The sequence below is a fragment of the Sutcliffiella tianshenii genome (assembly GCF_016908565.1).
Taxonomy (GTDB): Bacteria; Bacillota; Bacilli; order Bacillales; family Bacillaceae_I; genus Sutcliffiella_A; species Sutcliffiella_A tianshenii.
In genome coordinates this window covers 1-57,426 of the sequence record NZ_JAFBED010000016.1, presented here as the reverse complement: position 1 = coordinate 57,426, position 57,426 = coordinate 1, and the positions used below count along the sequence as shown (strand labels likewise).

56 protein-coding genes and 4 riboswitches are annotated in these 57,426 nt (G+C 41.9%); of the genes, 16 read left to right on the top strand and 40 right to left on the bottom strand.

The annotated features are described in order from the left end of the window. Window positions 1-257: 257 nt before the first annotated feature. The 8 genes from JOC95_RS20265 to JOC95_RS20230 form a co-directional block, all read right to left on the bottom strand. On the bottom strand, window positions 258-1,280 hold the full coding sequence (locus JOC95_RS20265) for a YkvI family membrane protein (RefSeq protein ID WP_204419824.1): 1,023 nt from the start codon (window positions 1,278-1,280) through the stop codon (window positions 258-260). A gap of 119 nt (window positions 1,281-1,399) precedes the next feature. Next, entirely contained in the window at window positions 1,400-2,605 is a 1,206-nt protein-coding gene (locus JOC95_RS20260; protein WP_204419821.1) for a homoserine dehydrogenase, read from the bottom strand. Further along, on the bottom strand, window positions 2,598-3,695 hold the full coding sequence (gene metX / locus JOC95_RS20255; protein WP_239583045.1) for a homoserine O-acetyltransferase MetX: 1,098 nt from the start codon (window positions 3,693-3,695) through the stop codon (window positions 2,598-2,600). The genes JOC95_RS20260 and metX overlap by 8 nt, the downstream gene beginning before the upstream one ends. Before the next feature lie 21 nt (window positions 3,696-3,716). Beyond that, entirely contained in the window at window positions 3,717-5,036 is a 1,320-nt protein-coding gene (locus tag JOC95_RS20250) for an O-acetylhomoserine aminocarboxypropyltransferase/cysteine synthase family protein (protein WP_204419819.1), read from the bottom strand. A gap of 61 nt (window positions 5,037-5,097) precedes the next feature. Beyond that, window positions 5,098-5,214, bottom strand: a riboswitch (SAM riboswitch). A gap of 159 nt (window positions 5,215-5,373) precedes the next feature. Continuing rightward, window positions 5,374-5,476, bottom strand: a riboswitch (SAM riboswitch). 113 nt (window positions 5,477-5,589) lie between these two features. Further along, window positions 5,590-6,480, bottom strand: coding sequence for a polysaccharide deacetylase family protein (locus JOC95_RS20245; RefSeq protein ID WP_239583044.1), 891 nt, complete (start codon window positions 6,478-6,480; stop codon window positions 5,590-5,592). Window positions 6,481-6,601: 121 nt separating this feature from the next. Continuing rightward, entirely contained in the window at window positions 6,602-8,092 is a 1,491-nt protein-coding gene (locus JOC95_RS20240) for a UDP-N-acetylmuramoyl-L-alanyl-D-glutamate--2,6-diaminopimelate ligase (protein ID WP_204419815.1), read from the bottom strand. A 256-nt stretch (window positions 8,093-8,348) separates the two neighbouring features. Further along, window positions 8,349-10,043: a M3 family oligoendopeptidase gene (locus JOC95_RS20235; RefSeq protein ID WP_204419813.1), complete on the bottom strand. Its 1,695-nt coding sequence runs from the start codon at window positions 10,041-10,043 to the stop codon at window positions 8,349-8,351. A 159-nt stretch (window positions 10,044-10,202) separates the two neighbouring features. Further along, window positions 10,203-10,655: a MarR family winged helix-turn-helix transcriptional regulator gene (locus tag JOC95_RS20230; protein WP_204419811.1), complete on the bottom strand. Its 453-nt coding sequence runs from the start codon at window positions 10,653-10,655 to the stop codon at window positions 10,203-10,205. 209 nt (window positions 10,656-10,864) lie between these two features. On the opposite strand from JOC95_RS20230, the gene JOC95_RS20225 reads away from it, so the two are divergent. Then, entirely contained in the window at window positions 10,865-11,596 is a 732-nt protein-coding gene (locus tag JOC95_RS20225) for a ZIP family metal transporter (RefSeq protein WP_204419809.1), read from the top strand. 22 nt (window positions 11,597-11,618) lie between these two features. Here the strand turns inward: JOC95_RS20225 and JOC95_RS20220 are convergent, their stop codons facing one another. After that, window positions 11,619-11,798, bottom strand: a complete 180-nt coding sequence (locus JOC95_RS20220; protein WP_224838743.1) for an aspartyl-phosphate phosphatase Spo0E family protein — start codon at window positions 11,796-11,798, stop codon at window positions 11,619-11,621. 274 nt (window positions 11,799-12,072) lie between these two features. On the opposite strand from JOC95_RS20220, the gene JOC95_RS20215 reads away from it, so the two are divergent. Next, window positions 12,073-12,852, top strand: a complete 780-nt coding sequence (locus JOC95_RS20215; protein ID WP_204419807.1) for a divergent polysaccharide deacetylase family protein — start codon at window positions 12,073-12,075, stop codon at window positions 12,850-12,852. A gap of 50 nt (window positions 12,853-12,902) precedes the next feature. Here JOC95_RS20215 and cbpA read toward each other — a convergent pair whose 3' ends face one another. From cbpA to JOC95_RS20180, 7 genes are all read right to left on the bottom strand, one after another. Then, complete coding sequence (gene cbpA / locus JOC95_RS20210) at window positions 12,903-13,541, bottom strand: cyclic di-AMP binding protein CbpA (RefSeq protein WP_204419805.1); 639 nt, start codon at window positions 13,539-13,541, stop codon at window positions 12,903-12,905. Between the two features lie 123 nt (window positions 13,542-13,664). Continuing rightward, the gene (locus JOC95_RS20205; protein ID WP_204419802.1) at window positions 13,665-15,005 is read right to left on the bottom strand and encodes a CoA-disulfide reductase; all 1,341 of its coding nucleotides are present in this window, start codon (window positions 15,003-15,005) and stop codon (window positions 13,665-13,667) included. A gap of 121 nt (window positions 15,006-15,126) precedes the next feature. Beyond that, window positions 15,127-15,666, bottom strand: a complete 540-nt coding sequence (locus tag JOC95_RS20200; protein ID WP_204419793.1) for a 1,2-dihydroxy-3-keto-5-methylthiopentene dioxygenase — start codon at window positions 15,664-15,666, stop codon at window positions 15,127-15,129. Between the two features lie 26 nt (window positions 15,667-15,692). Continuing rightward, the gene (locus JOC95_RS20195; protein ID WP_204419783.1) at window positions 15,693-16,334 is read right to left on the bottom strand and encodes a methylthioribulose 1-phosphate dehydratase; all 642 of its coding nucleotides are present in this window, start codon (window positions 16,332-16,334) and stop codon (window positions 15,693-15,695) included. Beyond that, entirely contained in the window at window positions 16,331-16,996 is a 666-nt protein-coding gene (locus tag JOC95_RS20190) for a 2-hydroxy-3-keto-5-methylthiopentenyl-1-phosphate phosphatase (RefSeq protein WP_204419780.1), read from the bottom strand. Before JOC95_RS20190 ends, JOC95_RS20195 begins: the two co-directional genes overlap by 4 nt. Further along, entirely contained in the window at window positions 16,993-18,237 is a 1,245-nt protein-coding gene (gene mtnW, locus JOC95_RS20185) for a 2,3-diketo-5-methylthiopentyl-1-phosphate enolase (RefSeq protein ID WP_204419770.1), read from the bottom strand. The genes JOC95_RS20190 and mtnW overlap by 4 nt, the downstream gene beginning before the upstream one ends. Window positions 18,238-18,321: 84 nt before the next feature. Continuing rightward, window positions 18,322-18,427, bottom strand: a riboswitch (SAM riboswitch). Between the two features lie 89 nt (window positions 18,428-18,516). Beyond that, window positions 18,517-19,689 (bottom strand): pyridoxal phosphate-dependent aminotransferase, encoded by a 1,173-nt coding sequence (locus JOC95_RS20180; RefSeq protein WP_204419768.1) that lies wholly within the window; start codon window positions 19,687-19,689, stop codon window positions 18,517-18,519. A 123-nt stretch (window positions 19,690-19,812) separates the two neighbouring features. Between JOC95_RS20180 and JOC95_RS20175 the strand changes: the two genes are divergently transcribed. Next, window positions 19,813-20,595: a carbon-nitrogen family hydrolase gene (locus JOC95_RS20175; RefSeq protein ID WP_204419766.1), complete on the top strand. Its 783-nt coding sequence runs from the start codon at window positions 19,813-19,815 to the stop codon at window positions 20,593-20,595. Window positions 20,596-20,705: 110 nt separating this feature from the next. Here JOC95_RS20175 and cspD read toward each other — a convergent pair whose 3' ends face one another. Continuing rightward, a complete protein-coding gene (cspD, locus tag JOC95_RS20170; protein WP_010192350.1) occupies window positions 20,706-20,903 on the bottom strand; it encodes a cold-shock protein CspD in 198 nt (65 codons plus the stop codon). A 343-nt stretch (window positions 20,904-21,246) separates the two neighbouring features. Beyond that, window positions 21,247-21,403, top strand: a riboswitch (SAM riboswitch). 97 nt (window positions 21,404-21,500) lie between these two features. Here cspD and mtnK point away from each other — a divergent pair. Together mtnK and mtnA are read left to right on the top strand one after the other, a co-directional pair. Next, on the top strand, window positions 21,501-22,694 hold the full coding sequence (gene mtnK / locus JOC95_RS20165) for an S-methyl-5-thioribose kinase (RefSeq protein ID WP_204419764.1): 1,194 nt from the start codon (window positions 21,501-21,503) through the stop codon (window positions 22,692-22,694). Between the two features lie 6 nt (window positions 22,695-22,700). Next, a complete protein-coding gene (gene mtnA, locus JOC95_RS20160) occupies window positions 22,701-23,747 on the top strand; it encodes an S-methyl-5-thioribose-1-phosphate isomerase (protein WP_204419762.1) in 1,047 nt (348 codons plus the stop codon). Between the two features lie 40 nt (window positions 23,748-23,787). On the opposite strand, the gene JOC95_RS20155 is transcribed toward mtnA, so the two are convergent. Then, window positions 23,788-24,366 carry a DUF2087 domain-containing protein gene (locus JOC95_RS20155; RefSeq protein ID WP_204419833.1) on the bottom strand — a complete coding sequence of 193 codons (579 nt, stop codon included), beginning with the start codon at window positions 24,364-24,366 and terminating at the stop codon, window positions 23,788-23,790. A gap of 354 nt (window positions 24,367-24,720) precedes the next feature. Next, window positions 24,721-26,931: a PAS domain-containing sensor histidine kinase gene (locus tag JOC95_RS20150; RefSeq protein WP_204419760.1), complete on the bottom strand. Its 2,211-nt coding sequence runs from the start codon at window positions 26,929-26,931 to the stop codon at window positions 24,721-24,723. 297 nt (window positions 26,932-27,228) lie between these two features. Here JOC95_RS20150 and JOC95_RS20145 point away from each other — a divergent pair, with 297 nt between their 5' ends. Next, complete coding sequence (locus JOC95_RS20145; protein ID WP_204419758.1) at window positions 27,229-28,992, top strand: B12-binding domain-containing radical SAM protein; 1,764 nt, start codon at window positions 27,229-27,231, stop codon at window positions 28,990-28,992. A 2-nt stretch (window positions 28,993-28,994) separates the two neighbouring features. Here JOC95_RS20145 and JOC95_RS20140 read toward each other — a convergent pair whose 3' ends face one another. Genes JOC95_RS20140 through JOC95_RS20130 form a run of 3 tightly spaced genes read right to left on the bottom strand, consistent with a single transcriptional unit; the run spans window position 28,995 to window position 29,506 of the window. Beyond that, a complete protein-coding gene (locus JOC95_RS20140) occupies window positions 28,995-29,168 on the bottom strand; it encodes a hypothetical protein (RefSeq protein ID WP_204419756.1) in 174 nt (57 codons plus the stop codon). A gap of 15 nt (window positions 29,169-29,183) precedes the next feature. Continuing rightward, window positions 29,184-29,339 carry a hypothetical protein gene (locus JOC95_RS20135; protein WP_204419752.1) on the bottom strand — a complete coding sequence of 52 codons (156 nt, stop codon included), beginning with the start codon at window positions 29,337-29,339 and terminating at the stop codon, window positions 29,184-29,186. A 5-nt stretch (window positions 29,340-29,344) separates the two neighbouring features. Continuing rightward, a complete protein-coding gene (locus JOC95_RS20130; RefSeq protein WP_204419748.1) occupies window positions 29,345-29,506 on the bottom strand; it encodes a hypothetical protein in 162 nt (53 codons plus the stop codon). Between the two features lie 80 nt (window positions 29,507-29,586). On the opposite strand from JOC95_RS20130, the gene JOC95_RS20125 reads away from it, so the two are divergent. After that, a complete protein-coding gene (locus JOC95_RS20125; protein WP_204419746.1) occupies window positions 29,587-29,934 on the top strand; it encodes a DUF3905 domain-containing protein in 348 nt (115 codons plus the stop codon). A 50-nt stretch (window positions 29,935-29,984) separates the two neighbouring features. On the opposite strand, the gene JOC95_RS20120 is transcribed toward JOC95_RS20125, so the two are convergent. Together JOC95_RS20120 and JOC95_RS20115 are read right to left on the bottom strand one after the other, a co-directional pair. After that, window positions 29,985-31,202 carry a bacillibactin exporter BcbE gene (locus JOC95_RS20120; RefSeq protein ID WP_204419743.1) on the bottom strand — a complete coding sequence of 406 codons (1,218 nt, stop codon included), beginning with the start codon at window positions 31,200-31,202 and terminating at the stop codon, window positions 29,985-29,987. A 164-nt stretch (window positions 31,203-31,366) separates the two neighbouring features. After that, a complete protein-coding gene (locus tag JOC95_RS20115; RefSeq protein ID WP_404802023.1) occupies window positions 31,367-32,716 on the bottom strand; it encodes a TrkH family potassium uptake protein in 1,350 nt (449 codons plus the stop codon). Between the two features lie 200 nt (window positions 32,717-32,916). Here JOC95_RS20115 and JOC95_RS20110 point away from each other — a divergent pair, with 200 nt between their 5' ends. Next, window positions 32,917-33,108 (top strand): alpha/beta-type small acid-soluble spore protein, encoded by a 192-nt coding sequence (locus tag JOC95_RS20110; protein ID WP_204419739.1) that lies wholly within the window; start codon window positions 32,917-32,919, stop codon window positions 33,106-33,108. Window positions 33,109-33,251: 143 nt separating this feature from the next. On the opposite strand, the gene JOC95_RS20105 is transcribed toward JOC95_RS20110, so the two are convergent. From JOC95_RS20105 to JOC95_RS20095, 3 genes are all read right to left on the bottom strand, one after another. Next, window positions 33,252-34,331, bottom strand: coding sequence for an anti-sigma-I factor RsgI family protein (locus JOC95_RS20105; RefSeq protein WP_204419737.1), 1,080 nt, complete (start codon window positions 34,329-34,331; stop codon window positions 33,252-33,254). Beyond that, complete coding sequence (sigI, locus tag JOC95_RS20100; protein ID WP_204419735.1) at window positions 34,300-35,082, bottom strand: RNA polymerase sigma factor SigI; 783 nt, start codon at window positions 35,080-35,082, stop codon at window positions 34,300-34,302. Before sigI ends, JOC95_RS20105 begins: the two co-directional genes overlap by 32 nt. Window positions 35,083-35,558: 476 nt before the next feature. Continuing rightward, window positions 35,559-36,647: an SDR family oxidoreductase gene (locus JOC95_RS20095; RefSeq protein WP_204419733.1), complete on the bottom strand. Its 1,089-nt coding sequence runs from the start codon at window positions 36,645-36,647 to the stop codon at window positions 35,559-35,561. A 131-nt stretch (window positions 36,648-36,778) separates the two neighbouring features. Between JOC95_RS20095 and ku the strand changes: the two genes are divergently transcribed. Further along, a complete protein-coding gene (ku, locus tag JOC95_RS20090; RefSeq protein ID WP_204419731.1) occupies window positions 36,779-37,672 on the top strand; it encodes a non-homologous end joining protein Ku in 894 nt (297 codons plus the stop codon). Here the strand turns inward: ku and JOC95_RS20085 are convergent. Then, the gene (locus JOC95_RS20085; protein WP_204419729.1) at window positions 37,669-38,208 is read right to left on the bottom strand and encodes a D-glycero-alpha-D-manno-heptose-1,7-bisphosphate 7-phosphatase; all 540 of its coding nucleotides are present in this window, start codon (window positions 38,206-38,208) and stop codon (window positions 37,669-37,671) included. The two genes, ku and JOC95_RS20085, sit on opposite strands and share 4 nt — an antisense overlap. A 75-nt stretch (window positions 38,209-38,283) precedes the next feature. On the opposite strand from JOC95_RS20085, the gene JOC95_RS20080 reads away from it, so the two are divergent. After that, entirely contained in the window at window positions 38,284-40,125 is a 1,842-nt protein-coding gene (locus JOC95_RS20080) for a DNA ligase D (protein WP_338083128.1), read from the top strand. A 107-nt stretch (window positions 40,126-40,232) separates the two neighbouring features. Further along, on the top strand, window positions 40,233-40,517 hold the full coding sequence (locus JOC95_RS20075) for a hypothetical protein (protein ID WP_204419727.1): 285 nt from the start codon (window positions 40,233-40,235) through the stop codon (window positions 40,515-40,517). Between the two features lie 47 nt (window positions 40,518-40,564). Here the strand turns inward: JOC95_RS20075 and JOC95_RS20070 are convergent, their stop codons facing one another. The 3 genes from JOC95_RS20070 to JOC95_RS20060 all read right to left on the bottom strand — a co-directional run bounded on the left by JOC95_RS20070 (window position 40,565) and on the right by JOC95_RS20060 (window position 43,485). After that, window positions 40,565-41,578: a YeiH family protein gene (locus JOC95_RS20070; RefSeq protein ID WP_204419724.1), complete on the bottom strand. Its 1,014-nt coding sequence runs from the start codon at window positions 41,576-41,578 to the stop codon at window positions 40,565-40,567. A gap of 87 nt (window positions 41,579-41,665) precedes the next feature. Beyond that, window positions 41,666-42,556, bottom strand: a complete 891-nt coding sequence (locus tag JOC95_RS20065) for an ABC transporter permease (protein ID WP_204419722.1) — start codon at window positions 42,554-42,556, stop codon at window positions 41,666-41,668. 11 nt (window positions 42,557-42,567) lie between these two features. Further along, a complete protein-coding gene (locus JOC95_RS20060; RefSeq protein WP_204419720.1) occupies window positions 42,568-43,485 on the bottom strand; it encodes an ABC transporter permease subunit in 918 nt (305 codons plus the stop codon). A gap of 261 nt (window positions 43,486-43,746) precedes the next feature. On the opposite strand from JOC95_RS20060, the gene JOC95_RS20055 reads away from it, so the two are divergent. Next, window positions 43,747-44,841, top strand: coding sequence for a mechanosensitive ion channel family protein (locus JOC95_RS20055; protein ID WP_204419828.1), 1,095 nt, complete (start codon window positions 43,747-43,749; stop codon window positions 44,839-44,841). A 40-nt stretch (window positions 44,842-44,881) separates the two neighbouring features. On the opposite strand, the gene JOC95_RS20050 is transcribed toward JOC95_RS20055, so the two are convergent. Together JOC95_RS20050 and JOC95_RS20045 are read right to left on the bottom strand one after the other, a co-directional pair. Continuing rightward, window positions 44,882-45,151, bottom strand: coding sequence for a hypothetical protein (locus tag JOC95_RS20050; protein WP_239583043.1), 270 nt, complete (start codon window positions 45,149-45,151; stop codon window positions 44,882-44,884). Window positions 45,152-45,162: 11 nt separating this feature from the next. Further along, window positions 45,163-47,463, bottom strand: a complete 2,301-nt coding sequence (locus JOC95_RS20045; protein WP_204419718.1) for an ATP-dependent DNA helicase — start codon at window positions 47,461-47,463, stop codon at window positions 45,163-45,165. 131 nt (window positions 47,464-47,594) lie between these two features. Between JOC95_RS20045 and JOC95_RS20040 the strand changes: the two genes are divergently transcribed. The 3 genes from JOC95_RS20040 to JOC95_RS20030 are packed head-to-tail and all read left to right on the top strand — an operon-like array spanning window position 47,595 to window position 51,284. Further along, window positions 47,595-49,040, top strand: a complete 1,446-nt coding sequence (locus tag JOC95_RS20040) for a spore germination protein (protein WP_204419716.1) — start codon at window positions 47,595-47,597, stop codon at window positions 49,038-49,040. A gap of 11 nt (window positions 49,041-49,051) precedes the next feature. After that, window positions 49,052-50,161 carry a GerAB/ArcD/ProY family transporter gene (locus JOC95_RS20035; protein WP_204419714.1) on the top strand — a complete coding sequence of 370 codons (1,110 nt, stop codon included), beginning with the start codon at window positions 49,052-49,054 and terminating at the stop codon, window positions 50,159-50,161. Further along, a complete protein-coding gene (locus JOC95_RS20030) occupies window positions 50,145-51,284 on the top strand; it encodes a Ger(x)C family spore germination protein (RefSeq protein WP_204419712.1) in 1,140 nt (379 codons plus the stop codon). Before JOC95_RS20035 ends, JOC95_RS20030 begins: the two co-directional genes overlap by 17 nt. A 52-nt stretch (window positions 51,285-51,336) precedes the next feature. Here the strand turns inward: JOC95_RS20030 and kynB are convergent, their stop codons facing one another. The 4 genes from kynB to JOC95_RS20010 all read right to left on the bottom strand — a co-directional run bounded on the left by kynB (window position 51,337) and on the right by JOC95_RS20010 (window position 54,339). Beyond that, entirely contained in the window at window positions 51,337-51,960 is a 624-nt protein-coding gene (gene kynB / locus JOC95_RS20025) for an arylformamidase (RefSeq protein WP_204419709.1), read from the bottom strand. A 10-nt stretch (window positions 51,961-51,970) separates the two neighbouring features. After that, complete coding sequence (gene kynU, locus JOC95_RS20020) at window positions 51,971-53,242, bottom strand: kynureninase (RefSeq protein ID WP_204419707.1); 1,272 nt, start codon at window positions 53,240-53,242, stop codon at window positions 51,971-51,973. A 118-nt stretch (window positions 53,243-53,360) separates the two neighbouring features. Continuing rightward, on the bottom strand, window positions 53,361-53,588 hold the full coding sequence (locus JOC95_RS20015; RefSeq protein WP_204419705.1) for a hypothetical protein: 228 nt from the start codon (window positions 53,586-53,588) through the stop codon (window positions 53,361-53,363). Between the two features lie 139 nt (window positions 53,589-53,727). Next, a complete protein-coding gene (locus JOC95_RS20010) occupies window positions 53,728-54,339 on the bottom strand; it encodes a hypothetical protein (RefSeq protein WP_204419703.1) in 612 nt (203 codons plus the stop codon). 46 nt (window positions 54,340-54,385) lie between these two features. Here JOC95_RS20010 and JOC95_RS20005 point away from each other — a divergent pair, with 46 nt between their 5' ends. Next, window positions 54,386-54,991, top strand: a complete 606-nt coding sequence (locus tag JOC95_RS20005; RefSeq protein WP_204419701.1) for a hypothetical protein — start codon at window positions 54,386-54,388, stop codon at window positions 54,989-54,991. Between the two features lie 41 nt (window positions 54,992-55,032). Here the strand turns inward: JOC95_RS20005 and JOC95_RS20000 are convergent, their stop codons facing one another. The 3 genes from JOC95_RS20000 to JOC95_RS19990 all read right to left on the bottom strand — a co-directional run. Further along, window positions 55,033-55,764, bottom strand: a complete 732-nt coding sequence (locus JOC95_RS20000; RefSeq protein ID WP_204419699.1) for a phosphatase PAP2 family protein — start codon at window positions 55,762-55,764, stop codon at window positions 55,033-55,035. Window positions 55,765-55,857: 93 nt separating this feature from the next. Further along, window positions 55,858-56,673 (bottom strand): GNAT family N-acetyltransferase, encoded by an 816-nt coding sequence (locus JOC95_RS19995; protein ID WP_204419697.1) that lies wholly within the window; start codon window positions 56,671-56,673, stop codon window positions 55,858-55,860. Between the two features lie 306 nt (window positions 56,674-56,979). Beyond that, on the bottom strand, window positions 56,980-57,426 hold a 447-nt coding region (locus JOC95_RS19990; RefSeq protein WP_204419695.1), incomplete at its 5' end, for a 3D domain-containing protein.

The following is a 57,426-nucleotide window of genomic DNA, read 5'->3' as shown; positions in this document are numbered from 1 at the left end:
TGTACGGCTTGATGTTTTACTTCTCGTGTAAATTTAGTCAACTGAAGTACACCTCCTATTGTTAGATGTGTGTCCAACAAAAGGGGTGCACTTCTAAGCCGAGGAGGCTCCCATCCGTCCCCGCGGAAAGCAAGTGTCCGAAGCGGAAATCAACGGGCATCATTTAATGCTTACATTTTATCTAAATAGCAACAATGAATAGGAAATAGAGAAAATTTAAGAAAGGCAGGAAACCATGAACGGTTTTCTGCCTTTTTTCATTTCCTTACAATCAATAGTACTAAAAAAGCGATGCTTATATAGCCGAATAGCGGATAGAGGTGTTCTATTAGACTGCCATAGCCAATCTGGCTGATTGTATAGATGATTGATACCAATACAACCGTAATGATGAACCGGGGAATATTCAACATGCTTTCCAACTGTCTCTGCAATCCGAAAATATCACTGACAACGGAAGTGAATATTTCACCGTAGATGACAAATACATACATTCCGAAAAAAGAAAGCATACCTAGCTTCACAACCTCTGCCATAGGTATTTCGAAATCTTGGAAATTCGGCAGTGAGGCAATGGAGATATGACAGGTTAGCAAGATGAAGCAAAGAACAAGGCCCCCTATAAAGCCGCCACGCCTAATGACCCATTCGTCATCGACCTCTGTTGCAAGAGGCACAAGGACAGGCTGAGCCATCGCCAGATTGAAGGCGACATAGGTAACAGGGGATATCCACCCCTTCCATGAAGGCTGCTGGGATGCCAAGGTCAGGAAATCAAGGCCATTCTCCATTATCGCGTTTCCTGCAATGAAAAAACTGAATCCGATCATTATTGGAACCACCACAATATTGACGCCAACCAAGCCTTTGACACCCACTAAAACAACACACACAGCCAAACCGACTGTCAGCAATAGTCCGACTTGATAATTCCACCCAAGTTGTTCCTCAAATACAGCTCCTGCACCGGATAGCATCACAGCTCCAACGCAAGTCAAAATGATGAGCATGAAGAGATTGACCACTGTACCTGCGGACACCCCGAACAGATGCTCATTAAACTCTTTATATGAATTCGCTTTTATCCTTTTGGAAACGAGCATCATTTTCGTTCCAAGCCATATGAATAAAAATCCACTGATTAAGATGGAAAAGAAACCTATCCAACCATATTGGGTGAAAAATTGGACAATCTCTTTGCCAGTTGCAAAACCGGCACCAACAATCGTCCCGACATACACCGCACCGATCTGAAAGGCACCAAGCCAACTTCTACTCAACCGCGCCCCCACCCCTAAACTGTTTTTTTGCGTCCTCCAAAATGAAAATGAAAAAACTGCTTGTCACATTATATGAGACAGGCAGTCAGGAAAGAAGCGCTTTTTTTGAGAAGCTATTATTAAACTTGGATGGGCAGTTTCTTTCTTTCATATTTCCCTCTTAATGGGTATATGGTTACATCTGAACTATGTGATAATCCTAAAGGTATATACTCAGCTTCTATTACCCATGCTGTATCATCCAGCTTTTCGATAATCTTAATATCACTTCCAAGCTTTTCTGATTCAAGATACCCGCCAAAAATCACCCATTGCGATAAAGCATCCTGATCAGTAACTGAATCTTTTGCAGCAGGAGGTGCTTTATGTTCATTCTCCAATTGAATGATATCCTCCAGGATTGCACTCGCTGTAGGAAACATGCCAGCCCCTGGCCCCTGCAGCTGCAGAGTCCCCAATAGATCGGTTGCAAGGGAAACACTGTTTTGGACCCCTTCGACCTGATAGAAAGGATGGGAGTCTGGTACAAGGACGGGCTCCACCTTACATTGGATTTCATTATTTGATTTGGAGAGGGTCACCACATGTTTGAATCTCAGATCCGCTTCCTCTGCAATCTTCATATGATTGGGCTGAATGTGTGTGATGCCCTTCCTTTTGACACTTTTAATATTAGGCTTGCCTCCATAAATAAGCTGACTCAATACCATCCCTTTATATAGTGCATCATATCCTTCAATATCATTGGTAGGATCGGATTCTGCATAGCCATTTTCCTTTGCAACCTGAAGCGCCTCGGCAAAGGTGCTGCCCAATTTCCTCATATTCGTCAAAATGAAGTTTGTGGTTCCGTTTAGGATAGCCTCTATGCCAAGAAAATGGTTGACAGATAAAAGTTGGCGGATCGTCTGGATGATGGGGATGCCCCCAGCCACTGTCGCTTCATAGCCCAGCCCTACTCCTTTTTCCAAAGCCAATGCCTGCAGTTCTGTTCCATGAAAAGCAAACATTTCCTTATTTGCCGTTACAACATGACAACCTTTATCGATTGCTTTTTTCAGATAAGAAAATCCAGGTTCCCTTCCTACGATTGCATCAATGACAATATGAAGTTCGGGAAGAGACAGGATATCCTCATAGTTTGTGGTAAGCAGGACATGTTCATCCGGTGCGATGTGTTTATCAATATTTCGGACAAGAATGGCGACAACCTTCACCTCTTTTCCCAATAACCTCTGCAAACGGTCCTGATGTGATTCTATCGTGCGGTATACACCCTTGCCAACTGTTCCATATCCCAAAAGAGCCACATTTATTTTAGACATGAGTCACTTCCCTTCTCTCTTTTTTTTCAAGCAATCGCTTCACTTCGAATCCCCATTTATCAAACTCAACCAAGAACCCATCATGTCCGAACTCTGTTTCGACCTCTACATAACTTGCAGATTTTCCATGGGCTTTCAGTTCCTCCACTGTTTCCCTGATCATACTGGTGGGATAGAGCAAATCCTTTGAAAAACCGATCATGCAGACACTACTTTTTATTTGGCTAAGCGCTTGCCTCCACCCGCCTCGATCCCAGCCAATATCAAACTGGTCCATTGCCTCAAGGAGAGAAAGATAGCAGTTGGCATCAAAACGTCGAGTGAATTTCTCGCCCTGGTATTTCATATAGGAATCCACCTGATATTCCGTGACAGAATCCTCGGTATGTTTCCTCTCCCTGTTAAAACGGTGATTGAATAAACCCGCTGATCGATAGGTTACAAGACCGACCATCCTTGCAATTTCAAGACCATTAAGCATTTCATTTTCTCGATAATTTCCATTGTTCCAAAGTGGATCTGTCATAATGGCTCTTCTTCCAATACAGTTAAAAGCAAGAGCATAGTCAGTAAAATAAGGGGTTACAGCCATTGGGATAAGTATATCCGCATAATCCGGATATAAGATTCCCCATTCTAGCACCTGCATCCCTCCAAGAGAGCCTCCGATGACTGCCTTCGCTTTTTCATACCCAAGCATCCTTAGTGCCAAATACTGAGCATGCACCATATCTCTTACGGTCACTGACGGAAAATCCCTTCCATATCTTTCACCAGTGTCAGGATTCAAGGAAGTTGGGCCAGTAGAGCCATTGCACCCGCCGAGGACATTCATGGTGATGACTTGATAGTCATTTGTATCAATGTAAGATTCGGGGCCAATGAAGGAATGCCACCACCCTTTTTCCGTCTCCGTTCCTTTAGCAAATTGGTTTCCTGTCAGGGCATGACAGACGATGATCAATTCTCCATTCTTATTTCCAACCTGTTCATAGGCTATTTCCACCTTATCCAACACTTCTCCGTTCACAAGCTCCAATCGATCGATCCGTACACTACCTGTAATTGCTTTGAACTCACAATCTGTCAATGTCCTTTCACCCTTTTCATCTCAGACTCGTTCCACTTTCAATGCGGATTTCCCGGTTGCTGTGAAAAGTGCCTGGTCTAAATCCTTTTTCAAATCTTCGATGGATTCAATTCCTACAGATAGACGGATCAGGTCCTCTGTTACACCGGTCTTTTTCAGGTCTTCTCCTGTTAGCTGCTGATGAGTGGTCGACGCTGGATGGATGATCAAGGATTTTGCGTCACCTACATTTGCTACGTGAGACCAGAGCTTGATTGAATCAATGGCTTTTCTGCCAGCTACTCTTCCCCCCTTTATCCCAAAATTGAGAATGGATCCATACCCGTTTCTCAAATACTTTTTCGCGCATGTGTGTGCCGGATGTCCTGGAAGGCTCGGATGGGACACCCACTCTACAGCTGGATGATCTTGCAGGAATCTGGCAAGCTCTGTCGCGTTTTCATTATGCTTTTCCACCCTTAGGTGAAGCGTCTCCAAACCTTGTAGAAGGAGAAAAGCATTTTGGGGACTTAAGCATGCGCCAAAATCACGCAAAAGCTGTACCCGCAGTTTAACGGCATATGCAAGATTACCGAAGGCTTCTGCGTAGCGTATGCCATTATAGCTTTCATCCGGTTCAGTAAAGTCTTGGAATTTAGGGTTATCCCAGTCGAATGTACCGCCATCCACCACAATTCCTCCGATTGTCGTACCATGGCCGCCAATCCATTTGGTTGCCGAATGTACCACAATATCAGCTCCCCATTTTATCGGGTTGCAAAGATATGGAGAGGCAAAAGTATTATCGATAATGAGTGGCAATTCATGGTCATGTGCAACCTTGGCAACACCTTCAACATCTAAAACATGCAAGCTTGGATTACCAATGATTTCGCCGAAAACAGCTTTGGTTTTTGGTGTTATCGCCTTTCTGAAGTTCTCGGGATCCGTTCCATCCACAAAGTTCACTTTTATTCCGTACTTAGGCAATGTTACGGCAAAAAGATTATAGGTTCCGCCATACAAATTGCCTGCTGCGACTATTTCATCACCTGCGTGCGCTATGTTCAAAATGGCAAAGGCTATGGCAGCCATGCCTGAGCTGGTTGCAACTGCAGCCACTCCCCCTTCCAACAGGGCAATTCTTTTTTCCAGCACATCGACTGTCGGATTCCCGATTCTCGTATAGATGTTACCGAATTCATTCAGCGCAAAAAGATTCTGGGCATGCTCTGTATCATTGAACACATAGGATGTTGTTTGATAGATGGGAACCGCCCTGGAACCGGTTGTCGGATCAGGAGTTTGCCCCCCGTGTAACAAAAGCGTTTCTAATTGATAAGCATCATTTGTATTTGTCATTGTCTTACCTCCGTTTTTATAAAAAAATAAAACCCCTTCATAAGAAGAGGTTTTTTTCCTCCTCTTATCTGTCAGGCATGGTCCGCCTGCAGGAATTAGCACCTTTTCAGAAAAAGAAACTTTTCTGATGGTTGCCGGACTTCATAGGGCCTGATCCCTCGGTCACTCTAGATAAGAGATATTCAGTTTTTTTTCAACACGTTAATTCATTAAATGCATGATTGATTTACTATCTACCATATTGAGTAAATAAAAATAATATGACTTAAATTTTTTTCCCCCTTTTGGGAAGATAAAAGCCTCTCCGATAAGAAGAGGCTTCCAAATTAAGGTCCTCTTCTTATCTCCCAGAAAAATTCTGCAGAAATTAGCACCTTTTCAACATCATTGAAGGTTGCCGGGCTTCACAGGGTCTGTCCCTCCACCACTCTTAATAAGAAGTTTAACTATATTATTTTTGTAAGTTTGATACTTTTTGCAATTATAACAACAGCACCAAGTTGAAGTCAACAAACTTTTCTAAATATACCGAATATATTTTTTATAGAGATCATTATTCCAGTTCATAATCATTTAAATGGACAAAGCTGAACCCCTGCTCCAAGAGGGATAGAACTGCCATCTTCACACCATCTGCAGTATCGCTTTCCGGGTGATTCATGTGAAGGATCACAATCGATCCCGAATCTGCCTGTAGCATGGAATCCTTTACCTGGTCAGCGGTAAAAGTGGCCCCTGCATCACCGAGAATATCAAAGTTCACGACTTCCAAACCGAGGTCCTGTGCTATCTTGACTGATACTTCATCGTAATACGCAGTCCCGGAGCGAAAATGCTTAGGAAGCTTTCCTGTTTGCTCCAATATCAATTTCTGATTCCCGATAATTTCGTCCACGATTTCCTCTACTGAACCGGTACTTTCTATGCCCCAGGCGGAACGTGGGACGGTGGATAAAGGACGGTGTTCTGTTCCGTGATTATCGATTGTAAATAACGGATTGTTTGCAAGCTCCAAAAAAGTGGTGGGCTGCGCCTTTATCCATCTGGCATTGACAAAAAGATTCGCTTTGATTTGATTTTCAACAAGAAACCCTATCAGCTCATCATCATATCCGCTGCCGGTTTCTCCCCCGCAAGCATCCAAAGTCAATGCAATGACTTTTTCCTCGGTTTTCATCCTTGTTTTTACGCCTGCAACAAATTCGTGGAATTGAGTGGACTCCCCATAATCACTGCTGTTCAGTACATTGATTCTCCTTTTTTCCAGTTCCTCCAATGCCCCTTCTTTTTGTTGATCTTCCTCGGTCGGTTCTGGCAAGTCCTCCACTATTGTTTCTATTTTTTGAATAGGTTTCTCCTCATTCAGTTTCTCATCCTCTCTTACAGGTTCCTTTGTTGTGCTCACTTCCACACCACAGGCAACCAACAATAAGAAACAGATCAAGAAAACTCCCCCAATGGTTCCCTTCATTTCAACATCCCTTTTCATAAAAAATAACAAAAAAATGACTGAAGCGTTAATCATGGAAAATCCATGCACTTCAGTCAGTGGGTATGTGTATATTCTATGTTGTCGGAATACTTTCTGTAAGTGGATATGTTCTGATTGCTCTTAATGCTACTTCCCCGTCGTTAAAAGGAACGGATTCCGTACCGATCAATTGGTAATTTTCATGCCCTTTTCCGGCTATCAATATAACATCTTCTTCTTTAGCAAGTTCGATGGCCCTGAAAATCGCCTGTTCACGGTCACCGATACATTCAAATCTGTCATGCACTGCACCGGCTGCCATTCCGTTGATGATTTCATCATATGGCTCGTCCAATGGATTATCGGTGGTGAAGATGACGTAATCTGATTTCTCCGTTGCAATCCTTCCCATCTTAGGGCGTTTATCTTTATCCCTGTTGCCACCTGTCCCTATAATGGAAATGATGTTCCCTCTCGAGAACATCTTGATGCTGTCGAGTACTTTCCCGATTGCGTCCTCTGTATGTGCATAATCGATAATGACGTTTCTTTGATCTCCAGTATGCAGGGTTTCCATGCGCCCGCTAGGTGGGGTCACTTCACTCAAATGCTGTAGTATCTTTTCAAATGGCATTCCTTTGTCCCATAGTACACAGATTACGGAAAGTATATTGTATACGTTGAATTCTCCTACAAACGGAACTTCCATTCTGAACTCGCCAAAATCCGTATGGAGGGTAAAAGCAGTTTTGTTTTCAAAAAATTCAAGGTCCGATGCTCTGAAATCGGCATCATTTTTAATACCGTAAGTAATGATCCTTGCGCTTGTCATGCTGATGTAGTCTTTTGTTGCTTCATCATCAATATTGAGAATGGCCGCCTTGTCTTTTCTGAGATCTTGTCCCAGCTGAGAAAAAAGCAGGCCTTTTGCATATTTATAATTTTCCATTGTCCCATGGAAATCCAAATGATCCTGTGTCAGGTTCGTAAAGACACCATTTTGAAATTCCACCCCTGCAAGTCGTCCAAGCAAAAGCCCGTGGGAGGATACTTCCATAACAACATCCGTCACTCCGGCATCTACCATATCCTTCAGCATACGCTGCATGGTGAGGACATCACTGGTTGTGTTTTTACTTTCAAATTTCTCGCCATCAATGTCAATTTCTATCGTACCGCTCAGACCGGTTTTATAGCCTTCATTTCTCATCACTTTATTGATGACGCTTGTCACAGTCGTTTTACCGTTCGTCCCTGTAACTCCGACAATTCTAAGTTTGGTGGAAGGATAGTCAAAGAAAGCATTCGCTAGCTGGGCCAATGCCCTTTCCGTATCTCTCACTTTCACATAGCAGACGTCCTCATGCAGCATTTCAGGCAAGTCCTCCACTACGATCACCTTAGCCCCTTTTTCAATGGCTGAAGGAATATATCGATGGCCATCAACGGTGTATCCTTTTATGCATACAAAGACGGAATCCACTGTAACCTGCCTGGAATCCGAAAAAATATTAGAAATGGAAATCGGGAATTCCCCATAGATTTTTTGTGTTTGCACTTTTGAAAACAAAGAATTTGTATTCATAGGGTCACTTCCTTTTCTGATACTAAATGTTTTATCTAAACGAACTTAACTGCGTTTTATTGTATAGTATCTTCAAATAGTTGGATATGTATTTAACCGAATATTGACAAACATAAAATTTCATCAATATTAAAGTCATTTATACACTATATAACTATCATTCTACAAAAGTAAAGGGAAAAGGGAAAGCAGAATATTGTCAAAAGCGGCCTCATTCTGTAGAAAAAAGCTGCCGAGAAATCGACAGCTTACATCATCACAATACTTTATCGTCTACCTTTTTCAAGTAATTCTTAATTTCGCCTACCACTGATTCGACGCAATCATCTTCAAATGGGGAACGAAGTTGAGCAAACTTGACCAGTTCCGTGAAGGATTTGCTTCCTCCCAGTTTACAGAGCTCCAAGTAGGATTTCCATGCTTGTTCAGGATTCTCCTGGGAAAGCTTCCAATATTGAAGCGCACAGATTTGTGCCAACGTATAGTCAATATAATAGAAAGGAGTACGATAAATATGGCCTTGGCGTTGCCAGAAACCGCCTGACTCCAAGTATTCATTACCGTCATAGTCACGGCCAGGCATATATTTATGTTCTATTTCTCTCCATGCTTTGTTTCTTTCTGCTGGTGTTGCGTCTGGATTTTCATAAACGAAATGCTGGAACTCATCCACCGCGACTCCGTATGGCAGGAAGGAAATGGCACCACTCAAATGGGAGAACTTATACTTTTCCGTATCTTCCTTGAAGAAAAGGTCCATCCACGGCCATGTAAAGAACTCCATGCTCATAGAATGGATTTCACATGCCTCATAGGTAGGCCAGTTATATTCAGGAACATCGAAGTCCCGGCTCATGTATACTTGAAAAGCATGACCCGCTTCATGTGTCAGTACATCAATATCGCCGCTAGTACCGTTAAAATTCGAGAAGATATAAGGTGTTTTATAGGTCGGGATGTAAGTGCAATATCCTCCTGCTTCCTTGCCTTTTTTTGCCACAAGGTCCATCAGGTTCTTGTCGATCATGAATTGGAAGAACTCTTTTGTTTCTTCTGAAAGCTCCTCGTACATCTTGCTTCCATTCTCAATGATCCATTCAGGAGTACCTTTTGGAGTCGCATTGCCGGTTTTGAATTTGAATCCTTCATCATAATATTTCAAATCCTCGACACCGATTCGCGTTTGCTGTCTTTGCATTAGCTTTTCAGTTAACGGGACAATATATTCCTTCACCTGATCACGGAACTTGGCAACCATTTCTGCATCATAATCCGTTCGTGTCATCCTCGCATATCCAAGCTCCACAAAGTTTTTGTAACCAAGCTTTTGAGCAATCTTCGTACGGAGCTTGACCAGAGAATCAAAAATTTCATCAAATTCCGCTTTATTCTCATTAAAGAAGCCGAATTTTGCCTCACTGGCCTTTTTGCGCACTTCTCTGTCAGTGGACTCCGTAAACGGGTCCAACTGTGCAAGCGTCAACTCTTCGCCATTGAAATGGATCTTCGCAGATGCGATCAGCTTGGAGTACTTGGTTGTAAGCTTATTCTCCTGCTGAAGATCCTCTATGATGGAATCATTAAAGGTCTTTAATTCACATTCTGCCAATGAAAAAAGCTGGGTGCCCCATTTTTTTTCAAGCTCGCTGCGGAATGGCGATTTTACAAGTGCTTTATAATATTTTGTATCCAAAGCCTTTGTCAGTGGTTCCACTTCATCCAGGAAATCCTGTTCTTCTTTATAGAATTCATCTGTCGTATCAATGGAATGCCGTATGTACACAAGATTAAAATCCGTGCTTAACTCATTTCTGATATCATTGATCTCCTTGATGGCTTCCTCCTGCTCCTGAACGGAAGTCGCACCCTCAAACCTTTCCAGTGCAGCATTATACCTGCCCTCGACCTCATCCATATTTGGCCTTGTATACGTAAACTCTTCAAATCTCATAATGGACTACCCCTTTTCAAACAATATTCACCTTTAAATATTCTACATAAATCGGCATAATCCTGCCGGGGTCTGGCCCTTTAATATAGTCCTTTAATATTGTCCTTTAATATAGCCCTTTAACATGACCCTTTAATAAAACAAAAAAACTGACCCGCGTCAGTTTTTTTCTGTTTGGGCGGCAAAGTGCCCGAGTTTTTTTATGAGGTCGATTGCTTGTTCTTTTTCCTCTGTTTGAAGTCCTGCAAGCAGGTTGTGTATTTGTTGTTCATGTTGCGGGAATATGTCTTGAAGGAGATTTTTCCCAGCGTCGGTAATCTGAGCGTATGTCACGCGGCGATCTTTCGCACAAGCTTTGCGGGCAAGCAAGCCTTTTCCCTCTAGTTTATCCACTACATAAGTGATGCTTCCGCTTGCCAAAAGGATTTTCCCACCTATCTGCTGCAAAGGCTGATCACCCTTATGATACAGAAGCTCCAACACTGCAAATTCAGTTGGATTCAAGTCAAATCGTTGTATGGACTGATTGGCTTTATCCGTAATTGCCCGATATGCCCTGGAAAGGACAATGAACAATTTTAATGATACATCTAAATCGTTTCTATTTGTCATGATCTTCATTCCTTTTTCAAATATCTTGAATTAAGACCAATGTTATAGTAAACTTCCCCATTCGTCAATCCAACCTGTAAAATATACTTTCGTCTTAAAAATCCCAGTTTATCATCCAGTGATTGGATGTCATTACATTTTAATGAAGAAACTATGCTAAAATGGATTTATCGAAAACAAAATGAATTTGTCTTGAAAGGAACATTGTGATGAATGAAGCATTAACCGGCAGCGTCCTTGCTGCCATGTCTACAGGTATCGGAGCATTGCCGATTCTCTTTCTCAAAAATTCCATTTCACACAGATGGAAGGACATACTTTTAGCTTTCACTGCCGGCATCATGATGGCAGCAGCCACCTTAAGCCTTATACCTGAGGCACTGAATTACGGAGGAATTCTCCCCTTATCGATCGGGCTATTATTGGGTGTCTTTACCTTGACCCTACTTGAAAAATCAATTCCACATATAGATCTCGAGCATAATAGAAAGGGTATCGAGTTTGACCAGAAAGCGATGCTTATCGTAGCAGCCATCACGCTCCACAATATACCGGAGGGGTTATCTGTTGGGGTAAGTTATGCATCGGATGCAAATGACACGGGAAATCTAATAGCTTTTGCAATTGGCTTACAAAATGCTCCTGAGGGTTTTCTTGTTGCACTTTTCCTGATGAATCAAAAAATCAATCGATTTAAAGCATTCCTTGTAGCTACATTAACCGGAGCAGTGGAAATTCCGATGGCCTTGTTGGGCTTTTACCTTACTAGCATCGTCTCCACCTTGGTGCCTTATGGCCTTGCGTTTGCGGCAGGTGCGATGCTCTATATCATCTATAAAGAACTCATTCCTGAGAGCCATGGTGATGGATACGAAACCACCTCCACCTACTCTTTCATCTTTGGCCTATTATTCATGATCTGGCTGATTCAAATCTTTTGACCATTCTTTTTGGAATGGTTTTTTATATGGACTCCTTTTGATAGATCATTTTTTGATACTCATAAATTAGCTTGTCTAAATCCTGGCTGCATTTAATTGTCTGATCACTGATATAGCCCGTTTTATTGGCCAACACAATCATAGAGTCCCTTTTCTCCTTGATGAGAATCAGTAGGTTCTCTACATACCCTTCATACGACAATGTAATTCGCTCCTTTTATCTCTCTGCTCTCCTTTTCGAATTATTACAAAAATTTCTATTAATGTAAATAGAATCGCAATATTAGACAATCTTTTTACAAAGTTTTTTCATCACCCCGCATGAATACACAGGTTTTGTACAAAATGTAGGTAATGATGCATGATATTCGCAAGGATATTAAGAAAAAAGCAAGAATTTTGTCGAATCGCAGAGCGCAGCCAGACTCTGATTCCTTTACAAACCTTATACAGCACCTAAGAAAAGAGTGGTAACATTGAAAAATCTCATCGCTATTTTATCCATTTTCCTAATTTTTTTTGGCAGTATCGTCATCCATGCAGAGGGGGCAGACGAACATGACAATAGGGTAGCCATTGTCATTGATGACTTTGGAAATGATATGAAGGGGACTGAAGAAATCCTGCACCTTCCGGTTAAGTTGACGATTGCAGTGATGCCGTTTCTTTCTACAACAAAAAAGGATGCGGAGCTTGCTCACGAATTGGGACATGAAGTCATTTTACACCTTCCAATGGAACCTCTCAAAGGGAAGAGAAGCTGGCTTGGTCCCGGGGCCATCACAACGGACCTTTCCAATGAAGAAATATCCAAACGTGTCAATGCAGCCATCGACGAGGTTCCCCATGCAGTTGGCATCAATAACCACATGGGGTCGAAAGCCACTGCAGATGAGCGTGTGATGCGCATTATCCTTGGAATATGCAAAGAAAGGCACCTCTACTATCTTGACAGTAAAACATCAAGGAAAAGTGTCGTCTCAAAAATTGCCACAGAACTTTCTGTTCCCTATCTGGAAAATGAATTATTTTTTGATGAGGTCTACACAACCAACCACATCGTAAAGCAGACGAACCAGTTGATCAGAAAAACCGAAGTCGATGATAGCATCATTGCCATCGGACATGTAGGGATTGCCGGAGAAAAGACAGCGAGTGTTCTGAAACAATATATTCCCGCACTCAAGAAAAAAGCGGAACCTGTCACTTTATCGACTATCCTCATTGAAAAAGAATTGATTACAACCCCATATTAAAAAACGAGCAACCTTTCCACATGGGAAAGATGCTCGTTTTTTTGTCTGGGTTATTTCATTACATCAATCTGATCGACATGGGTAACCCGGAACTCTTTTTCTTCAAGCTTTTTCACAATTCTTTTAAGCTTATCTTCCGGCAGTTCCGCAGGCAGATTCACGATGATCCGCCTTAAGTATTTCTCTCCGTTATCGAGTGTCAACATGCCATCGATATTGATGTCCTTCAGCATGGATACAAGATCTTTGATTGCACCTTTATGTTCTATCGTTGCGATGGTCAGGGTATATCCGCCTGTTTTCATCCCAAATGAATCGGCAAGTACATCCATGACGTTGGCATGCGTCAGAATTCCGAGAAATTCATGATCCTCATTAAGGACTGCTATAAATGGCAATCGCTTGATTGTGAAGAACGCCTGGAAAAAAGAGTCCTCCTCAAAAATGAATGCATCTTTATTTTGAATGAGGGACTCAACGGAATCATTTTCAGATCCTTTTCCCTCAAATAGATATTCCAGCAAATGCACTTTATAGACAAGCCCTACAAAGCTTCTCCCATTATCCTTCAGGATGGGGATGCAACGGTAACCTGTCTCTTTAATTTTTTCATATGCACTTTTCACCGAATAATTCGGTTCACAATACTGTACTTCTTGCTTTGGTACAAAATTATAACGTACTTTCATGCACTCACTCCTCCAAAACACTTCTGATTATGTAGATAAAACTACTTTTACATTAGCATATTCCGTTCTGAAGGTAAAGAAAATTCATAATATTAACACATTTATTTCCCGGTATTAACCCTCTTACTTCGCCGCATTTGCAGCGACCTGGACCGCATCCCATACAGTTGCATATGGAGGAGCGTAACTTAGGTCCAGCATTCCGATTTGTTCTGTCGTCAAACCGCATGTAATGGCCGTAGCATAAATATCTATCCGCTTTGCCGCACTCTCATCCTGTCCGAGAATTTGTGCGCCAAGTAATTTCTTTGTCTTTTCTTCATAGACAAGTTTGATGTGAAAAGGCAACGCATTAGGATAATAGGATGCATGGCTATTTGTTTCAACTTTTACCGTTTTGAAATTCAGCCCCTTCTGTTTGGCGGATTTTTCCGTCAGACCAGTCATGGCAGCTGTCCATTCCATCACTTTCACTACGTTTGTGCCAAGTATTCCTTGAAAGGAACTAGAAATGCCAGCCAAATTATCCGCTGCCACTCTACCATGTTTATTGGCTGTCGTCCCCAAGGCGATATTTACAGGTTTTTGCAATAGAAGATGGTTGCTTGTGGCACAGTCCCCTGCAGCGTAGATGGAGGGAATGCTTGTTTGCTGTTGTTTGTCGACAATGATGGCACCATTGTCCAACATCTCGAGCCCAATATCTTGAACAAACTCCGTGTTAGGTTTGTTCCCGATGTTCACGATGACTGCATCCGCCTCATACTCTCCTTTATCCGTGATTACGCTGGTTACCCGGCCATTTTCAATATGAAGCTTTTGGACCTCTTCTCCAGTCAGTATATTCACTCTTTCCTTTAGGGAATTCTCCAAGATCTCAGCCATATCCTGATCATAGTTTGGAAGAATGTGTGGCTGCAGTTCGATGACCGTCACTTCTTTCTGTAACTCCTTCATCGTCTCGACCAGTTCCATTCCGATATACCCACCGCCGATTATCGCTATCCTCTTCACATTTTCCCTTTCCTGAAAATATTCTTTCATTTTCATTCCATCGCTTAGGGTTTTTAATGTAAAGACATTCTCTGCCTCCTTTGGTACAAAAGGAGGCACGATTGGTTTTGAACCGGTAGCTATCAGCAGTTTATCATAGTTGATTTCCTCCGTCCCCCCGGTTCTGAGATTTTGGACAAGCACCATTTTCTGCTCATGATTCACTTTCTTTACTTCATGCTGGGTATTCACCTTGATATCCCGCTTCTCGAAATCCTCGACAGTACGTGCCAACAGATCCTTGTGCGACTTTGTTACCCCAGATATGTAATATGGCAGTCCGCAAGCTCCATATGAAATATGTTCATCTTTTTCAAAAACGGTAATTTTCACATCTTCCCTTAATCGTCTAAGCTTGGAAGCTGCACTCATGCCTCCCGCTATCCCACCGATTATCACTATATGCTCCATAAAATACCCTCCTAAATGCAACAGTTCACCACTTCCCATTATATTCCCTCTTATTGGGGTGATTACTCATAAAAAAGAGGCAAAAGAGTGAATATCTTGCCACTCTTTTGCCTCTGATTATTTAGTTATTCACCTGTTCTGTCTGAGACTCGTAAATCGGGATCCATCCTTCGGTTGTGACGAAAATCCGTACTGCTACGACTTTTCTGTCCTCCATGAGGGTAAAATAATGACGGACATTCGGCGGCACGGATATCAGGTCACCAGGCTCCAGTTCCACATCGAAAAAGTTACCGTCCCTGCCTTGAATGACAAAGATTCCATGCCCGCTTACAATATAGCGGACCTCATCATCTGTATGATGGTGCTCTTTATTGAAATTCTGCAGCAGCTGTTCCAGATTTGGAGTCGTATCGGATAAGGAGATGACATCCTGTGCCCTGTAACCGCGTCGTGCAGAAATGTCGGCTATCTCACTTTGATATACAGCTAGTATCTCCTCTTTATTTTCATCTGTCAGTGCAAAATTCTCCTGAAGATGATCAGGCAGCTTGGAAGTATCCCATTTTTCATAGATTACTTCATTTTCTGTCAAAAAGGACTCCACTTCTTCCTGCACACTGATTCTTTCGTTTGTTTGATGAACTCTGATTTCAGCCATTCTCTTTTCCTCCTCAAGGTTTATTTTTATTGGACCTGCAAGCTTACTATATTACTGTTTTTCACGCTTAGTAGTTTTAGATGATAGGAAAACAGGAATTCCCAAGCTTCCAATTGTTTTTTCGCTTCAAACGCATTTTTTCCCCAGACAGTGATTCCGTGATTTTGGATCAGCACAGCACCGCTGTCTCCATATACATGCTTTGCAAACTCCCTTGCAAGCTTTGGAATGTCAGCATGATTTCTCATGATCGGAATACTGACAGAGGCATCCTCTTCCCAAACTCCCAAGGCTTTAATGATTTCCTGCCCTGTAAAAACTATTTCCTTCTGATCGGCATAAAGTTCCGAAATGACATTATTATCGACCGTATGAACATGAAGGGAGCAACCTGCATTTGTCTTTCCATACACTTCCACATGCAAGAGTGTCTCCGCGGAAGGCTTCAGGTGTGTCCTTTCCACCGCTTCCCCAGCATCATTGACAAGCAGGAAATCTTCTTGAGTCCGTTTCCGCTTGTCTTTACCACTCGCTGAAACAAAAAAAGTCAATGGGTCATCCGTTACTTTGATCGAAAGATTTCCACTTGTGCCAAAAAACCAATCTCGGCCAGCCAATTCATCCTTCACATCTGCAAGCTCATTCCATCTCAAGATTTGGATACTCATGATGGCACCTCCTGGTTTTTCAAAATCCTTATCACATCGAAGAAGTCTTCGAATGCTTCATAGGTTATGGATTCCTGTTCACATTTTTCAACCAGGAAATCCCTTGCGATTACCTTATCTGCCATTTTCGCTGCCTGCAGATCTGTAATGGAATCACCTATCACAATCTTATACGTCTCTTTGTCTGCAAGTTTACGAATAACAGATGGTTTGCAGCACCCGCATTCGTTTTGGCACTCTTCATCACAGGAGTGAGGCCAGTTGATCTTGATGCTTTCTTCGGAAAAATCAGATTCATTACAGTAAATCCGGGCATCGGGCACTATTCCTCTGAGCATGGGTTTCACAAAAAAGTCTATTCCCCCGGACACAATATAGAGAGGGATTTGCTGATTATCGGTGTATTCCACGAATTCTCGAAACCCTTTTCTGATCACGGCATTTTCTAAAATGTAAGTACTGATTTCTTCCTTTTGGCTAGAAGGAAGCAAGGAAAACATTTTCCCCACTCCTTCCCTGATGGAAATCTCCTGTGAAAGAACTCTATCCTTCAGTTCATTCCACTCAGACGGGGCATATTTCTTCATGATGGCGATAATGTTGTCACTGTCAGTTACTGTCCCGTCAAAATCACAAAATATCATGGGCCGTCCTGAACTCATTTTGCATCCTCCAAACTGCCCCATTGTTCAATTGCAAGTTTCAGTTCGGGGTTCCATTCAGCTTGTTCGCTCAATGATTTCCCAAGCCTCACTCCATCCACTGCCTGTCTAAAAGCCTTACCGCCGCCTATGGCACCTGATGCGTGTCCATGAATCCCACCACCTGCATTAATCACAGAATCCAAACCGAAATCCTGGTAGAGCTGAGGAACAAGGCCTGGATGGATTCCAGCTGATGGAACCGGCAGGGAGGCTTTCATTCCTTCTTCCACCCTGGTCAAGCTATCTCTGATTCCCAGTGCTTCCTTCTTTGGCAAGGCAACACTGCCATAGGGGGAAGGAAAGAGGGAAAAATCTGCTCCTGCATAACGGACTAGTTTTCCAAGAAGCAAATCGTTTGAGATACCATAAAACTCAGAAGGAGTAGTGGCTCCACTTACAGCAGGGTGTGCCATGATCGGTATCTTGATGCTTTCATCCTCAGCAAGACTTTGCAGAATATCCAACCCGTAAGCGAAAACATTGAACAGTAGGATGTCCGCCCCAAGATCCACCGCCCGCTTCGCCTTTTCCCTCAGTTCAAACGTCCGGCCTGTCAGATTGACAGCATATCGGGCACGGTGACCAGTATTCTCGTAAACTTCCTCCAAAACCCTCTTTCCTACTGCAATCCTCTTTTCAAATGGAGTTAGCGGATTTTCAAATAGTATTTCATCATCCTTGATAAAATCGACTCCCCCGAGCGCCTGCTCCCTTAGCTGATTTTCAAGGAATGCGAGGTCCCTTCCGATGACTCCTTTAAAAATGCTCATGACATATGGGCGATTTGTTACCCCCGTCAGTTCCCTTATACCTTCCACACCGAATTTTGGTCCAGGGAACAAGCTTTTCAATTCACTGCTAAACTCCAAATCTATCAGCTTGATTTCACCGTCAAGGGAGAGTTTCCCGAACACAGTTGTCAAAATTGCAGGCAGGTCATTGCTGAAGTTCAAGCTTGGGTAAGCTATCTGGATGATTCCTCTCGTAATGGAGCTACCGAAATAGCTGTTCACCTTCTCGGATTGTTCAAGTTCCTGGACATGAACCACCCTGCCCTTATGTTTTTTCAACTGCTCCTGATCCAACAGTGGTAAATCGGTCCATGATCCCACTGTCAAACCAAGGGCGATACCCTCCGCTTTTTTTTCCAAGTTGCCTTTTTTATCATGCACCAGGTATGTTGCGATAATTTCACTCATTCCTTGTCATCCTCTCAAACATGTGAAATGGTATATCAATACAAAAAACCCCTTCTACAAGAAGAGGTTAGGCATGCTAACATCCTCTTATCTCCCAGCATATAGCTGCAAGAATTAGCACCGTGCTTATAGACATAAGTCGGTTGCCGGGTATCATCGGGCTAGTCCCTCCACCTGCTCTTGATAAGAAAACGCAATATATAAATTTTATTTAACGTTAAAATAAAGGAAATCTAACAGGAATTATGACATCCTTCCGGCCAGTTGTCAACAAACTATTCAGAAAATATCCAGTTTTTGAATTCTTCGCACCGCTTCCTTCAGACGTTCTGTACTTGTCAGCAGCCCTACACGGACATATCCTTCACCATGGGATCCGAATCCCACCCCCGGCGCAACTACCACATGAGCTTCACTTAGCAGTTTATCGGCAAATTCAGTGGATGTATATTTTTGTGGAACCTTTAACCAGGCAAAAAAAGAGCCTTTAGGCGCAGATACTTCCCAGCCGATTTCCCGAAGTCCTGAAATGAGGACTTCCCTTCTTTCAGAATATAGCTCCACCAGATCATCCACGCATTTTTGCGATTCCAACAGTGCATCAGCCGCAGCTTCCTGAACGGCTCCAAAGATACTCACATACATATGGTCCTGCAAAAGATTGACCGCCTCGATGACACTGGGGTTGCCGACAGCAAATCCTACACGCCAACCGGCCATATTATACGTCTTCGATAGCGTATAAATCTCGATTCCAACCTCTTTCGCTCCAGGGGTCTGTAGAAAGCTTATCGGCTTTTTCCCTTCAAAACCTATGGCACCGTATGCGAAATCATGCACAACGCAAATATCGTGCTTTTCCGCCAGTTCTACTGTCTCTTTAAAAAATTCCGGGGTTGCAACTGCTCCAGTGGGATTATTGGGATAGTTCAAGAACATCAGCTTTGCCTTGTCCAAAACACTTTCATCTATGGCTTCATAATTTGGTAAAAAATGATATACTTCTTCTAATGGCATATATTCCATCTCTGCTTTTGCAAGGGCTACCCCTGACCAGTAATCGGGATACCCCGGGTCTGGTACAAGAACCGTATCCCCTTCATTCAACAAGCATTGGGGAATCTCAACCAGTCCAGCTTTACCGCCGAACAGGACCGCCACTTCTGTTTTCGGATCGATCGTTACGTTGTATTCCCTTTTATAAAATGCCGCAATTGCCTCTTTAAAAAAGTCGTTGCCTCTGAATGGTGAATATTTATGATGAACGGGATTCTCCACAGCTTTTTGCAAAGAACGGACAATATGTTCAGGAGTCGGCTGATCAGGATTACCCTGACCAAGATTAATGACGTCATGACCTTCGGCTACTACCTTTCCGACCTTCTGCACCAGCGAGGCAAAGAATTGGGTCGGCAGCCGATCCAATAGTTCAGATTTTTGGAAATGTTTCATTTTGCTCACCTACTTAAAAAATTCTTGAAATCCTAGTCACAAATCATATATTGTTAAAATCAACTTGTAAAGTAATATTTTCAAATATTAAAAATAATTTATCGTCTAAAAGGGGGCCACAACATGAAATGGAAGATTGCATGCATCCAGTTTGATATCGCCTTCGGTAACCCCGAAGCCAACATAGAAAAGGTGTGCGAGCTAGTAAAAGAAGCCGGGAAAGATAACCCGGACATTATCGTCCTGCCTGAACTCTGGTCCACAGGCTATGATTTGGGGAGACTTGATAAGATTGCCGACTCTGGCGGTTTTGTTACGACCAAGTTCCTGAAATCACTCGCAAAGGAGCAAAATGCCCATATTGTCGGGGGGTCCATTGCTAAAAAGACCAATCGCGGAATTTACAACACCATGCTTACAGTCAACAAAGACGGAGAAGTTGCAGGGGAATACAGCAAGCTGCATCTTTTCCGCCTGATGGATGAGCATCATTTCCTGCAGCCAGGAAAAACGGACGGAATGTTCAAGCTGGACGGTGAGAATTGCGCTGGCTTCATCTGTTATGATATCAGATTCCCGGAATGGATCCGCGCGCATACCACAAAGAATGCCAAAGCAATATTTGTGGTTGCAGAGTGGCCTTTGGCGAGAGTCGAGCATTGGAGAACATTATTGATAGCCCGGGCAATTGAAAATCAATGCTATGTGATTGCGTGCAACCGATCTGGCTCGGATCCCAAAAATGAATTTGCCGGCCATTCGATGATTATCGATCCTTGGGGGGAAATCCTTGCTGAAGCAGGAAATGGCGCTGAAACAATCACTGCCACCATCGACTTGGCTAAGGTGGATGAGGTAAGGAAGCAGATTCCTATATTCGAGGATAGAAGACCGCAATACTATTAAAATATCGGTTTTTGGCTCCACCTTTTTGTTGAGGGTGGAGTTTTTTTACCCATAAATCCCAAAACAAAAAGGACCCCAACAAGTTGGGATCCTTTTCTATTTGGCTAGCATTATTTTGTAACGTTAGCAGCTTGAGGTCCACGAGCACCTTCAACGATTTCGAAAGAAACTTCTTGACCTTCTTCTAAAGTTTTGAAGCCTTCGCCTTGGATAGCGGAGAAGTGTACGAATACATCGTCTTGACCTTCAACTTCGATAAAACCGAAACCTTTTTCTGCATTGAACCATTTTACTTTACCTTGTAACATGTTTGTTCCTCCTTGTGGTTTACCCACGTAAATAATATTACTATTCTTGCTCTACATTCCACTTCAAGACGAAAACTTGTTTCTGACTATCCATCATGACGAACAAAAATAATAGTTTAATAATAACAGGTGATAAAATTTTTTTCAAGGTTTTATCCAAAGAATTCATACTATTCTAGTTGTTAGACCTCCGTTTTCTCGTGGCAAAAGTCTCCTTCAAAGATACAACAAAATCATAAGCTTCCAAAAAAATCATTGACAATCTTCTTTTCTACTTGGTATTATTTTCAACAAGTGATAATTTTCCAACAATTCAATACATTCGTGAGATATTTCTCACGATCTCTTATCAAGAGCAGGTGGAGGGATTTGGCCCGATGAAACCCAGCAACCGACTGTAATACTGTCGCGAGACGGGGCGTTAACTTTTAACGCCGGAACCTTGAGTTCCACAAGGCACGGTGCTAATTCCAGCAGAAATCATTTCTGGCAGATAAGAGGGGAGAAGAACAAATCTTCAAGCCTCTTTCTTATGGAAAGGGGCTTTTATTTATTCACCGCCCCTCCAATGACACTTTATACACTGGGGGAATAAACATGACAATTGCACTAAAAGAAGGCTATGAGCCGTTAACGGAAGCTACCGCTGTTCAATTAATCAAGGATTTGGGATACTTCGATGCCCACTCCTCTCTCCGATGCAAGGAAATCGGGGACGGTAACCTGAACCTTGTGTTTCACATATTGGATGAGAACGATAAAGGGATCATCATCAAACAGGCATTGCCTTATGCCAAGGTTGTAGGCGAAAGCTGGCCTTTAACCTTGCACCGGGCAACCATAGAGGGAAATTATCTTAAGAACGCGATTCCATTGGTTCAGGAGCTTGTTCCGCAAGTCCAGCATACCGATGAAGCCAAGGCATTGACCATCATGGAGGACCTTTCGCATCTGGATATTGTGAGAACAGGATTCATTTCCGGAAAAGATTACCCTATTTTATCCCAGCATATCGGAGAGTATTTGGCTAAAACATTGTTTTTCACTTCCGATTTCGGGTGTAATCAACAAGTCAAAAAAGGACTGCAGCAAGCGTTCAGCAACCCTGAGCTCTGTAAGATAACAGAAGATCTTGTTTTCACAGATCCATTTCATGTGAGCGAAACCAATGATTTTGAACCTGAACTGATCGGGACGGTCGAAACTCTTTGGGAGGATGATTCACTGAAACTAGAAGTTGCAAAGTTAAAATATAAATTCCTGACATGTGGAGAAGCCTTGCTTCATGGAGATCTTCACACAGGCAGTATTTTTGCAAATGAAACAACAACCAAAGTGATTGATCCCGAATTCGCCTTCTTCGGGCCAGTCGGATTTGATATCGGGCAATTTTTTGCAAACCTGTTATTCCAGGCCATTACCCGTTCTGACGAAAAGAAAGATATCATCCTTTTCCATCTTCATCAGGTGTGGGATACATTCATACAGACATTCACTGAGCTTTGGCAAACTGCAAGCGTGGAGCCTTTTACGAAAACAGAGGGTTATCTTGAGCATGTACTAGAAGGTTTTTTCCATGATTCAATCGGCTTTGCCGGTTGCGAACTGATCAGGCGCACAATCGGTCTGGCTCATGTTGCGGACTTGGATGGCATTGAGGATTCTTCAAGAAGGTTGGCATGTAAAGAGGTTGCGATCAAACTCGGGCGTGAACTGATATTGCAACGTTCATCCATCAGCCGTACAAATGAGATTGTACATCTATTAGAGAAAGTAAAAAGAGGAGCATAAATCACCATGACTACCCTGACAAACATACCGCTTTCCGTCGAATGGAAAGATACCCATATACGATTACTCGATCAGCAAAAACTGCCGCAGGAAACAATTTTTCTGGAATTGCGGACCATCCAGGATGTATTCGATGCGATTGTTACATTAAAAGTAAGAGGTGCCCCGGCTATCGGCATCGCGGCAGCATATGGCCTTGCCCTTTCCGCCCAAGGGTACGAGACTTCCAATATTTCTGAATTCCGGGTGCTGCTGAAAAACGACAGTGATTACCTTGCAAGCTCTAGACCGACTGCCGTCAATCTATTCTGGGCACTTGAGCGGCTTCTCTCTGCTTCAGAAAGAGCCTGTTCCGTGAATGAAGCAAAAACGATCCTAGTTCACGAAGCAATCAATATCCAGATGGAAGATGAAGCAACATGCAGGGATATAGGCGAGCATGCACTAGGCCTCTTCCAAAAAGGGAATAAAGTTCTTACCATCTGTAATGCCGGATCCATTGCAACGGCTAGATACGGAACAGCCCTTTCACCTTTCTACCTTGCAAAAGAAAGGAACTTCCCATTAAGTGTCTATGCATGCGAAACACGACCGGTTCTGCAGGGAGCAAGACTGACGGCATGGGAGCTGCAACAGGCCGGTGTGGATGTTACGCTGATTACGGATAGTATGGCTGCTCACACCATCCAATCGAAAGGAATCGACGCAATCATTGTTGGTGCAGACAGAATTACCGCAAACGGTGACACTGCCAACAAAATCGGGACATTCGGACTTGCTATACTGGCAAGGGCTTTTCAGATCCCTTTCTATGTTGCAGCCCCTCTTTCTACTTTTGACCTGTCGAAGGATACCGGAAGCGAAATCACAATCGAGGAAAGAGACCCCGAAGAAGTCACAAGTATCGGTGGAAGAAAGGTTGCCCCAGAAGGTATATCCGTCTTCAATCCTGCATTTGATGTAACACCCAATGATTTCATTACTGCCATCATTACAGAAAAAGGCGTCATAAAGGGTGATTATCTATCAAAAATCAAAGAGTTGTTTATCTGAAATGAATTAGGACATGGCGCAATTCCCTGCGCCATGTCCTTTATTTTGCCCACATCTCTTTAGGATTCAATTCATAGATTCCATTTTCTCGATACATGAAATGGTTGATGATGAACTCCCGTCTGATTGTTGCGTAATCTTCATGGAACTTCTTGATATGTTCGTTTATCTCTTTTTCTGTATATTTTTTCCCTATTACCAGATCCTTGATGATATGTTCAAAAATGATCAACTTCTTTTTTCTCTGTGCCGGAATTGTTTTCAACAAACCATTAGGCAATAAGAAATTTTGTAGTATTTGAGTTTTTTCATTATCCTTTTCCATGGTCTCCACCTCACTTCTCCCCCTGTTCAGTACATGAAACAGTGCCTCCGAATGCTGTTTCAGTGATTTTTCATTCAGAAAATAATAAATTGTATTCTTGTCCCTTCTTTCATATACGGCACTAACTTCCTTCAGTTTTGCAATGTGATGGGAAATGGTTGGTGCTTTGACACCCAACCTTTCTGCCAGCACTTGTCCACTTAAAGGTTGTTCGGCAGCCAGCAATACGAGAAGTTTAATTCTAGTTTGATCCCCCATCACCTTATGAAAACTGACCAATTTATCTAATTGCAGAGGAAACACCCTTTCAGTTTGATATGCATCTAATTAGATAATAATCAAACTAACTGATGATTTCAACCTTTTTTTGTCATTTTCTTTAAAATTGTTTCTTTTTCCTCTTCACTGATTATTTGAAGTTTCGTTAAAACATTGGTGTAAAATAAAATTTTATTACTTTTCCCCATTTTGTTTCACTCCTTCTTTTTTGCGCCGGTGCAACTTTTTTAGTGTTAGTAAATTATATGATTTAAAACGGAATTTGATACAGGTCATATAAAAGATTGTACAAAAAAATACGATAGGGGATTACCTACCGTACATTTCTTTCTATAACAATTAAATTTTATCTCTTCAGGCTTGCCTGCATCAGCTTTTAAAGGCTTGGGTGATTGGAAGGTTGATATGGAACGTGGTCCCCTTACCCAATTCACTTTCCACTTCTATGGTACCATTATGCTCTTCCACGATTTTATAGCTTACCATAAGGCCCAGGCCCGTTCCCCTTTCCTTTGTCGTGTAGAAAGGTTCCCCTAGTTTCTTTATCTTGTCCCCTGGTATGCCCAGTCCCTCATCCTTAATGGAGATCAGCATATTCCTGTTTTCCAATTGCTTCATATTGACTGTGACCGTCCCGCCCTTCGGCATCACTTCTATCGCATTTTTTAGAATATTGATAAATACCTGCTTCAACTGATTCGGCTCACAATAGACGTCTGGAAGCTGATCTTCATAGTGGCTTGCAAACTGGACATTTTCAAGTGCAGCCTGCGCACTTAATAGATCCAGCGTCTCCTGCATGATTTTGACTACGCTCTTTTGCTGATAGGAAATGGCCTGCGGTTTGGCAAGGACCAAAAATTCAGTAATGATCGACTCTATCCGTTTTAATTCGGATGTTATGACATCAAAGTACATGGCATATTGGCCATCTTCCATACTATTTTGCAATAGCTGGATAAACCCCTTCAATGCTGTCATCGGATTCCTTATTTCATGTGCGATTCCTGCAGCGAGCTCCCCAACCACTGTCAGTGTATCCGATTTGCGCAGCTGGTCCTCCATTTCACGCTTCTCCGTAATATTCCGGAATATCGTCATATGAAGACCTTCCACTACATTCTTTTTCGCCGAAAACTCGAATATTTGAGGTCCTTTCCCATAATCATGACAAAGTTCTCCACTCAATTGTTCATTCTCTTCACACTGATTCCATAGATGCTTCATTTCTTCTATACGTTCCATTGGAATATACTGCTTCAGGCATTGTGCCATCAGCTCTTCCCGTGAGAGTTCAAAGATCTTGCTTGCGTTTGGATTTGCATCAATGATCGTGCATGTATCATCCCAAAGTATGATCCCATCCATTGCGTTATTGAAAATCTTGCGGAATTTCTGTTCACTTTCCCGAAGATCTTTTTCCATCTTCCTTCGCTCACTGACATTCCTGAAAATGATCATATTATATCCATCTATGATTCCCTTGTTGGCGGTAAATTCCAAAAGCTTCTTTTGTCCATTCGGCATATGGAATTCCAGCTCTTCACGGATCTCGCCCTTTTTGTTGAACTCTTTAATGATGGTAGGCACTTTGCTTGTCCCTTTTTGGACAAACTGCTGCAGCTTCGATTTCTCCAGTTCTTCAAGAGGCAGTTCGAAAGCCCTGCTGGCAGCGGGGTTTGCACGCATAATATTCCCGAAGTTGTCCACTAGTACGATGGCATCCAATGCATGCTGGAACATTTCACGGAAGCGTTCTTCGCTTTTTTGAAGCTGCAGCTCCATATTCCGCTTTTCGGTTACATCGCGCATAATCGCCAAATAATAGTCATCATATATGTTTGCGGTGATGGTGACCTCAAATCTCTTTCTTTCCCCATTATGAAGCAGGACAGGGAGTTCACCTCTTACCCGCCCATATTTATCCAGCAAAAGCCAGATTTTCTCCACTTTATACCTCACTTCGTCTTCTACAAAATCATCCAGCTTTGCCTGTAGCAGATCCAATTTAGACATGGCAAAATTGGAACAAAAAGCAGGGTTCACATCAATGAAGAAACCCTCTTTATCAAATACGACGATGCCATCGACCGCTCTGTTGAAAACATCATGATACATCTGTTTACTTTTGTTCGTTTCATTTTCCATATTTTTTTTGGAGGTGACGTCTCTGATGATACAGATATCCAGTCCACTTTCATCAGGATTTCGCACAGCTGAATATTCCACAAATTTTACATTTCCATTATCCAGACGAAGTATCAATTCATTTTCTGTTTCGCCTAATCTATCTAATTGCGCCTCTTGATAATTCACTTCCTCTTTTGACATCAGGTCAAGGAATTCATAAAGGTTCCTTTGAAGCAAATGGTCTTTGGAAAGCTCAAACAGCTCACATGCTTTATTATTGACTTGAAAAAATTCAAGGTTTTTATTAAATAATATGATTGCGTCATTGGCGTGCTCAAAAGTAAGTTGTAAAAACATATTCTGCTTCTCCATGGTACGGAGTTTCTGCTGTAGCTCTTCCACTTTTGCTTCCAACTTTTTGGTTTCTTCCTTCACCATGTGTTGGATCATCACTCTTCCCCCATAAAAAAAGTTTTTTATTCTCTCTCCTTACAACTTCTACGCTTATCGTGAAATTCCTTTTCTTCGACACCCAAAGCAATAAAAAAGTCATTTCAGAAATATATTTGTAATATTACGAGTATTTTTGTAGATAATGGTAGGTAGTTAATGGAAGTGGTGGCATTATTAATCTGATGGAGATCCATACTGAATTCGTTACCCTGCAAGACTAATTATGATAAGATATATTAGTTATAGTTAATTTTTGAAACATGATTATTTTACTAGGAGTTTGATGGATTTAAGATGAAAATTATTGCGACAACCTTAAATGCGAAGTATATCCATACGAATCTTGCCATTCGCTATTTGAAAGCATATGCCGAACCTGAATATAAAGTGGACCTTGTTGAGTATACGATCAAGGATCCCGTCATGAACATCGTTTCAGACCTCATTCAGAAGAAGCCTGATGTTATAGGCTTCAGCTGTTATATCTGGAATATAGAAGAGACCATAAAAGTCATGAGTATGTTAAAAAAGGTAAATCCAGAACTCATCATCGTTCTTGGAGGGCCAGAGGTCACCTATGATGTTTCTTACTGGCTGGACCGCCTGTGTGATGTGGATTTCATCGTGATAGGCGAAGGGGAAATTACGTTCAAACAACTTTTGGAGCAATTAGATGGGGACAAAGACTTTTCTTCCATCAGCGGCCTTGCATATCGCAAAGACAAGGAAAAGAAAATATCTCCACAGCGCAACAAAGTAGATCTAAAGGAACTTCCTTCCCCATATCGCTTTGCGGAAGATTTATCACAGCTTGCAAAACGCGTCACTTATTTTGAAACAAGCCGCGGCTGTCCTTTCAGCTGTCAATTCTGCTTATCGTCCATCGAAGTGGGGGTTCGCTATTTTGACCGGGAAAAAGTAAAGGATGATATCCGATTTTTAATGGAAAACGGGGCAAAAACAATTAAATTTGTCGATCGTACCTTTAATATCAGCCGCAGCTATGCGATGGAGATGTTCCGTTTTCTAATTGACGAGCATAAGCCCGGCACGGTATTCCAATTTGAAATAACAGCAGATATCATGCGTCCTGAGGTTATTCAATTTTTAAACGATGAAGCCCCTGCAGGTTTGTTCCGTTTTGAAATCGGGGTACAATCCACAAACGATGCAACAAATGAGCTCGTGATGCGTAAACAGAATTTCGCTAAGCTATCAAGGACTGTGACGATGGTCAAGGAAGGCGGAAAGATTGACCAGCATCTTGACTTGATAGCGGGCCTGCCTGAAGAGAACTACGATAGCTTCAAAAATACGTTCAATGATGTATTTGCGCTCAGACCTGAGGAATTGCAGCTTGGCTTTTTGAAGATGCTACGAGGAACAGGGCTCCGAATCCGTGCCAAGGAGCATGATTATATCTATATGGATCATGCTCCTTATGAAATCCTCGGCAATAACATATTGAGCTTTGATGATATCATCAGGATCAAACAGGTGGAGGATGTTTTGGAGAAGTTTTGGAATGACCATAGGATGGATACGACCGTGGAGCATTTGGTGACGAATGTCTTCCCGACTCCTTTTGACTTTTTCCAGGACTTTGGCTCATTTTGGGATAAGCAAGGCTGGGCAAGAATCGGCCATCAGCTGGAAGATCTATACAAACGCCTATATGCCTTCCTTGAGGAATCAGACCCTAAATCGCTTAATGTAGTAGAAAGTCTAATGAAATATGACTACCTTCTTCATCAGAAATTCAAACCACGTAAGCCTTGGTGGCAGGACAAGCTGTCAAAGCAGGATCGTTCTTCATTATATCAACATCTCCTGCAGTCACCAGAAGCATTGGGGGAAAAATTCTCTGCCATGAAGCTTAACGAAAAAGAATTGTACAAACACACCATGCTTGAATCTGTTTCCTTCGATCTTTCACACTATCTGAAGACAGGTGAAATCATGGAGGCGGAAAGCTACCTGCTTGTATATTTCAATCAGTCGACTAATAGGACGGAAGTGTTTCCAATTCCGGAATCAACAATAAAAAATGCTAGCTGATGCTAGCATTTTTTATTGTTATTTTTATTTTTAGACTCGATGGCACCCTCAAATGCTTTCGCCGCATTCGGATCGCCTAACTCAGGTCCGAATTCCTCTTTCAATCTGTTTTCAGGAATCGCATGGTCCTTTTTATGGGCCTGCTTCTGCTTTTTCTGTTTTGCACCTTTGTCCATAATTATTTATCCTCCTTAACTGCCCTGTCTTCCCTTTTTCGAGTTGCGATTTGCTCCACGAATCATATCCTCTGATTGATATTCTGCTGAAAACTCTGTGTCAGGCAGACTTTCCTTCGGTGTTTTATTATTATTTTTAGCCGCATCATGTGCCACTTTTCGTTTTGCCATACTCTTCACCCCCTTGAATTAAGTTTATCTTGCCCGTTTCCGTTCTTTTCATAAGCGATTAATACAATCTCTTCCCCAAGTTGCTCCCTCATTTGGTTTTCAAGTTCTGTAATGGCCAAAAGTTTTTCTTCTGGAATGTCTGCAAAGCCATATTCCTTATTCATCATAATCAGCTCCTTATCATTTCTTACATACTTATTTATTTTATAGAAATGCTAAAACTATACCCGTTCGGAGGTGAAAATTGGTGAAGAAGAAAAATAAAGACCTTGAAAACCCGTTTATCGAGGAGACCATGCCGCATCAAATAAATTCTCCATCATTTAAAGGATCCGGCATTAAAATGCAGCCTCCTTTTGTGAATGAGCATGGTGTCGTAATCGGGGATAGCCTTTATAATTCCGAAGAATCCCCATTGAACAATTGGAGCGATGAAGTGGACCCTTCTGTCATGGCAGGAGACGAATGGGTGCATCCGACTAATGATATTGGATGGAATTCAAGCGAGAACCGCGACCTAGTGGAGAAGGCTAAGAAGCCACAAGGTGTACCCTTTACACATCCAGATAAGGATGTTAGTTACGGAAGAGACTAAAATCAAAAAGCAGCGAGAGCATAAACTCTTGCTGCTTTTCTCTTTTTCATTCAGCATTTATCAGGAGGAGTTTCCTCTCCTTTTGGAGGATCGATTCCCTTGAAGGAAATCAGCAGGGCTGCGGCACATGTACCTGCAAGGACATAGAACATCATATTGTCCGATCTTTTTATTAATAATGCGACGATCGGCGGCCCCAATGCCACGCCGATAAATCTCATCGAGCTATAAATGGATGTTATCGTCCCTCTCTCCTCTTTTTCAATCCCTTCGGTGATGAGTGCATCAAGACTCGGCAATGCCACCCCTATTCCGATGCCGCCAATAAGGAAAAGTCCCATTGTAACCCATACATTCGAAAAGAAGCTATTGGCAAATACAGCCCCGCCAAGCACCCCAATGCTGATGACGATGAGCCATTTCATCAGTACTTTATTTTTCTCGATTTTCTTTCCTGTGAGAAAAGAGGCAATGCATAGGGATGCCAATGGAACTGCCAGGAAAAGTCCCTTTTTGATTCCATCGATCTGATGCTTTTTCTCTAGCAGATCGGATAAATAAAATAAAACCCCGAATAGGACAAACATCAATACGCAACCAATAAAGAAAATGGCTAATAGCCATTTGCAGTCCTTTTTAAAGATTGCTTTCACAGCTTGAAGAAATTCTTTAAATGGCAGTGGCTCTTCTTCTTTCTTTGGAGATTTGACTAGAAAAATCATTAGTAGAATGGAAACCAGACAAAAGATCGGTATAGAAAAAAAGGGCAGGAACCATACGAATCCGGCCAATACTGCACCTAAAATCGGACTTAAAACTTTTCCGAGAGTATTCGAGGTTTCGATTATCCCTAGGTTTTTGCTTACTTCAGTGTCACTTTTGAACATATCACCGACAAGCGGCATGACAATCGGCGCTGCCCCCGCAGCTCCGACCCCCTGCAAGGTCCGACCCAAAAGTATTATCCAATAAGGGTCATCCATCTTCCAGCCTGCCCAGCCGGAAATGACCCCTCCGATTGCCGTAATGATCAAACTTGGGATGATGACAGCTTTTCTTCCCAATCGATCAGACAAGTATCCTGCAATAGGAATTAAAATAATCGCAACAATAGAATACACCGTGATAATCATACTTACCTGAAAAGAAGAAATCTTAAGCTTCTTCTCAATAGTAGGCAAAACAGGAATCAACATCGAATTACCAAGAGTCATGACCAATGGAATCGATGCCAGCGAAGCAATTGCCCATTTTTTCTCATGTTCCATCTCGCGTACCTACCTTAAATTATTTCATCCCTCTTAATATGAATCCAAAAGTCAAAAAATATTACTCTTAGGGGCCAGACCCCGGCAGGAATTTCCTCCATGACGTCGAAAAGCCAGCCACTCTTTTTTCGAGTGGCTGGCCTTAACCGTTTATGATCGTATAGTTATCCTATGATTACCCTTTCTACTGGGTAATGGTATTTAGGCGGTTTTTGCCTGCTTTCGAGGATGAATAGGAATGTAAGCAGCCCTACTCTTCCGATGAACATGAGACACATGATGACACATTTTCCGATTGTGGACAGGTCTGGGGTTATGCCCATGGAAAGCCCGGTTGTTCCGAAGGCTGAGCACACCTCGAATAGGATTTGTATCATGGTGAACGGCTCTGTGATAGTCAATATGATCACGGCTGAAGAGCAGATAAATATTGCCAGCAGTAAAACTACGAGCGATTTGATCAGATCCTCCTCATGGATTTCCCGGCGGAATAGCTTAATGCTTTTATTGCCCCGTGCAAAATGGTACAGAAACAGGATATTCAGCGCAAAGGTGGTTGTTCTTATACCACCCCCCACTGAACTTGGCGAGGCACCGATGAACATCAGTCCGCTCATGATCAGCAAGGTAGGAAGCGTAAATTCGCTCACATCCATCGTTGCGAGCCCACCGCTCCTGGTTGTAACCGATTGAAACAGGGCATAAAAAAAGGATTCATGCCAGGACATATCTTTAAAGAAGCGGCTGAATTCCAATAAAAGAATGGCAACTGTCCCAAAGGTGATCAAGCAGGCAAATGTGATTGTGGTGATTTTTGTAAAAAGGGAAAATCTGAATCGCCCACCCTTATGTGTGATAAATTCTTTGACTTCCACCAGAACGGGAAAACCGATCGCACCGGTAATGATTAGAATCATGGTGATGAATTGAACAAAGTAATCTTTTGCAAAAGGCACCAATGATTCTCCCGTGATATCAAAACCTCCGTTTGTCGTCGCACTGACAGATGCAAAAAAACCATGCAGATAGGCTTCTTGCCATGTTGGATAATAGGATAAGAAGTAAGTACCCAATGTCAATGCCCCTATGATCTCAATGGTAAGGATGAGAATCAGGATTTGTTTTATCATCTTCACAATTCCAGACAGGTTAGATTGATTTTGGTCGATCATCATCAATCTTCTTTCTTTCAATCCGATCTTCCTGCCCAGGAGCAGCCAGATGAACGTCCCGACAGCCATTACGCCGACTCCGCCAAACTGCAGAACAAAAGCCAAAATGATGATGCCCGGTACTGTAAAGGTATCGACTATACTTACAGTTGTAAGTCCAGTTACACTGACAGCGCTGACTGCAGTGAATAAGGCATTGATGAATGACCAGTCCGCCCCCTCCTGTCTGGCCACCGGCAAGCTAAGCAGGGATACAGCGACCACTACCGCAACTAAATAGAAAGTAAAGATCAACTGTGCTGGTGAAAAATGATGAATTTTATTACTGAATGCATTTTTAATTTTTATCATATGAACCCTTTCAATTTGAAACTGTTTTCTGTTCGTTTATTTTATGTACGATATGATTATGTAAAAGTTTCATAATCCTCATTATATTACATGTTTTGACTGATACTTACTAGTATTGATAGTTTCTTTTTCCTCATACTAACTATACAACTTTTCCTACAAAAGTTGTATATAAAAAAGGAGTGATTACCATGGCAAGAAGCAGCAACAAGTTATTGGTTCCTGGAATCGAACAGGCTTTAGATCAAATTAAATATGAAATCGCTCAAGAGTTTGGTGTAACTCTTGGTTCCGATACAGTATCCCGTTCCAACGGATCTGTAGGTGGAGAAATCACCAAGCGTCTAGTAGCTCAAGCACAATCTCAACTTAAAGGAAAATAGTTAAATATAATGGCAAGTCCCAGAGCTATCGGCACTGGGACTTATTTTTTTTGTAAAGGAGAGGCATGGAGAAAACAAGAAGAAAGACCCCTGTATTCAGGAGCCTTTCTGCATTTAAAATAGTATGATGGCATTAGTAAGAATCAGTGTCGTTCTTTTTCACTGTCATGATGATCTTGCTTGTTTTGACCACGGTCATTTTTTCTGTCTTCCTTATGTTGGTGCCGCTCTTCTTTTCTTTCCTCGCGTCTTTCTTCACGTTCTTGCTTTCGTTCTTCCCTTTGTTCCCGTTTATCTTCCTTCACCTGTTCACGGTATTCTTTTTTCTCTTCTTTACCAATGTTACGATCTTCTTTTCTTTGATCTTTTGTTTCTTCATGCAGATGTTTCCGCTCTTGTTTTCCTTCAGCATCTTTCGTGTCTGTGTTCGGTACTTCAAGAGTGTGTCCCGGCTTTTCAGGCTCTGTGTTCACCTTTAATTGTTCTGCCTCGACTTTGCTTGGTGCAATTTGCAGTTCTTCTGCTGCCTTTGAAGTATCTTCAGAATCGACCAATTCCGTTTTGCGCTCGTTTTGAACATATGTACCAGGTGAAACTCCATGTTTAATTGCTTCATCACGCTTTTCACTAGTAGTCTCGATGGTAGTGATACTGACATTTTCCACTTGGATATTTTTTGAAAATGAAGATAACTCATTTTGCATTTTCTTTTTCCACACCAAATTTTCACCGTCTGCCAAAACGGAGGCAATGATTATTTCCCCACCGGACTTTAAATACCCTTTTTGACGGATCAAATCCATGATATCAGAAGAGACTTTACTAAGATCTTCATTTTTCCAATCTCCCAAGAGTGGTAACAACAGCTTTGCCTCATCATTAAAGGCATCAATGGAAACAACCTGCATATTCTTATTTAGACCCAACTCCATGCTTGGATTTACATCCAAAGAAACGTACGCGTAAACTTGATTGTTTACGTATTTTGGATAGAAGGAGATAAATAATACAGCGGCAGTAAGCATTGTTATAATAGCCCACTTCATCTTGAAAAGTGCAGCCAATCTCTTCTTTTCCGCTGCCCCCTTATGCAAAGGAAAAAAAATGATTTCTTCCCCGATATCCACTTGCCCCTTTTGTTTTCTGGACTTCAAAAACTCTCCATCCGGGGTGAGCATTGTGACATAGTCGTCATGAACTTCGAGCACAATCCCTTTTTTCACTCAAAACCGCCCCTTTTAAATAATCTTTCAAATATATATAATCCCCCGATAATATAATGGATACCGCGATAATGTATTTACGGTTGCGCTCTATGGTTTTTCTGCTTACATCAACCAAGCCTTCAAGGTGTTTCATCGGCAGCATCTTCTTCTCAAAAAGATGCTTCTTCAACTCCTGATTCTGTACCAATGTATGTGCAACCTCTATAGCATTTTGGCGGGCATCCGCATGCTTTGGTGAACATTCCAGCAGATCTGAAAAGGTTAGTCCAAAATCTTTAAGGACCGTCTGATAGAAAAGAATTTCTTCTTTTCGCTGCTCCTGATCGATTTGTTTCTGGAACTCTTCTACCGATAATGTCGCTTCGATCTTATTTGAAGCATAATCATCCTGATCGACATCCTGCTCCGACATTGTGACCGTTAAATTTTTGCTTTCTTTTCTTATATAATCGATCACCCTGCGTTTGATGATCAATTCTGCAAAGGATAAAAGGGAGCTTCCCTTGTCCTTTGAGTATTTTTCGATGGCTTCATTAAAAGCAATCAATCCGATGCTGAATTCATCGTCTGTCTCATTTATATATCTCTTGCAGACGGAGGATACAGCCTTTGCGATGAATGGTTTATATTTATTGATTAATTGGTTTTGTAATTGGAAATTGCCAGCTTGAATCTCAAGCACTTCATCCTCGAGGGACTTGGTGCGTCGCTTGCCGATTTTAAAAAGTAGGCTCAGCACTGGCCTCACCTCTCTCCCTGCTTAAGGAACCATGAAAAGGATTATCCAAGATTCGTTTTATAAGCAAATATTAAGAAGGAGGCTTTTTCATTATCTTGAAAAAGACACCTTTCTATATATAAAGGTGACGTTTTCTCTAGAAAATGTCAATGTAAAAACCTGTTAAGACATTCTTCATGCAAGAAAGTTGCATGAACCCTTTTTGATATTTCCTTTCCCTTTCTTATGTAATGACCCTAAACCAGGATGATATTGCCAATCTGAACCATGAAAGTTACTATTTCTGCTTTATTCCTCCTTTTACATTTTATGAAAGCTGTTTCACTCTCAACAAATGTTACGTGAATGTTTCAATTTTTGCGGGGGAGAAACAAAAAATAATTTTATAATACTTCGAATTACCCAACCCTCCTGTGTCAAATTGTTTACTTAATTACAAAAAATAAGAAGCCAACCCTGACATTAAGGCTAACTTCCTTCCTGATTTAGCTAATCTGAACATGCTTCAACTCATCACTTTTATGCTGATTATAATACTTCACCATACAATCGGCCGTTTCCTTGAACGATGGACAATGAATATTGGTGTCTGATAGAATCCCTTTTGCCTCCGGACACTCAAAACTGCCCTTCCAGGTGAAGTAGTCCAACGCCTGTCGTTCGACCTTCAACCACTTTCTTGCTGTCGGCACCCGCAGAAATGATTTTGCAAGGGAAAGAGGAATCGACCCTTTAGGAGCCTTTTGAAGCAGGATCTCAGTTGCAATACTATAAGCTTCCCTAATGGAGATCGGTGAAGGATTCGTCAAGTGCAAAGTTTTGCCCTCAGCCTTTTCCGAATATGCAAGATGACACGTACCTTTTACAATATAATCGATTGGGACAACGTTAAACTCTGCTTCCCCTTTTCCCAGGTGTGGAATGAACGGAAGGAACTTAAGCGCGTCAAGGAAATTCAGCATAAAATATGGTCCATCAAACTTATTGGTTTCCCCTGTCTGGCTGTGGCCCTTCACGATCCCCGGACGGATGATTGTGGTTGGGATCACTCGTTTTTCATCCTCGACCAAAACTTCCGCTAAATATTTGGTATGCTCATAATGATTTTTAAACCCTGAAGAATGCATAAGTTCATGTTCATAGATCTTTCCTTCTCTTAATCCGGCTACATATGCTGTACTGAAGTAGATAAATCTTTTCAGATTGGTCAGTTTTTTGAGCAAATCAAGCACCTGTTTTGTACCATTGACATTTACCTGATAGGCGATTTCCTTTTTTACGGCCAAATCGTATACCGCCGCCAAATGGAATACAAAGTGAACTTCCTGCTTTAAAATGGCCAGGTCTTCATCCTTGATCATCAGATCGGGCTGGGTGATATCTCCTTCGATGAGGGTGAAGCTTATATTCGGATATTGTTGTTCAAGCTTTTGGATGACTGTGATTGCCTGGTTTTTCATTGTTGGAAGCACCAATAAAAACAACTTTTTCAGCCTATTTTCTTCTTTAAGCACTTCCTTCACCAATTCCTGACAGATAAACCCGGGAAAGCCCGTAAAAAAATAACCGCTCATACTTTACCCCCTACCAAAATTTGATATACTCTTCTCTTTTTTTCAGGATAAACTAACAGGAAGCACAAATAAAGTGCTTTTATCTAAATTTTCCAAACTTTTAAAATACACTCGAAAAGTAAGGTGAAATCATGCATACAATGTGGAAGGGCTCTATTAGCTTCGGACTTGTCAATATCCCCATTAAGATGTATTCTGCAACCGAAGATAAGGACATCAAGCTAAGGACCCTGCATAAAGAGTGCAATAGCCCAATTAAATATGAAAAGGTCTGTCCCAATTGCGAAAAGGAAGTGGATACAAACGACCTTGTTAAAGGATATGAATATGTAAAAGGGAAATATGTCATTTTGGATGACGAAGAGCTGAAGCAATTGAAAGAGGAACACGAGGATAAAAGCGTGAAAATCATCGACTTTGTCAAGCTTGAGGATATTGATCCCATCTATTTTAACCGCTCCTACTTCCTGGGACCCGGAGAAAATGGCAGCAAGGCCTATTCCCTCCTCCGAGAGGCACTGGAAGATTCCAAAAAGATCGGGGTGGCAGAAATAACGATCCGCTCCAAACAGCAGCTTGCGATTGTCCGGGTATACCAAAACTGCCTGGTCATGGAAACTGTTCATTATCCGGATGAAGTAAGAAATGTTGCGGAAGTACCAAGTGTTCCGGAAAAGGCGGACGTGAACGAACAGGAATTGAAGACGGCCATCATGTTGATTGACCAGTTGACCACTGAATTCGATCCCGAAAAATATCATGATGACTATCGTGAAGCGGTCTTGGCATTGATTGAGGAAAAGGTCAACAACCAGGATGGGACTGCAACTCCAAAAAATGTGGAGGGCAAGACCAATGTCGTGGACCTTATGAGTGCCCTTCAGGCGAGTATAGAGCGTACAAAGGATCAGGAATTGAAACCCGCAAAAGAAAAATCAAAAGCAAAGAACCCCCCCGAGCCCAAAAGCGAGAAGGAAAAAGGAAAGCCCAAAAAGCGTACCACACGAAAGAAAGCGACCAGCTAAAAAAGCTGGTCGCTTTGCTTTTGACTGACAAGCCACTCTGCTGCATTCAGCAAGGAGGGAAAATAATTATCCGCCATGCCCGCGTTATCACCGATGAATAAGGTTTTAGTCCCTGCTGCCCTTCCTGCCTCTATATCGACTTCCCTGTCCCCTATCATATAGGACTGTTTCAAATTGATACTATGCCTTTTAGCCAAATCCATGATCATCTTCGGACCGGGCTTTCTGCACAGGCATCCTTCATGTGGTTTATGAATGCAAGCAGACACCTCCACAATTTCTCCACCTGCTGCACTGATTTCTTTTAACATGTGGGAATGGATCTCCTCGAGCATTTGATTCTTCATATAGCCAAGCCCCACTCCCCCCTGGTTGGTAACGACAAATAGCTTGAATCCTCCCTCTGTCAATATCCGCATTCCTTCCAAAGCCCCGGGAAGAAAGTGAAAATCACCAGGCTCATTTACAAATTTGACCCGTTTGGAGAGTACTTCATTGATTACGCCATCCCTGTCGAGAAAGACTCCTTGATACAAAACATCACCTTCTTGACATAGTTTTAATTTTTCTAATGCAAAATAATGTAAACATGACAATCTGAAAGGATTTCTATGATGATAAAACCAATGCTATTAAATTTACACCGCAATCCTCCTATCGGGGAGGATTGGGTGTATGAAGTCAAATACGACGGGTTTCGATGTGTTGCATCTCTTGATAAGGACACCATTTCATTACAGAGCAGAAATGGAAAGACTTTGAACCATCAGTTTCCTGAAGTGGTGAACTTCATGGGCTCCCTGCTTGAAAAAGAGGATATCAAGCAAAAGCTCCCATTAATATTCGATGGGGAAATTGCCATTCTTTCCTCTCCCATGAAAGCGGACTTTGCTGCCATCCAGAAGCGGGGCAGAACCAAAAAAACAGAAAAAGTTGAAGCACTTTCTCAATCCAACCCGGCAACATATCTCGTCTTTGATATTTTGCAGGTGGGTAACGAGACGCTTTACGATACCCCGCTTTTCGAAAGAAAGGAAATCCTAAAAGAGCTTTTTTCAACCCTGCAGCTGCCATTATCTCCAAGTAAAGATATCCCCTTCCCTCTACAATATGTCCCTTTTCATAAAAAAGCAGACACCCTTTGGGATGAAATAAAACTGGAGAATGGGGAAGGCATGATTGCCAAGAAGATCAGGAGTACTTACCGTCAAGGCAAGAGATCCGATGATTGGATCAAAATAAAAAACTATAAGGTCATCACTTGTTTCATAACTTCTTTTCAAAAAGAAAATGGTTTCTTTCATGTGGGACTTTATAAAAATTCAAGCATAGTTCCGATCGGCCTCTTTTCACACGGAATGAATCAGGATGAGCGCCAGGCACTCTTATCAGTAATCAAAGCGAACAGCTATAAAGAAGATAGTCAATTCATCCACGTAGAGCCTGGCATTTGTTTAGATCTATTCTACCTTGAACTTTATCAGTCACAGCTGCGTCATCCCGAATTCCACCGTTTCAGGTTTGACGTACAAGTGAAGGATTGCACGTTTGATAAGCTCCAAAAATCGGATATCAACCTCCCTAAGTCGGTTGGCATCACAAACCCTGAGAAACCCCTTTGGAAGGATGAATCTGTTACAAAGTTGGATTTTCTACATTATTTAAAGGAAGTTGCACCATACATCCTTCCGTTTTTGAAAAATCGACTTCTTACCACTATCCGGTTTCCGCATGGAATGTTTGGTGAGAGTTTCTATCAAAAAAACTGTCCGGACTATGCCCCTTCCTTTGTTGAAACAACCCTTGAGGATGGCATCAGATATATAGTATGCAACAATCTCGAAACCCTTCTTTGGCTTGGAAATCAACTGGCGATTGAATTTCATATTCCTTTTCAAAAGATAGGGGACCGCCTCCCTTGTGAAATTGTTTTTGATCTAGATCCACCGTCTGCGGAATATTTCTATGGGGCAATCAAAGGTGCACTTATGATGCAAAAGATATTTGAACAATTGGGGCTTCAGACCTTCGTGAAAACCTCTGGAAGAAAGGGACTGCAAGTATATCTCCCTATCCCGGAGAAAACGTTCTCTTATGAAGACACGAGAATCTTCACGGAATTCATTGCAAATTACCTTGTATCGAAAGAGCCGGAGTTGTTTACGATAGAGCGTTTAAAAAAGAAACGGGGAAACAAAATATATGTAGACTATATCCAGCATGGAGAGGGGAAAACCATCATTTCCCCATATTCCTTAAGAGGAAATACCTTGCCGACTGTGGCCGCTCCACTATTTTGGCCAGAGGTAAATACAAAACTAAAACCGGAGTTTTTCACGATATTCAGTGTGATGGAGCGCCTGAAAGAAAAAGGCGACCCCTTCAAGGATTACCTGAAAATCCAAGCCAATCAACCATTTGGTCAGGTTCTTACCTTTTTGAAGAAAGTATAGGATGGCAAGTGTTTGGAAAAAATGGACAATAAAACAAGGAAGCACATCTCATGATTGACAAGGAATGTTTATGTTTCAATGCATGAATCTGCTTCTGATTTGGAAAGGTGATCAAGTTGCAGTCCTTTGCGATTGTCCATCCTATCATTGAAATGGATCAGACCTTAATATTGGAATTTGTGGACGAAACGGAACCTGTTGAAAGTCGCAGGTACCGGCTTTTTCTCCAAAAAAACACGATGCAGGAAATCAAGCTGATTGTTTATCGGCCGAATCTGGATAACTGGCAGGACATTACATCCATGCTGTCCCCATTTTATCTGGCATCCCTGCGCAACGTCCTTTTGCAGCAGATCGATAGGCATGCAAAAAGAGAGGATATCATTTCATAAAAAAACAAGCTGACCGCATGTTGGTGAGCTTGTTTTTCGTTTTTCATTTATACAATCATATATATGACATATATCAAGCTTATTGCCGCTACAAAGACAGAGGCGATAAAACCGGCAAGAAATGGCCTCAAGCCCAATGCCCTAAATTTCCGCCACTCCACCTGAAGGCCCACACCAGCCATGACCATGATGATCAGAAACTTCGCAACCGCTCCAAGTAAACTGCTCGCTCCCTCTGAAACCACACCGACTGAATACAAAGCGCTCATTATAAGGAATCCGATAATAAATAGAGGAAACGCCCCTTTAATACTGGCACTTTTATCACTCTTATTTATAATGATAAAAGAAATGGCAAGCACTAATGGAAGGATGAAAAGGGTCCTCACAAGTTTTACGGTGGTAGCCACTTCCCCAACGTCCTCCCCCACAAGATAACCGACAGCAACAACTGATGAGGTATCGTGGATGGAGGTGCCGATCCATATTCCAAATTGAAGTACCGTGAGATTTAGCCACTGACCGATCCATGGATATAGAAACGTAGCCAAAATATTAAAGAAGAAAATTGTGGAGATTGCATAGGCCGTGATTGTTTCCTTTGACTGAACGACCCCTTTTACTACTGAAATCGCAGTTGCCCCACAAATGCTTGTACCCACACCGATCAATAAGCTAAGCATTTTATCGATTTTAAGCATCTTTCCAGCTAAAAGAGTCACCAGGATGCCGCCGATCACGACCAGTAATATGACAAATATGGATTGGGAGCCTATATCCAGTATGCTGCCTATGCTTAATGTAGCACCAAGCAATACTATCGAGACCTTTAACAATTTTTTTACAACAAACTGGATTCCTGGAAAAAACACCTCATGCAAGCTCAAACTGTTCCGCAATACTATTCCAAGCAGCAGCGCAAAAATGACCCCACCTATGGCCGGAAATAGATTTCCAAACGCTTTCCCTCCCATTGCAATCAAGAAGACGAGAATGGTTCCAGGCAACCATGAAGGAAATTTATGAATGAACCTTTGCAGATTATCTTGATTTGTTTCCATCGTTATTTCTCCTAACGGACTTTTTTGCAGACACCTTTATTATTTTAAAGAACAAAAGAAAAACTGTCGAGAAATTTTCGACAGTCTTCAAGATTCCAACCTATGGAAATGCTTTCTCAATCCTTCTCCGAAAATATTGAATGTAAGTACAGCAAATGCCAGTGCAAAAGCCGGGAAGAACGGTATCCAGAACGAGCGGAGAACATCCCCTCTCGCTTCACCTAGAAGCGTGGCCCAGTTGAAGCTCGTATTCACAATTTCTCCCGAGCCGTAGGAAAGCTGAACAAATTCCTGTGTGATAAAAATACTGAATATCCCCAGCTGTCCGATCAACAACGCAATCCTTCCCAGATCAAGAAAGAACTGAACGATCAGCTCGGGTAAGGCATTAGGAAAATAGTACTTTGTAAACAGGGTAAATGGGGAAACCCCGACAGTAATACCCGCTTCCACATACGGGGTGCGCTTGATACGATAAAATTGATTTTGAAGGACTGTCCCCACTCGCCCCACTTCGATGCAGGATAGTATGATGATGGCCCAGATGAAGCGATTATCATTGAACACAAAGATCGGCAGATTCAATAGGATGATGGCAGAAAAAATGACAGGCAGTGCTGAAAATACTTGATGCCAGCCCTGGAGTATCCAATTGGCTGGACCTTTTTTATTGATCGATAGCAATGCCAACACCATGGCTATCCCATATCTCAATAAAGCAATACCGAGAATCAGGAAAAGTGTATCTTTTGCACCCACGACTATGACACTTAAAAGGTCCCTGCCTTCCCTGTCTGTCCCAAATATATGTTTATCCGAAGGTTCGAATGGCGCGGTTTCAATACCATCACTCGTAAAGACGACCCGTTTGCTTTCAAGGACCGTATCAATGAAGGGTAAAAAAGGGCCGACCAAAGTTACCATCATCAAAAAAATCAAAAAGGAGCTTCCCACTATCAATGTCCAATTCCGTCTCATTCATCAATCACCTACTTTGGTTCTACAAGCTTCAGCATAAAAAGACTGATAAGCTGCGAAATAAATACAATCGTCATAAAGCTTAAACCGAACCCGATGATCAGGCCTGATTCATTGATAAAATTCATACTTCCCGAAAGCGCCTTGTTTACATCAAATGCCTGGAACATCCGATATGCTGCTCCACGGTAATCCAACAAATACTCGACAATCAACAGATTTGATAAAAGATACAGCATCATGGCAGGCAAGTTTGAAAGTATGGGATAGAAACTATTGCGCAGCATATGTTTCCAAAGCACCTTTTTACTCGTAAGTCCCTTTGACCTTGCCACTTGGATATAGGGCTTACCTTTTTCATTGCTCAGAGAGGCGGATGTGATCCTCGCCACGTACATCATCGGATACAAGGAAACAAGAAAGGCTGGCAGCAAAAAGCTGTACCAATGATCGTGCCCGAAAATCCTTATCGCCGGCAGATAAAAAATGATCAGCCATTGCAGACAGATCAATAGGAAGAAATCAGGTATCGACTGAACAATCCAAGTCAACCCTTTACCAAATATATTCCACCCGCCCCATCGATCATAAAAATCATAAATTCCCTTCAGCACCCCAAAGATCATCGTGAACATAATAGCGGTGAATATCACCTTTAGACTCCGTGCCATATGTAGGATAATTTCCTCTTCAGCGGGGTTATTGTAACGGGTAAATCCAAGTGTTCCCCTATCTGTTATATCTTCCAGAAAAGTGGAGATATTATGGCCATACGCCTTCCAGGAAAACTCGTAACCATACTCAAGCGTCATCGCTTTTCCTGATACCCCTATCTCTGGTGATCTAGGGAAAAGAACCGCCAAAGTCAGCAGAATTCCAATTAATAGAAAAAACAGCAGCGATTTAGTGATATTCCATGATATCTGCATAGTATCCCCCACTTTACGAAACCCGAAATAAATATAGTAAAATACTACCACTAAATTTGTTTGAATTCTATAAAAATATGAACTTTTCAAAAAACACGGAGTTCTTTATCAATTGAAATACGGCAGCGAAAGTAGTATCATAGTGCTTTATAATAGATGGATAGACTTTATGAATGAAGCTGCTATTGCTATTCCGCTTGGGACATAATGATCTATGGGAGGTCTAAACCTTTGAGCAAATTCTTAAACGGCATTACTGACATGTTTACCTATGAATTCTGGACAGACATGGATTTTTGGCTGGATCTTGGTGTCGCACTCATGATCTTGCTGCTCTTTCTCTTATGGAGAAAGCTGTTCACCAAATATTTTTTCAAAATGATTTTATCTCTTTCCAAAAAGACACCAACCGATTTATTTACTTATATCGTAATAGCTTTTAATAAGCCTGTACGTACATTTTTTGTGATACTTGGTCTATTCTTTGCCTTGAAGGCCGCTCCATTTGAAATAATGGAGGGAACCACACTATCCAGATTGATGCGTTCTTCTATCATTTTCCTGATAGCTTGGGGGATATTCAACTTTATCCCTTCTTCATCCGTCCTATTTTCGAAATTATCCACGAAATTGGATTTTGAAGTGGATAAGATCGTGATGCCCTTTTTCACCAAGATATTCAGATTCATACTGATTGCGCTGACACTCAGCATTGTTCTTGAAGAGTGGAGTTATAATGTTGGCGGCTTTGTTGCCGGCCTTGGACTCGGAGGCCTGGCATTTGCACTGGCTGCCCAGGAATCCATTAAAAATCTACTCGGTGGATTCATCATCGTGACTGAAAAACCTTTTACGATGGGGGATTGGATTAGGACTCCTAGTGTTGAGGGTGTTGTTGAGGATATTTCATTCCGGAGCACAAGGATCCGAACCTTTGCCCAGGCTGTGGTTACTGTGCCAAATGCCACGCTTTCGAATGAGCCCATCACCAACTGGTCGAAAATGGGCAAGCGTCAGATCACTTTCGAACTAGGTCTCCAATATGATACTTCCAGGGAGAAGCTTGAAACTGTCACGCGGAGGATTGAACAACTCCTCCGTAATCATCCGGAAGTACATCAGGAAACTATCCTTGTTCGATTTGATAATTTTGGGGCAAGCAGCATGAATGTATTCATTTACTTTTTTACAAGCACTGTTATGTGGGCAGAATTCCTGAAAGTGAAGGAAGATGTCAACTTTAAGATAATGGAGATCCTGGAAGAGGAAAATGTAGTCATCGCTTTCCCAACCCGTACTCTTCACATCGGGAAAGATGCACAGCAGGAACTAAAAAAAGAGTATAGCGTAAACTGAAAAGAAAAAACCTAGTTCTCTCCATGAGAAACTAGGTTTTTTAACTTTCCTTGCGTAATACATTTCGTTTCCTGCTGGGCACATCATAATAAAAATAATGATACTCATTCTTTAATTCGGTTGTCGTCATGCCATCCAGTATCATCGAGTCATATACTCCGATCAGGAGAAGCTTATCTATATAATAATCCCTTTGCAATTCCAATGCCTTTTTCAGATTCCCCTTCATAGCCATCACCCCGGAAGATTGTTTAACCATATCATATCCGAGGAATATTGATTTGCCGTGAAGGGATTGTAAATTTTCCATCAGGAAATATATCAACCTCTCACGTCTATGAAGTTCTGCCATTCCGGAGGTAGGATACTTCGATATTTAGGCGTGTAATAACGGTCATCGATAAGCAATATAAAACCTGTATCCATTTCGGATCTGATCAACCTTCCGCCTGCCTGCTGAATCTTATTCATACCGGGATATACGTAGGCAAAATCAAAGCCGTTGTATCCCAGATCCTGAAAGTGTTGCTTCATTACATCCCTCTCCAAGGTGATTTTGGGAAGGCCTACCCCTATGATCCCAACACCATTTAACCTGTCACCAACTAAATCGATACCCTCGGCAAAGATCCCGCCCAATACCGCAAAACCTATCAATGTATCGGTCCGTGCTTGAAAATTACTTAAATAGATTTCCCTGTCCGCTTCGGTCATGGCTGGTTGTTGAATGATCGTCCTTACATGATCGGGCAATTCCCGTTTCATGTAGGCATCGTATACTTGTAATAGATACTCATAGGAAGGGAAAAAGACAAGATAGTTTCCCCTTTTTGAATGAAAAGTTGAAATGATTGACCGGACTATCGGTTCAATGGAATCATCCCGATCCCTATACTTCGTTGAAACCTTTTTTCCATATACCGCAAGCTGCTCCGCTTTGAAGGGAGAATCAATGGAGATATGATAATCCTCCTTTTCCCCACCGAGCACTGTCTGATAATAGCCGAGCGGCTGCATCGTAGCTGAGAAAAACACCGTTGCATAAGCCTTCTTCGTTAACGATCTAATTGCAGCAGAAGGATCGAGGCATGCAAGCTTCACATGCACCTCACTTTTATGAATGGTGACGATCGTGTTAAAGTTCCCATTGTATTCTTTTGCGACCCTGACAAAGTCCTGTCCATCATAGAAGCAGGTCAGCACTTCTTCATACCCTACACCTGAGGGATTGACCTTGAGCCATCTTTCATATTCTTCCACAAGAGCCGCCACCAGTTCGACAATGTGATGCGGCTTCTCTTTTAATACAAACAAATCTTTCTCAAGCAGCTCTTTTTTCCACTCCAACAGCCCATCATTTACTGCTTTCAGCTTTCCATAAAGCTCTTTGTCTATGTTTTTTATGATTCTGCCTGTTTGCAGGAAAGTTGATTTTGAAATGGAAGCTGAGTACATCTCCCTGGCCCGGTCTGCAAGATTATGTGCTTCATCAATCAGGACGATGGTGTCCCTATGGAACTCACTCCATCTTTGCAGTCTCACTTTCGGGTCGAAAAAATAGTTGTAATCACAGATAATGGCATCTGCATACATAGCAAGGTCGAGCGAAAATTCAAAAGGGCAAAGCATGTGCTTGCGCGAGTATGCCTCGATTACCTGCCTGCTCATGATCAGCTCATTTGCCAGGATGTCTTTCAAACCAGCTTTAAGTCGGTCATAATAGCCATCGGCAAAAGGACAGAATTCCTTTTGGCATCGAACCTCTTCCTGAAAGCAAACCTTTTCCTTTGCCGTTATCGTGACCACATTCAAGTGCAAACCGTTTTCTACTAACCGTTGAAAAGCTTCTTCCGCCACCTGTCTAGTGACCGTTTTAGCTGTAAGATAAATCATTTTCTGTCCTTTATTTTCTCCGATTGCAAGCAGAGTGGGATAAATCGTAGAAATCGTCTTTCCGATACCGGTTGCAGCTTTGGCGAAAAGTCGTTTATTTTCTTTAATCGTCTTAAATACTGCTTTGGCCAAATCCTTTTGTCCCTTCCGGTAGCTTGGAAAAGGGAAAGACAGCTTTTTTAAGGTCTCATTTCTCTTGTTTACGGAATCAAGGATGGATCCCATAAAGTCCATATATTCCACTACAATGCCTTCCACATATTCTTCTAGTTCAAGCAAGGAATATGTCTTTGTGAAAAGTCGCTCCTCCAGGCTTTCACGTTTGGCAAAAAGGAGGCGCACAGAAATTTCTTCAAGCTCCTGCTGCTTGGAATATATGTATGCATACACCTTGACCTGGGCCCAATAAGTCGGAAAATCCTCTTCCGTTAATTCGGTTAGATCTCTTGCAGTTGTCTTTATTTCTTCGATTATTGTTACTTTTTCATTCCGGTATATCCCATCGCACCTTCCTTCGATTTGGAGAAGAATAGATTGATATGGATATCCCATTGACAGATGCACTTCTTTTTCATAATCCTCACCTCGACTCCCCTGAAGCCGCTGATGGGTTTTCGTCCCTTCCTGCATGATATTCGTCCCGACAAACCGGGAGTCTATGCTGCCGCCCATCGCTACAAACTCCACAAGTTTTCTCACAGATACCTTTAGGGAAACATTCTTATCCATTCCATAACCCCTACCGTCACATAATACGTCAAGTATAACAAAAGAATATTGATAAGGAATGCATAATTATTTCATGTACTCAGGAAAATATAGTAATTGGGTAGTTTCGTTAAATTGGAGGTGTAATTTTCATGACACAGAAGGAACCGACTGGGGTGCTTTCTACAAATCTTGATGAGAATATCATGATTCTTAGGGAAGCGTTTGTCCATTCCGAAGACTTCGTTGTGGATTACACCCCCTATCAGAAGAAGGATGCGTATCTCATTTATATTGAAAGCATTACGGAAAGGAAATTAATCGAGCAAGAGATAATCAAACCCATTCATATCAGCGAATCGGATAATGTTAACACATTTCTCCCTCAAGCATTCATCAAAGAAACAAATAGTATTAAAGAAATATCTAAATTCCTGTTAGAAGGAAATTCGATACTTTTGCAAAAAGATAACCCGTTGGCAATGATTTACCAGTCACAGTTGCTGACCGAAAGAAACATTACAGAACCCGGAAGCGAAACCATTATCCGCGGCGCACATGAAGGGTTTGTCGAAACTTTAAGTACCAATATCTATCTGATACGAAAACGGCTTCAAAATCCAAAATTAAAAATCAAATACTTTTCAATCGGTAACGACTCCCATACAAAAGTGGCAATGATTTACCTGGATCATTTAGCAAACAGGAAAACCGTCGGCAATCTGGAAAAGCGTCTATCCGATATCGATACAGACTTCATTCTTGCGCCAGGGCATATCGAGGAATATATCAGCGATAATATGTCCATATTCCCCACCTTGATAAGTACAGAGAGGCCTGACAGGACTGTTGCAAATCTCATGGATGGTCGGATCGCGATCATTGCAGATAATAGCCCGAGCGCATTGATTGCACCCGTGACATTTTTTTCTTTCTTCCAATCGCCTGATGATTATAATAGCAGGTGGTATTTCGGTTCATTTATCAGGTTCTTAAGAATTATGGGTTTCCTTATCACCATCGCACTACCTGCAACCTATATAGCGATAGTTTCCTATCATTATGAAGTACTGCCTACGGAGATTGTGGTTTCCATTAAATCTTCCCTGGAATATGTACCATATCCGCCACTGGTGGAAGCATTGGCAATGCAAATAACGTTGGAGATTTTGCGTGAGGCATCTATCAGGCTTCCAAATCCAATTGCCCAGACTATCGGGGTGGTCGGTGGACTTGTAATCGGAACAGCCGTAGTGGAAGCAAACCTGGTATCCAATACGATGATTATCGTTGTTGCCATCACTGCCATTTCTTCGTTCGTTGTTCCAATCCCTGAAATGGGCTCTTCCATTCGCTTGCTTGGTTTTCCTTTTATGATTTTGGCATCCCTGTTCGGCTTTATTGGCATGAGTTTCTTTCTCATGTTTGTACTTATCCATCTGTGCAAATTGGAATCATTCGGCACGCCATTTTTCGCACCATTTTCGACCTTGAGATTTTCGGAAATGAAAGATACCATCATCAGGACACCACTGCCTTTTTTCAAATCCCGACCAAGTGACACACAGCCAAGAGAGAAGAAAAAGACGAGAACTTAAGGAGAATATGCATGCTAAAGGCAAGTGAGAAATCGATCAGCCAAGGTCAGCTTTATTTTCTTATCATTCAGTCGCAAATGGGGGTAGGAATTCTCTCCCTCCCATTTGCTGTTCATAGTACAGCCAAGGGGGACGGCTGGATTTCCACGATTCTTGCAGGCATTGTTCTGCAGATATGGTTGCTTATATTTCTTACTATATCCAGATGGTTTCCCGAGAAAAACATTTATCAAATCATGAAGCATCTGTTTGGAAGATTCGTTGGTTCGATTTTTGTTGTTGCCTATATACTTTACTTTACTGCAGTGGCAGCCCTTGTAGCAGTCCTTCAAACAGGTCTCATCAACAAATGGATCCTCACTTTGACACCCTTTTGGCTTATCTATGTGTTGATTATCATCGTTGCTGTATACCTGGCTACTGATAACATATTGACGATTGCAAGATTTTTCAGTTTGTCCACGGGAGTTATTCTATTCTTCATTCTCCTGGTTTCTACCGTTTATCGCGATGCAAATTTATCCTATATACTGCCAATCGGGGATGGCGGGATTAAAAACATTTTCATCGCGACAAAGGATGTACTGATCGCATTGGCAGGATTTGAAATAATACTGATGGTTTATCCACTATTAAAGGATAAAAAGAAGACATTCAAAACACTCACCTTGGCAAACGTCACCACCATTTCCATTTACACCTTTCTTGTTTTCACGAGCTTTATTATATTTAGCCCGGTAGAGTTGACACTAGTGCCTGAGCCCGTTCTCTATATGTTAAAAGCTATATCATTTGAGATTATTGAGAGGCTTGACCTAATCTTTCTTTCCATTTGGGTCATACCGATGACAAATTCGTTTATCATCTATTTATATCAAGCAAGTAAAGGGTTGAAGGAGCTTTTTCATACTGATTCCCATTCCCCGTTTGTACCTATCATTGTTATTCCTATATTTATTTCAGGGTTCTTTTTGCAGGATAAATTTGTTATCCAGAAGATAGACTCCATATTCCAATATATCATTTACTCATTTGTCTTTTTCTTGCCAATCGCCTTTTTGATTCTTGGATTTATCAAGAAAAAGAACGGAAAGGAAAAAAAACATGTCCCGACTACGTAGGCTTTCTGTCACCCTCATCATGATATTTTGTCTTTTGCTTCTTACATCCTGCTGGGACCAGCGCTTACTAAAAGATTTAAAGCTTGTATTCACAGTTGGGTTTGACAAAGGGGAAAACGATGAAATCCTTTCAACAATTGCAATCAGGGAATCAAAGAAAGTCAGCATCGGCGGTGAGCCAGGAGAGGCGACAGTTGCGGTTGTAAAGGCTTCGGGGATTACCTTGAGGGATACCAGGTTACAGTTGGACAGGAAAATACCAGGTGAATTCTCTCCCAGCAAGATGAGGGTCTATTTAATAGGAGAAAATCTGGCAAAAGAGGATTTGTATTCGATACTAGATATTCTATACCGTGATCCACGTGCCCCACTTGGCGCAAAGCTTGCCATCACAAAAAGTGATGCTTCCAGTGTCATTGAGATGGGCACCATTAAAGAAACATTGCTGACGGAAGCTGTAACAGACCTTTTGGAAAACGGCGAAGAAAATACCATTATTGCAAATGAAACTGTCCAGACGATTTGCCCTATCATGTTTGATCCCTCTTCTGATTTTGTTTTACCTGTTATCGAGAGAATAGAACCTCATGATATACAAATAAGCGGAATCGGACTGATCAGCGATAAAGTCTTTACCGGGGATATCCTGCCCCCTCATGATGCAACAATACTGCTGTTGATGGCAGGCCATAAGGGGAAGAAAACCCAAATGGTCCTTAAAGTTCATAAGGATGAAAAGATCGTAAGGAATCAGTATATGACATTAAACATTAATAAGTCTAAAAGAACCATTACAATCCAGGCAGATTCTCCAGAGTCAATAAAGGCTGAGGTGCACCTGGAGTTAAGCACATCGATTGCAGAATATCCAAAGAACAGTCCGCTAGATAAACAAAAAGTGGACAAGCTCGCAGAAAAAGCTGCTGCAATCATTGAAGAGAATTCACAACCCATCATCGAAACAATCCAAGGTGCCAACAGCGATGTGCTGAAAATAGGTGAAGAAATTCGAGTGCACCACCATTCTATCTGGGAAGAATTAAAATGGCGGGAGACATATCCAAATATCAAAATAATCCCTAAGGTTAGTGTGAAAATAACAGGGACAGGCATCATCAACTGATCACTACAAGGCAATTGACCTCGGACGAATACTCCGAGGTCATCACATGAACTTATTCTTTAACAAGTACCGCTCTGACAGGACTTCCATCTGCACCCTCAATCTTTAAGGGCAGGGCAACCAATTGGTATTCTCCCTCATCCACATTTCGAAGATCGATTCCTTCCAAAATGGAGATGTTCGTTTCGTGTAACAGGTGATGAACCTCCAGATCCTTACTTTCCAACTGGTCGACGCTTGGAAGATCCACCCCTATCAAAGGTACGGACAATTCTTTTAAGAGAGTTATTGCATCAAGCTTCAACGAGGGGATACCCTCCGGAAATACCTCCTCATCCTCCCAGGCATTTGTCTTGAAAAGCACCCGTTTCTTCTCTTGCCCTTTTAACAGTGCTTCCAGGCTGACACGGTTTAGCTCCTTTAGCCTTGATACGTCCACTACAATGGCCCGTCCCATAAAGACAGAAAGATCAAGTTGATCTACCTTGGCTCCCTTTTCATCGAAGTGATACGGTGCATCTATATGTGTCGCAGTATGGACACTCATCTCGATTCTCCCAACATTTACAGAACCCGTCTCTTCCTTCGTCCAATTAAGTGAATAGGAAAATGGTGTATCGCCCGGCCATGTAGGCGTTTTGCAATGTAGTGTCCGTGAAATATCGTATATATTCATTTTAATCCCCCTATGCAACTACTTCCCGTTCATTAGAAAATTTTTCATAATGCTTTTCCTTCATGATTTTCTTCAGGATTTCGATGGTCTGAAATATTTCCTCATATGTAGTATACAAGGCAACCGGGGCAAGTCGGATAATGGAGGGCTTTCTGAAATCCGGGACCACGCCATACTCCTTTAAAGATTTGCAAATCCTTGCTGCTTCAGGATGTTCAAGGCTGACATGTCCCCCGCGTCGGGCGTCCTCTGTAGGATTTGCAATGACAAAATGGTATTCCGACAGCTCCTGTTCAATTAGATCCATCAGGATTCTCGTTTGATGCAACGATTTTTTTCGGATTTTCTCCATTCCGACCTCATCGAACATTCCAAGTGATCCCAATAGTGGGGCCATACTGAAAATATGCGGTGTACCGATCTGATATGTCCCACTCGTTTCAGCAGGTGTAAAGTGATGCTCCATATCAAACTGCTTTTCTTTTTTTGATCCAAACCAACCTGTTAGCCCCGGGGTCCTCCCGAAGTGCTTTTCATGGACAAAAAGCGCACCTACCCCACCAGGCCCTGCATTCAAATACTTATAATTGCACCAGTAGGCAAAATCCACCTCCCAATCATGAAATTGATGGGCAATGGCCCCAACCGAGTGACAGCCATCCCACCCCACAAGGATTCCATGTTTGTGTGCTTCCTGTGTAATCTTTTGAATATCTAAAAGTTGGCCGCTACGATACAGGACTGTCGGCAAAATCAGGAGGGCAACCTCTTCGTTCAATGAGAACAAGATGTCCTGCTCATCTATCAGCCTGCCATCCCTGCTTTCCACTTGAACGAGATGTTCCGAAGGGTCGTACCCTTTCAACTTCAGCATACTCTGTATGGCATAGATATCAGAAGGGAAATTCAATGCGTCAGCAACAATCTTTGTTCTGCGTCCATTTGGTTCATAAAATGTCGCAAGAAGCTGATGCAAGTTACTTGTTGTAGATCCCGTTACTATGACTTCTTCTTTTCTTGCCCCGACCAGTGGCGCACTCAATTCTCCCAATTTCTCTGCAAAATAGAACCAGGGGTTTTTCCCCTTCATCCATCCGTCGATACCTAGATTCTTCCATGATTCCAGCATATCCAGTAATGCTTGTTCCGCTCTTTTCGACAATAAGCCGAGTGAATTGCCATCAAGATAGATACTATTTTCATTTATGTAAAATTCCTTGCGAAAGTCCTTTAATTCATCCTTGCTATCCCACTGCTTCATTTCTTCAAATGTAATATTCATCTATACTTACTCCTCCCCTTTGCCCCCATTATCTCATTTTTCAGTCAACGCAAACAAGCAAGACACTAAAAATGGCTTAAAAAATGAATTAAAAAAAGACCCTCCTTAGAAGGGTCGCTTAGATCACGTTTTGTGTAAGTTCAAAGAAAAGTGCGTGCATTTTCTTTTCCGCCATGTCATTTACTTTGTTTCTTGTCTGCAAGGAAGGATTGCCATTGATTCTAAAGCTATAGTCAAGAATTTCTGGATGATGTTCTGAATACATAAATTCGATCTTCACTTTATGACCATCGGATTCCATAATAAGGGTGCATACCTTATTTCCCATAAATTCTGTGATTTTCACTATGATTCCTCCTTCTCTCCTTTCAACACATTACTATTTCTACAAAGAAGGACAAAAACCTTTTAATTCTTCTATATTTTTTCTAATTTTTCAAACTTTTCAGTTTAAAAAAAGGATGGCGTGAAAAATCTCGCCTTCCTCAGAAGTTGTCCTTTAAATGGTTATTGGCTTTTCTTATATCTCGGTTATTTCCAAATGCGTGCGTGACACCCCAGATAGTTGTATCACCCTCTTCTTCCGTCACCTCGTTCAACGTTACATCCAAATCATGAAATATTCGGTGGAGATATCTTAGGGCCGTTCTATCCCCCTCCCTTTCAACCAGTAAAATAAATCCATGAGCATTTTCCATATCATTGAGGATCTTGGATGGAGCAAAACCTTCAGTTTTCATCCAATTAACTGCAGCTTTAAGCTCCTTCCACTCGTCGGAAGTTATCAGATTTCGGATGTTCGTCGTTTCCACGCCTCCCCATCCGGTAATGTCATTCAGAAAGGCATGCTGGACACTCAACGTCTCTAGCGTGCTTACTTCACGATCTGGCTGATACAGAACACTCTCCTCATACTCCTTATGCTCGATTTCCTGTACAGAAGCTAAAGTGGTCGAGGAAAAGAGGGCGCCTTCATCCATAAAATCGAAAAAATGATATCCTACAAGGCCCAATATTAAAATAAGTAATAGATTCATCATATATTTAATCAAGGAAATCAGTCCCTTTCTTGTATTTATAGGTTTCTTTTTGCTCATCCGTCAGTTTCTTGATAGGATAAAAGAAAAACAACAGGTGAATTTTATGAAAAAACTATCAGGTATATTTAATATCGTCATTTTTCTATTTTTGTTAATAGGTTGTCAGGAACGAAATGAACCAACTCGTGATGCCCCACTCGATAATTTTTTTGCTAACACTGAACTTAATTACGGGGAATACGTCGTTATCTTTGAGGATGTTGTAGCGCGCGCCCATGCTATGGGGCTTGAGGATAAATCCTTGGAAAAATGGGTGATAAGAGCCCTTGGAGATGAGAAACTATCCAACAAGAGGGATTTGACGCAAGATGAGGCTTTGAAGATAGCCAAGGAAAATCTAGCAGAAAACCAAGCCTGGATAATAGTCGCAAATGAGAAATATGATGTGAAAGTATCAGAAGAAGAACTGGATCAGTGGATATCAGAAGGTCCCGATCAAAGTGAAATACCTCAACAGAAAGCTTTTGCTGATGCATTGGAGCTTTCACTTGTGGAATTGAACCATGAATTCGATCGCGAGCTATATAAACAAACACTATTGTGGGAAAAATTGATACCGGTGCTGGAGAAGAAATATGAAACAGAAGATCAAGAAGCATTGCTGGACAAGTTCATGAAGCAAGTGGATAAAGAGGCGTCAAGCATATAAAAAAGGCGACAGGGGACAAAATGCAAACCCTGTCGTCTTTATCAATTTCTATGGGAAATCAAGTTGCCTATAAAGGCTCGTTTTCCTTTTATCTTGGAAACTTCCAATGAAAATAGACAAAAACATAGCCATATCGTTCCTACTGCAAATCCCCCTAAAATGTCACTCGGATAATGGACATCCAAATAGACCCTGCTAAATCCAACAAAGAGAGTAAGCAGAAGCAGCCCGATAATAGCAGCGATTCTACCGATTATCATTTTTCTTTCACGGGCAACCAAGTAAACCAGGAAGCCGTAGAGGATGATGCTCCCTGTGGCATGGCCGCTGGGGAAACTGAACCCATGCCCATCGTAAGCCGGATTCAGCGAGGGACGCGGACGCTGAAACACATGTTTCAACAACAGGACGAGAAGCCCCCCACCACCATTGGCGATGATGAAAAATAATACAATCCATCTATCCTTCATTTTGAACCAGAGGAATATGGCGGTGACTGCTGTAACAGAAGATATCCACCATACAGATCCAGCTTCTGTTATTATCTTCATTTTTTCAAATACGAGATCATACTCGTGTGATCGAAGGAAGCTCATTATCGCCTGGTCGAACGCAAACTTTTCTTCTTCCAGGACTTCTTCTGCCAGTTCCAGAAATAATACTCCCGCTGATACACTGACTGCCATGCCGAGCAGTACAAGGAGGATAGCCATCCACTTCTCTCTAAGATAGCCCGTATTCAACCATTTCATCATCTCATTCGATATTTTCAAGACACTTCATCCTATCGCATCAATTTTTTCATAGTATTTCTTATATTCCACTATTAGAAATTGATAAACTTCGCTTAGAATGAATGAACTATCTCAGTCTTCCATTTTATTAAATGAATACATCATCCAGAAGCCGATGTCCTGAAAACCGATACGTTTATAAATAACGCCCGCAGCTGGATTATCATAAAACAGGCACAGTTCTTTCCCTTCCTGCAGTAATTGATGACAAAGCTTTACCATGCATTGCGTGGCATACCCCTTTTTCTTATATTCAAGAAGGGTAGCAACACCTACAACCATTGCAGATAAGGAATTTTCCGCTGTTGTGGAAGCCGTAGAAACCATTCTTCCATCTTCTTTGATAAAGAAAGATCGAGATGACCCATTCTCTATCCCCCTGCGCTTCCGTTCGACTGTGATGATGGAATCGCTGAATTCCGGAACACCATTCAGCATCTCCACCAAGTCCTCTGCATCCTCGGGGATAGCCTGGCAGACTTCTGCCGTTGATACATTTTCCGTTGTCGCAGAATTCAGTTTGGTACATTTCGCATAGTAAGTCTCTCTTTTACGTTTAAGTCGATCACTTAGAAACGGCTCCAATTTTCCCGTTATATCTTTTAGGCCGGACATCATGCTAAAATCCGGATCGCTAAGCATAATTTCCGTAAATCCTTTCGCATCAAAATCCCTCTGCGGCTTTGCGTAAGGGATGAAATTTTCCTGATATTTGAGCAGGACCGCACGCAGTTCTCCATTCTCGTCGAAGTCCCCCCATAGCTTTTGGAAATCCTGTTCATAGCCATACGCCTCAATATCACCAATAATGAATAAATTCTCTGCAGCTTGTTCCTTCACAAGCTCGTAGCAGATTGCATGATCTGCTTCCGTTAATTGACGAATCATTACATTTCCCCCTATACAAGGTCGGAAAATTCCAACCAAAAAGAATATTCTCATATTTTACTTGAGAGTCGTGGTTGTTGGAAGAGTTTTTTGAAGAAAAGATTGCATGATGGACTTTTTGACCAGCCTTCACCGCGAAAAGGGCCTTCATTTCATTCCGCTTAATGATGGACTTTTCAAACCACCTTCACCCCGACAAAGTCATTCATCCGCATCAACTAGTACCTCTCGATCTGCCTTCCTCACCATCTAGTCTTTCACTCAGCACAAAAAGGCCACCCAATAAGGGCAGCCTCTTTAAATCTATTATTTATATACTTTTACTTGAACCTCTTGAACACCATAGTTGATTGCATCTTGCTTGTCCGGGATGAAGATATCAATCTTGTTGCCTTTGATTGCCCCACCAGTATCTCCTGCAATCGCTTCTCCATAGCCTTCAACCCATACTTTTGAACCTAATGGAATGACACTTGGATCAACGGAGATAACCTTCATGTCAGGGTTTTCAAGTAAGTTGATACCTGTTGCAGTAATCCCTGAGCAGCCTTCACATGAAGCAGTATAAGCAGTTGCAGTCATGGTTAACTCTTTTACAACTTCCTCATCAGCAGGCGTTTCTTCAGCTGGTGCCTCTGTTACTGGCTCTTCAGCCGGTGCTTCCTCTGCTGGTGCCTCTGTTACTGGCTCTTCAGCCGGCGCTTCCTCTGCTGGTGCCTCTGTTACTGGCTCTTCAGCCGGCGCTTCCTCTGC

Bases quoted from the DNA above. Each gene is read 5' to 3' on its own strand.
- JOC95_RS20260 (WP_204419821.1), bottom strand. From the start codon at position 2,605: ATGTCTAAAATAAATGTGGCTCTTTTGGGATATGGAACAGTTGGCAAG.
- JOC95_RS20250 (WP_204419819.1), bottom strand. From the start codon at position 5,036: ATGACAAATACAAATGATGCTTATCAATTAGAAACGCTTTTGTTACAC.
- JOC95_RS20240 (WP_204419815.1), bottom strand. From the start codon at position 8,092: ATGAATACAAATTCTTTGTTTTCAAAAGTGCAAACACAAAAAATCTAT.
- JOC95_RS20235 (WP_204419813.1), bottom strand. From the start codon at position 10,043: ATGAGATTTGAAGAGTTTACGTATACAAGGCCAAATATGGATGAGGTC.
- JOC95_RS20230 (WP_204419811.1), bottom strand. From the start codon at position 10,655: ATGACAAATAGAAACGATTTAGATGTATCATTAAAATTGTTCATTGTC.
- JOC95_RS20225 (WP_204419809.1), top strand. From the start codon at position 10,865: ATGAATGAAGCATTAACCGGCAGCGTCCTTGCTGCCATGTCTACAGGT.
- cbpA (WP_204419805.1), bottom strand. From the start codon at position 13,541: ATGAAAGTACGTTATAATTTTGTACCAAAGCAAGAAGTACAGTATTGT.
- JOC95_RS20205 (WP_204419802.1), bottom strand. From the start codon at position 15,005: ATGGAGCATATAGTGATAATCGGTGGGATAGCGGGAGGCATGAGTGCA.
- JOC95_RS20200 (WP_204419793.1), bottom strand. From the start codon at position 15,666: ATGGCTGAAATCAGAGTTCATCAAACAAACGAAAGAATCAGTGTGCAG.
- JOC95_RS20195 (WP_204419783.1), bottom strand. From the start codon at position 16,334: ATGAGTATCCAAATCTTGAGATGGAATGAGCTTGCAGATGTGAAGGAT.
- JOC95_RS20190 (WP_204419780.1), bottom strand. From the start codon at position 16,996: ATGAGTTCAGGACGGCCCATGATATTTTGTGATTTTGACGGGACAGTA.
- mtnW (WP_204419770.1), bottom strand. From the start codon at position 18,237: ATGAGTGAAATTATCGCAACATACCTGGTGCATGATAAAAAAGGCAAC.
- JOC95_RS20180 (WP_204419768.1), bottom strand. From the start codon at position 19,689: ATGAAACATTTCCAAAAATCTGAACTATTGGATCGGCTGCCGACCCAA.
- JOC95_RS20175 (WP_204419766.1), top strand. From the start codon at position 19,813: ATGAAATGGAAGATTGCATGCATCCAGTTTGATATCGCCTTCGGTAAC.
- cspD (WP_010192350.1), bottom strand. From the start codon at position 20,903: ATGTTACAAGGTAAAGTAAAATGGTTCAATGCAGAAAAAGGTTTCGGT.
- mtnK (WP_204419764.1), top strand. From the start codon at position 21,501: ATGACAATTGCACTAAAAGAAGGCTATGAGCCGTTAACGGAAGCTACC.
- mtnA (WP_204419762.1), top strand. From the start codon at position 22,701: ATGACTACCCTGACAAACATACCGCTTTCCGTCGAATGGAAAGATACC.
- JOC95_RS20150 (WP_204419760.1), bottom strand. From the start codon at position 26,931: ATGATCCAACACATGGTGAAGGAAGAAACCAAAAAGTTGGAAGCAAAA.
- JOC95_RS20145 (WP_204419758.1), top strand. From the start codon at position 27,229: ATGAAAATTATTGCGACAACCTTAAATGCGAAGTATATCCATACGAAT.
- JOC95_RS20140 (WP_204419756.1), bottom strand. From the start codon at position 29,168: ATGGACAAAGGTGCAAAACAGAAAAAGCAGAAGCAGGCCCATAAAAAG.
- JOC95_RS20135 (WP_204419752.1), bottom strand. From the start codon at position 29,339: ATGGCAAAACGAAAAGTGGCACATGATGCGGCTAAAAATAATAATAAA.
- JOC95_RS20130 (WP_204419748.1), bottom strand. From the start codon at position 29,506: ATGATGAATAAGGAATATGGCTTTGCAGACATTCCAGAAGAAAAACTT.
- JOC95_RS20120 (WP_204419743.1), bottom strand. From the start codon at position 31,202: ATGGAACATGAGAAAAAATGGGCAATTGCTTCGCTGGCATCGATTCCA.
- JOC95_RS20110 (WP_204419739.1), top strand. From the start codon at position 32,917: ATGGCAAGAAGCAGCAACAAGTTATTGGTTCCTGGAATCGAACAGGCT.
- JOC95_RS20095 (WP_204419733.1), bottom strand. From the start codon at position 36,647: ATGAGCGGTTATTTTTTTACGGGCTTTCCCGGGTTTATCTGTCAGGAA.
- ku (WP_204419731.1), top strand. From the start codon at position 36,779: ATGCATACAATGTGGAAGGGCTCTATTAGCTTCGGACTTGTCAATATC.
- JOC95_RS20080 (WP_338083128.1), top strand. From the start codon at position 38,284: ATGATGATAAAACCAATGCTATTAAATTTACACCGCAATCCTCCTATC.
- JOC95_RS20070 (WP_204419724.1), bottom strand. From the start codon at position 41,578: ATGGAAACAAATCAAGATAATCTGCAAAGGTTCATTCATAAATTTCCT.
- JOC95_RS20065 (WP_204419722.1), bottom strand. From the start codon at position 42,556: ATGAGACGGAATTGGACATTGATAGTGGGAAGCTCCTTTTTGATTTTT.
- JOC95_RS20060 (WP_204419720.1), bottom strand. From the start codon at position 43,485: ATGCAGATATCATGGAATATCACTAAATCGCTGCTGTTTTTTCTATTA.
- JOC95_RS20055 (WP_204419828.1), top strand. From the start codon at position 43,747: ATGTTTACCTATGAATTCTGGACAGACATGGATTTTTGGCTGGATCTT.
- JOC95_RS20050 (WP_239583043.1), bottom strand. From the start codon at position 45,151: ATGGAAAATTTACAATCCCTTCACGGCAAATCAATATTCCTCGGATAT.
- JOC95_RS20045 (WP_204419718.1), bottom strand. From the start codon at position 47,463: ATGGATAAGAATGTTTCCCTAAAGGTATCTGTGAGAAAACTTGTGGAG.
- JOC95_RS20040 (WP_204419716.1), top strand. From the start codon at position 47,595: ATGACACAGAAGGAACCGACTGGGGTGCTTTCTACAAATCTTGATGAG.
- JOC95_RS20035 (WP_204419714.1), top strand. From the start codon at position 49,052: ATGCTAAAGGCAAGTGAGAAATCGATCAGCCAAGGTCAGCTTTATTTT.
- JOC95_RS20030 (WP_204419712.1), top strand. From the start codon at position 50,145: ATGTCCCGACTACGTAGGCTTTCTGTCACCCTCATCATGATATTTTGT.
- kynB (WP_204419709.1), bottom strand. From the start codon at position 51,960: ATGAATATATACGATATTTCACGGACACTACATTGCAAAACGCCTACA.
- kynU (WP_204419707.1), bottom strand. From the start codon at position 53,242: ATGAATATTACATTTGAAGAAATGAAGCAGTGGGATAGCAAGGATGAA.
- JOC95_RS20010 (WP_204419703.1), bottom strand. From the start codon at position 54,339: ATGAGCAAAAAGAAACCTATAAATACAAGAAAGGGACTGATTTCCTTG.
- JOC95_RS20005 (WP_204419701.1), top strand. From the start codon at position 54,386: ATGAAAAAACTATCAGGTATATTTAATATCGTCATTTTTCTATTTTTG.
- JOC95_RS19995 (WP_204419697.1), bottom strand. From the start codon at position 56,673: ATGATTCGTCAATTAACGGAAGCAGATCATGCAATCTGCTACGAGCTT.